Below are 57,671 nucleotides of genomic sequence, written 5' to 3' on the forward strand. Positions count from 1 at the left end.
CCGACATTGGCGCCTTCGGCAGCCCTGCGCGGCGGTGACAACCATCCGTCCCGTCACCCCACGACGATCATGTCGTCGCCAGCGGCCCTGCCGCGCCTCCACGGGAGGGCGAGGCCGCATGAGGCCATCCGACGACTGCCGTCGTCACCAACGGCGACGTCGAGACTGCGGGGGTAACAACCACACGTTCCCGCCACGCCCGCCTACATCGACAGGGCGCGGCAGCCTGGCGTCGAACCCCAAGACGACGGCGCACGGCAACCTCACGGCAACCTGTAGATCGCCATGGCCACCTTCGACCTCCTCATCCGCGGCGGCCGGATCGTCGACGGCACCGGTACCCCGTGGTACCGCGCCGACGTCGGCATCGCCAGCGGCCGCATCGCCGCCCTGGGCCGTCTCGACGGCAGCGACGCCCGCGAGGTGCTCGACGCGCACGATCAGGTCGTCGCGCCGGGCTTCATCGACGTGCACACCCACTCCGAGCTGCGCCTGCTGACCGACCCGCTGCTGCCGCCCAAGATCCGCCAGGGCGTGACCACCGAGATCATCGGCCTCGACGGGCTCTCGCTGGCGCCGCTGACCGACGCCACCGCCACCACCCTCCCCGCGCGCCTGGCCGGGCTCGCCGGCACCGCCGACGTGGCGTGGACGTGGCGCACCGTGGGCGAGTTCCTGGCCCGACTGGAGGCCGCGCGCCCTGCCCCCAACGTCGCCTACCTGGCGCCCCACGGCACGATCCGCGCCGCCGTCGCCGGGTTCGAGGCCCGGCCGCTGACCGCCGACGAACTACGCCGGGCCCAGGGGGTGCTGCAGGCTGCCCTTGAGGACGGCGCCGTCGGGTTCTCGACCGGCCTGATCTACCCGCCGTGCAGTTTCGCCGACGCCGACGAGCTGGTCGCGCTGTGCGCGGTGGCGGCGCGCGTGGGGGCGCCCTTCGTGGTGCACGTGCGCAACGAGAGCGAGCACGTGCTCGAGGCCATGGACGAGGTGCTCGAGGTCGCGCGCCGCAGCGGGGCCCCCCTGCACGTGTCGCACCTGAAGGCCGCCGGCCGGCGCAACTGGGACAAGCTGACCGTGGTGCTCGAGCGCTTCGACCGCGCCCGCGCCGCCGGCGTCGAGGTCACCTTCGACCAGTACCCGTACGCGGCCGGCAGCACCTTTCTTAGCGCCCTGCTGCCGCCGTGGGCCCACGATGGCGGCACGGCAGCGCTGCTCGAGCGCCTGCGCGATCCCCAGACCCGCCGGCGGCTGGCCGACGAGCTCGAGCAGCCCGGCCGCTGGGAGAACTTCGTCTACGCCTGCGGGTGGGAGGCCGTGCAGGTAGCCGCCGTGCGCACCGACGCCAACCGGTGGTGCGAGGGGCGGCGGCTGCCCGAGATCGCGGCGGCCCGCGGCCAGTCCCCGGCCGAGGCGCTCTTCGACCTCCTCCTCGAGGAAGACGGCGCGGCCACCATGATCGTCTTCTGGGGCGAGGAGGCCCGCATCACCGAGGCGATGCGTCACCCCCTTCAGATGGTCGGCAGCGACGGCATCTTCGGCGGCAAGCCCCACCCGCGCCTGTACGGTACCTTCCCGCGGGTGCTGGGCCCCTACGTGCGCACCGGCACCCTGCGCCTGGAGGACGCCGTCCGGCGCATGACCGCCGGCGCCGCACAGCGCTTTGGTCTCGTCGGCCGCGGGCTGCTCGTGCCGGGCGGCTGGGCGGACGTCGTCGTCTTCGACCCCGTGACCGTGGCCGACCGCGCGACCTACGAGGAGCCCCACCAGTACCCGGTGGGCATCCGCCACGTGCTGGTCAACGGCATCCCCGTCGTGCGCGACGGCGACGTGACCGGCGCGCGGCCGGGGCGGGTGTTGCGGTGGCGACAGTCGGCGTGATCCATTTGCAAGGGAACGGCGCCATGGGCATGGATGCCATCGAGGTGAGGCTGGCCCGGCTCGAGGGGGCCTACGAGCAGATCGACAGACGCCTCGGCACGATCGAAGACCGCCTGGTGCGCCTCGAGACCAAGGTCGACGCCGGGTTTGCCCGCGCCGACGCCCGGATGGACGCGCTGGCCGAGCGGGTCAACGTCCGCATCGACGAGTTGGAACGTCGGCTCACCAGCCCTGCCTGGCTCCACTGCGGCCAGCATACGGCCGTTTAGGCCAACACATCATCGAAGCCCGCACCTGGCGGGCCGGCGTCCAGCTGAAAGCTGCTCATCTAGCAGATTTCAGTTGACCAGCTTTCCGTCATCGGTTTATACTGAGAGTGTGGCAGATATTCCGATAATCGGAGGATCCGAATGATCGTCACTCGCATCGGACGACGAGGAACCGTGGTGATTCCGTCGTCGATCCGACGTCGTTTCGACTTGCAGGAAGGGTCCCTTGTCATTGCCGAGGAGCGGGACGAAGGGGTACTCATCCGACCGGCCGCGGCGGTGCCTGTGGAGATCTACAGCCCGCAGCGTCGGGCGGAGTTCCTTCTTTCAAACGCGGTAGACGAGGAGGACTACGCCCAGGCGGTGGCTGAGGTGCGCAAGATGGGACTGGATCCGGACCAGATCCCCCACCGCCGCCCCCCGAAAGCATAGTCAATGCAGCGACGCGCGCCACGAACACGTCACCTGTGGATCTCGTCTTCCTGGATGCCAACGTGCTCTTCTCGGCGGCCTATCGTCCCACCAGCCGCCTTCGCACGCTGTGGACCCTGCAGGGGATCCGGCTCCTCACCTCCGCGCAGGCGGTAGAGGAAGCCCGGCGCAACCTCGATTCCCCTCAGCAACGCGCGGAGTTGATGCGGCTCATCGAGCAGATGGAGGTTACCGCGGCGCCTCGGCGGCAGCGAGAACTCCCGATCGACCTTCCCCCGGACGATCGCATGGTGCTGCTCGCGGCCATCGAGGCGCGGGCGACCCACTTTCTGACGGGGGACGTCCGTCACTTCTCCGGGTATTACGGCATGGACGTGCAGGAAGTCCGCATCTTGACGCCAGCTGAGTACCTCAGGCTGCGGGGCGAGGCGGTGCCGGGTTCTTAGGCGTCGTCGGCCAAGCCCGACTCGTGGCGCGCAGCTCCCAATGCGTTGGGCGAGCGCACGCTCTATTTGAACACCATGCGAGACTGGCGGGAGCGACGGGATTTGAACCCGCGATCTCCTGCGTGACAGGCAGGTGTGTTGACCAGGCTACACCACGCCCCCGGGACGACGCCCACTCCCGCCAGGGCACATTCTAGAGGTGGGGTCCGGGGGTGTCAACGCTGCGCGCTCAGCCGTCATGGCACCAACGGCCGGTAACGAGCCGGCCTGCCGCTCGTCGCCACGGCAGCAGCACTCACGCCACCTGCGCGGCCGACGGCGCGTCGCGTACGATGCATACCTTCTCGGCGGCGGCCTCGAAGAAGTAGCCCGAGCCTCCTTCCCCGACGATCTGCAGCAGCCGGTTGCCGTCGGTCGCCCTGATGCCACCCAGCACGTCGACGCCACGGGCGAAGAACGGCCGTGGCCAGGGTGAGGCGGTGGGCCCGGCCAGCACCACACGGCGGGCGCCGCGCGCGGCGTCCAGCAACTCGTCGATCCCGCCCTCCACCAGCGCCGAGCCGGTGATGAGCGCAACGCTCGCGGCCCCCAGCACGTCGCGGGCGCGCTCGGGCGGCCACCACAGGTGCTGTTCGTCGTCGCGCAGCGCGTCGCGGTGGCGGTCGATCACCCACAGCGCGGCCACCCGGCCCTTGAGGGCCTTGAGGAACGGCGTGAACGCGCCGACCATCGCCACGCGGTCGCTGGATCCGACGGCGGCGGCGTCCAGCGCGTCGACACCGGGCAGCAGGCGGCCGCCGGGAATGCCATAGCGCTCCATGGCCAGCGCCGAGAGGGCGTTCAGCACGGCCACGCCGACGGCCCGGCGCAGCGGCACCGGCGAGGTGGCGTAGGCGGCCAGTGCCCAGGCGTCCTGTCCGGCCAGCCGCCCCGCCGGCGGCGCGGCAGCCGCCGAGCGGGGACAGCACACGGTGTCGCCAAGGCCCCGGGGCGTGAATGCCAGGCCCACGTGCCCGGTAGCGAGCTGCGCCGCGGTGTAGAAGACGCCGACCCTGACGTCGCGCACGGGCAGTGCTTCGCCGGCGAGCACCTGCGCCAGGTCGTCCTGCCAGGCTTCGATGACGCCCATGCTGTGGCCACCTCCCCTGCCGACGGTGCAGAACCACACGCCGCCGGTGATCCTGCGCGGTCCTACGTAGATTGTACAATGGACCTGACTGCGAGCGCGTGCGCAGGTTTGCACGCCACGCCCAGCGGGTCAGGGAGGTGCGCCCCATGCTCAGCGGCGTGTGGATCGTGGTCGTTTCGTTCGTGCGCCTGCCGTTCACGTACGTGCTGGGGACTGGCGCGAAGCTGGCCGAGATTGGGGCCCGCGGCGGGCTCCCGGCCGGACGCGACGAAGACCTGCCGTTTCTCAACTGGCTGCTGGTCGCCGGCCGGATCCTGATCGCGGTGGTGGCGCTGGGCATCGTGGCGGTCTTTGCGGTGCTGGCGCTGGTCGCGCTGCGCCAGGGGGTGGGGCCGTTCCTGGGCGGGCTGGTCACGGGTGTGCTGGCGGCGTTCGCCTGGGTCTGGGTCGCCGGCCTGGCACTGGAGAGCCTGAGCCTGACGATCGTCATCGCCAACAACACCCGTGAGATGGTGCACCTGCTGCGGGCGCGGGCAGGCTGACAGCCGGAAAGGGCTGAATAAGGAGTGCGGATCGAGACGACCGTCTACATCGACGCCGACTTCCTTCGGGCGGTCAAGGTGGCCGCGGCGCCCATTGGAAAGAGGAAGTACACGATCTTCGAAGAGGCCCTGCGCCGGTTTCTGGGGTGGGAACTCCTCGACCGGGTCCCTGATTGAGCGTCGCCAGAACTCGACGAGCGTGAAGCCTTGCGCCTCGCCTACCGCGAGCTCCGCGAGACACGGCGGTAGGTGCGGCAGGCAATCCTGGATCCGGGAGCCCTCGTCGCAGAACTGATTTGCGCGAAGGGCACCCCAGGCAGCTGCTGCGTCTTTGGTTCGAGGGCGAACGGCGGGCCTCCCGCTGCTCGTCTCGGGCGACCGCGCCCTCCTCGGGCTATACCCGCCACGCAGCTCAGGCGATCGCCCCCACCACCCGGTCCCCGAACTCCGCCGTCGACACCGCCGGCCGCCCGGCCGCCACGTCCGCGGTGCGGACCCCCGCGGCCAGGGTGGCCTCGACCGCCGCTTCCACCGCGGTGGCCTCGCGTTCGAGGCGCAGCGCGTACCGCAGCAGCAGCGCCGCTGAGAGGATGGCGCCGGTGGGGTTGGCGATGCCCTGGCCGGCGATGTCGGGCGCGGTGCCGTGGACGGGTTCGTACAGCGACGTGCCCTCGCCCAGGCTGGCCGACGGCAGGAACCCCAGCGAGCCCACCACGCCCGCGGCCTCGTCGCTCAAGATGTCGCCGAACATGTTCTCGGTGACGACCACGTCGAAGGCCGTCGGGCGGCGGACGAGCTGCATGGCGGTGCTGTCGACCAGGGCGTGCTCGCAGGTGACGTCGGGGTAGGCGCGCGCGACCTCGGTAACGACCTCGCGCCACAGCTGGGAGGAGTGCAGCACGTTGGCCTTGTCGACCGAGGTGACGTGGCGCCGGCGGGCGCGCGCGGCCTCGAACGCCACTCGCGCCACGCGGGCGATCTCGTCCTCGCTGTAGGGCAGCGTGTCGACGGCGGCGCGCCGGCCGTCGCGGACGCTGCGGCCGCGCGGGGTGCCGAAGTACAGCCCGCCGGCCAGTTCGCGCACGATGACGAGGTCGGTGCCGGCCACGACCTCGGGCCGCAGCGGCGAGGCGTCGTGCAGCCCCGGGAAGGCGCGCACGGGGCGCAGGTTGGCGAACAGCTGCAGCTCGCGGCGCAGGTGCAGCAGCCCGGCCTCGGGGCGGCGGTCGGGCGGAAGCCCGTCCCACTGGGGGCCGCCCACGGCACCCAGCAGGATGGCGTCGGCGCGGCGGCAGGCGTCGAGGGTGGCCGCGGGCAGGGGATCGCCGCCGGCGGCGACCGCTGCCGAGCCGAACGGGACGTCGGTGAACACGAACTGGTGGCCGTAGCGCTCGGCCACGCGGCGCAGCACCTTGACGGCTTCGGCGGTGACTTCGGGCCCGATCCCGTCGCCGGGCAGGACGACGATCTCGGCGCGCACTAGAACGCCTGCTGGATCCGCCGGCACACCCAGAGCGCCGGGTCGTCGTCCTCGGTGCGAGCCGCCGCGTCGAGGAGGCCGGAGCGTTCCGCGGCCAGCCAGGGGGTGGCTGTCGTGCCGGCGGCGTGCGCCGGCGGGCGAGCACGGTCGCCCGGCAGCGTCACCCCCGCCACGTCGCTGTCATCGCCACAAAAGACCGTCTGCCAGATCCGGTTCCACTCCATGACCGTCGCCTCCGCCTCGCTGGGACGCCCGCCGCCGGCCACCGGCCGGAAGCGGAAGCACACACCGTGTCTGGTCGCAGCCTCTCCAAAACCCTCTGGCTGGAGCCCCTGTCTGTAACCTCCTGCGCCGCTGGCCCTGACGGCGCGGCCGCTCCCGCGCCGCGCTCGGGCACGCAGCGCGCCTGCCTCAGGCCCGCTGCACCGCGCCCACCAGCAGCGCGTACTCCAGGCTGTCCGCCAGCGCCTGGGCACTGGCGGCCACCACGTTCTCCGAGACGCCCACCGTGCCCCAGCGGCGGGTCCCGTCGGTCGAGGTGATGAGCACCCGCACCCGCGCGGCGGTGGCTGCCTCGGCGTTGAGCACGCGCACCTTGTAGTCGACCAGACGCACCCGCGCCAGCTCGGGATGGAAGCGCTCCAGCGCGGCGCGCAGCGCCCGGTCGAGGGCGTGGACCGGCCCGTTGCCCTCTGCAGACGCCCCCGCCTCCTCGCCACGCACGGACACGCGCACGATGGCACGGGCCGCGCACTGCCCGCCGTCGTGGTCCACGGCGACGTGAAAGGCTTTGATCTCGAAGGCGGGCCGGTGCGCCAGCGCGCGGCGGCGCAGCAGCAGCTCGAACGACGCCTCGGCCCCCTCGAACTGGTAGCCCTCGTGCTCCAGGCGCTTGAGGTCCTGCAGGGCTGCCTGCACGCCGGGGTGGTCGCGGTCCAGGGCCAGCCCCAACTCGTCGGCCTTGTAGAGCACGTTGGCCCGTCCCGAGAGGTCGCTCATGACGACCCGGCGGGTATTGCCGACCGCAGCCGGGGGCACGTGCTCGTACATCGCGGGGTCGACCATCACGGCGCTCACGTGCACGCCGCCCTTGTGGGCGAAGGCGTTGGTCCCCACGTAGGGCTGGTAGTCGTTCGGTGCCAGGTTGGCCAGCTCGGCCACCAGGTGGCTGACCTCGCGCAGGCGCGCCAGGGCCTCGGGGTGCAGGGCCTCGTAGCCGAGCTTGAGCCGCAGGTTGGCCACCACCGAGCACAGGTTGGCGTTGCCGCAGCGCTCGCCGTAGCCGTTGATGGTGCCCTGCACGTGGGTGCAGCCGGCCTCCACCGCCACCAGGGCGTTGGCCACCGCCAGCTCGCTGTCGTTGTGGGTGTGGATGCCCACCGGCCCGCCCACCACGCGCACCACCCGCTCGACGCCGGCGCGGACCTGCGCGGGCAGGCTGCCGCCGTTGGTGTCGCAGAGCACGACGCATGCGGCGCCGGCGTCGCGCGCCGCCCGCACGGTAGCCAGGGCGTAGTCGGCGTTGGCCCGCAGCCCGTCGAAGAAGTGCTCGGCGTCGTAGATCACCTCGCGGCCGGCGGCGCGCAGGTAGGCCACCGAGTCGGCGATCATCGCCAGGTTCTCGTCGAGCGTGGTGCGCAGCGCCGCCCGCACGTGCAGGTCCCACGACTTCCCAAAGATGGTGACGACCGGCGTGCCGGCCTCGAGCAGCAGCCGCAGGTTCTCGTCGGCCTCGGCCCGCACGCCGGGCCGCCGCGTGCTGCCGAAGGCGGCGATGCGCGCGTGTCGCCAGACGAGGTGGCGGGCCTGGGCGAAGAACGCCAGGTCCCGGGGGTTGCTGCCGGGCCAGCCGCCTTCGATGTAATCGACGCCGAGCTCGTCGAGCAGCCGGGCGATGCGCACCTTGTCGTCCACCGAGAAGGCCACGCCGGCCGCCTGCGTGCCGTCGCGCAGGGTCGTGTCGTAGATCGCAATACGGCTCATGGCGTCACGCTACCGAACGGTCTCGTGGGCGTGGTGCCGCGCGCAGTGGCCGGCGCGGACACGCCGGGCCCGGTCAGGCTCCCGCTGGCCCGCGCGCCCGGCGCGGCCGTCACCGGCAGCCGCGTACGCTCCGTCAGGCGCCGCCGGCCGGCCCACGGCCCCCCGCCCCCTCCCGCCGCAGCTGCCCGCTGGCGACCTGCTGGCGCACGTACTCGATGATGCCGCCCGCCGCCACCAGCCGGCGCATGAACTCGGGCAGCGGCGCGGCCTGGTGGGTCGTGCCCTTCGTCTCGTTGACGATGCGCCCGGTCTCGGTGTCGACGACCAGCACGTCGCCGGTGTCGGTCACGTCGGGCAGGTCGCGGCACTCGAGCAGGGGCAGCCCGATGTTGAAGGCGTTGCGGAAGAAGATGCGGGCGTACGACCGGGCGATGACGCAGGCCACGCCCAGGCCCTTGATGGCGATCGGCGCGTGCTCGCGGGAGGAGCCCTGCCCGAAGTTCTCGCCGGCCACGATGACGTCGCCCGGCTGGATGCGGCTCGCGAGCGTGGGGTCGAGATCCTCGAAGCAGTGCGCCGCCAGGACCGTGGGGTCGGCGGTCACGAGGTAGCGCGCGGGGATGATGACGTCGGTGTCGATGTGGTCGCCCAGCCGCCAGGCGGTGCCCCGATGCGTCATCTTCCCACCCCCGCCGCCGTCTTCCCCAGCACCTCGTCGGGGTGCGCCAGCCGGCCCAGCACGGCGCTGGCGGCGGCGACGGCCGGCCCCGAGAGGTAGACCTTGCTCTCGCGGTGGCCCATGCGGCCCACGAAGTTGCGCGACGAGGTCGAGACGCACACCTCGCCGGCCGCCAGCACCCCCATGTGCCCGCCGATGCACGGCCCGCAGGTCGACGCGCTGACCACCGCGCCGGCGTCGAGGAAGATCTTGATGAGCCCTTCCTCCAGCGCCTGCCGGTAGATGGCGGGCGTGGCCGGGATCACCAGCATGCGGGTGCGCGGGTGCACGCTGCGGCCCTCCAGCAGGCGCGCGGCCACCCGCAGGTCCTCGAGCCGGCCGTTGGTGCACGTGCCGATGAACACCTGGTCGACCGGCACGCCCGCCGCCTCGCGCACGGGCACGACGTTGCCCGGCGACGAGGGCGCCGAGACCACCGGCTCGAGGCGGCTGGTGTCGTACTCGACCACCCGGGCGTACTCGGCGTCGGGGTCGGCGAACACCGGCGTAAACGGCCGCCGCGCCCGGGGCCGCACCCAGTCGAGCACCACGTCGTCGGGCTCCATGATGCCGTTCTTGCCGCCGGCCTCGACCGCCATGTTGGTGATGCTGAACCGCTCGTCCATGGTGAGGTGGCGCAGCGCCTCGCCGGCGAACTCCATGGCGCAGTAGCGCGCGCCGTCGACGCCGATGTCGCCGATGATGCGCAGCACCAGGTCCTTGCCGGTCACCCAGGGCGCGGGACGGCCCCGGAAGACGAAGCGCAGGGTCTCGGGCACGCGGAACCACAGGCGCCCGGTGGCCATCACCGCCGCCAGGTCGGAGGACCCCACGCCGGTGGCGAACGCGCCCAGGGCCCCGTGGTTGCACGTGTGGGAGTCGGCGCCGACGAACACCTCGCCGGGCAGCACGAATCCCTGCTCGGCCAGCAGCACGTGCGCGATGCCCGCCCGCCCCACCTCGAAGTAGTGCGGCAGCGCGTGGCGACGGGCGAACTCGCGCATGATCTTGCACTGCTCGGCCGAGGCGATGTCCTTGTTGGGCGCGTAGTGGTCGGGCACCAGGGCGACCCGGTCGGGGTCGAACACGGTTTCCACGCCGGTCCGCTCGAACTCGCGGATCGCCAGCGGCGCCGTGATGTCGTTGGCGAAGCAGAAGTCGACCCGGGCCTCGACCAGGTCGCCCGGACGCACCCGGGGCAGGTCGGCGTGCGCGGCCAGGATCTTCTCGGTCAGCGTCATGCCCATGCCGGGGTCCCCGTGCGCTCGGCGGCCTCGCGCGCGGCCACCAGCCGGTTGATGGCGTCGAGGTAGGCCCGCACGCTGGCCTCGAGGATGTCGGTGCTGCTGGCGCGGCCGGTCACCACCACCGCGCCGTCGCGCACCCGCACCGTGACCTCGCCCAGGGCGTCGGTGCCGCCGGTGACCGCGCGGATGGCGTAGTCGACCAGCTGGGCCGCGGTGCCCGTCAGTCGGTTCACCGCGGCGCACAACGCGTCGACCGGCCCGTCGCCGGTGCCCGCCTCGGTCACCACGCCCCCGGGCGTCTCCAGGGTGACCGTGGCGGCCGGGGCGGAGGCGGTGCCGGTGGAGACCTGGAAGGCCCGCAGCACGAACCGCGCCGGCACGTCGTGGCGGACCTCTTCGTCGACCAGCGCCAGGATGTCGTCGAGGGTCACCTGCTTCTTGCGGTCGGCGACCTCTTTGAAGCGCTGGAAGGCACGGCTGAGCGCCTCCTCGTCGAGCCGCACCCCGTGGTCTTCCAATGCCTTGCGGAAGGCGTGGCGGCCCGAGTGCTTGCCCAGCACCAGGCGGTTGGTGGGCAGGCCGACGTCCTCGGGGCGCATGATCTCGTAGGTGGCGCGGTTGACCAGCACGCCGTGCTGGTGGATGCCCGCCTCGTGGGCGAAGGCGTTCTCGCCGACGACGGCCTTGTTGGGCTGCACGGCGATGCCGGTGATGGCCGTCAGCAGGCGGCTGGTGCGGTAGAGCTTGGTGGTGTCCACGCGGGTCGCCAGCTTGAAGACGTCGCGGCGCGTGCGCAGGGCCATGACGATCTCCTCGAGGGCCGCGTTGCCCGCGCGCTCGCCGATGCCGTTGATGGTGCACTCCACCTGCCGGGCCCCGGCGCCCACGCCCGCCAGCGAGTTGGCCACGGCCAGGCCCAGGTCGTTGTGGCAGTGGACGCTCCAGACGACCTTGTCGCTGTCGGGGATGCGCGCCCGCAGCGTCTGGAACAGCGCGGCGTACTCGCCCGGGGTGGTGTAGCCCACGGTGTCGGGCACGTTGATGGTGGTGGCGCCGGCCCGGATCGCCACGTCGAAGATGCGGCAGAGGAAGTCGATCTCGGAGCGGGTGGCGTCCTCGGCCGAGAACTCCACGTCGTCGCAGAAGCGGCGGGCCTGCCGCACGGCCGCGTCGGCCGCCGCGACCACCTCGTCGGGGCGCATGCGCAGCTTGTCGCGCATGTGGATCGGCGAGGTGGCGATGAAGACGTGCACCCGGGGTCGGGCCGCGGGCCGCAGCGCCTCGATGGCCGCCTCCACGTCCTTGGGGTTGGCGCGGGCCAGGCCGGCGACGGTCACCTCGCGGAGCTCGCGGGCGATGGTGCGCACGCCCTCGAGATCACCGGGTGAGGAGATGGGGAACCCCGCCTCGATGACGTCCACGCGCAACGCCTCGAGCTGACGGGCGAGCTCGAGCTTCTCGGCCGGCGTCATGGAGAAGCCGGGGGACTGCTCGCCGTCCCGCAGGGTCGTGTCGAAGATGCGCACGTGGTCGTCCATCGGTTCGCCTCCTGTCGCGGCGGCCCGCCGCCCGGCTCGTGGCCGGGGCGGCGGCGACTACGTGTTCTGCGGCCCCCGCACCAGGGTCACCTGGCCGGTGCGGGCCATCTCCCGGATGCCGTACTTCTTGAGCAGCTCGACGATGGCGTCGACCTTCTCGCTGCGCCCGGTGACCTCGAGGGTCAGCGTCCGGTCGGTCAGGTCGACGACGCTGGCCCGGAAGACGTTGGCGATCTCCATGATCTCCAGGCGGGTGCCCGGCGTGACGTTCACCTTCACCAGCGCCAGCTCGCGGTCGACGGTGGGGGTGCCGTCCACCGCCGTGGCCCGCAGCACCTCCACCAGCTTGCGCAGCTGCTTGGCGAACGACTCGGTGCGGTCGGGCGGGGTGTCCACGACGATGGTCATGCGCGAGATCGACGGGTCCTCGGTGGGCCCCACCGAGAGGCTGTGGATGTTCACCCCGCGCCGGCGGATCAACCCGGCCACGCGCACCAGGACGCCGGGCACGTTCTGCACCAGCACCGAGATGGTCGCCGCGTGTGGGTCGCTCATGGTCGTCTCCCTCGCCTTGCCGCGCGCCCGGCCTAGCGCACCGCGATGTCCACGGGCGGCCGCATGGCCGCCAGCTGCGCCAGCACGTCGTGGATCGGGTGGTCGCGAAACGCCGCCACCAGCGCGGGGTCGGCGGGCTGCGTCTCGGCCCGCGGGTAGGCGATCTGGCTCAGCAGCGCCTCGAAGCGCGGCCCCCACTTGCGCGTGCCCAGGCGCGCCGTGGTGGAGCAGTTGTCGACCATGTAGGCCACGCCCCGCGCGTGCATGTAGGGCAGCAGCGAGTCCACCGCCTCGATCACCGACTCGTTGGCGATCTCGGAGTAGGGGTGGCCGCGGGCGATGAGCAGGTCGATCTGGGCCATCATGGTGCCCAGGAACGTGCCCGCGGTGAACGCATGCACCTCGGCGCCACTGCGGCTGCGGGCGGCGCGCACCTCGGCGCCCACCTTCCACATGCCGCTGCCCTCGATGGGCGGCATCGGGTACTCGGCCAGGCGCTTGGTGGCCATCACCACGCTGCGCAGCTCGTTGCCCGAGGCCACCTCGTCGTAGATCTCGACCAGCAGGGGCCAGGTCACCTGGTAGGCGGCGGTGTAGGCCCGCTCGAACTCGTCGCGCTCGGCCGGCGCCAGGCGCTCGTAGACCGCGCGCAGCCCGCCCTTGGAGATGGCGGCGGCGATGGGACCGGTGATGCTCTCGCACGCGTGGACGAACGCCTCGTGGGGCGCGTACCCGCGGCCCAGGTAGTGGCGGTACAGGCTCTCCACGATGCCCCAGACGGCGCCCAGCAGGATCGCCCGCTCGCCGAAGATGTCGGAGAGGTATTCGGAGCGCAGCGTGGTCTTGAAGGTGTACGGCGCGCCCAGGCCCACCGACCACGCCAGCGCGATGTCGGTGGCCCGCCCGTCGACGTCCTGCTCGACCGCGAACGAGGTGTTGATGCCGGCGCCGTTCAGCTCGCGGCCCTGCTCGTACAGGCGCCGGACCGACGGCCCCATGCCCTTGGGACAGACCCCCACCACGTTGACGTGCGGCGGCCAGGTGGCGCCCACGTTGCGCAGGTGGCCGAGCAGGAAGCCGTGGGACAGGCCCAGGGTCGCGCCGGGCCGCAGCGCCTCGAAGATGCGGGGGTAGAGCTCGGCCTGGGCGGCATCGGCGATCAGCAGCAGCACCAGGTCGGCGCGGGCGATGACGTCGAACATCTCGCCCAAGGTGCCGTCGGCCTCGGTGAAGCCCGCCTGCCGGGCCGCCTCCCACGACGGCGAGCCCGCGCGCAGCCCCACCACGACGCGGATCGGCGTCCCGGCCAGCGACTCGCGCAGGTTCAGCGCCTGGGCCGGCGCCTGCGACCCCCACCCGATGACGCCGATGGTGCGGATGCCCTCCAGGGCCCGCGGGAGCAGCGGGAAGAGGTGCCGGCCGCCGCGCACGAACGACTCGCGCCGCTCGGCCAGCTCCAGCGTCTCGACCGGGAAGACCGTCGAGGTGAACGTGTTGTCGCCTGCGGCGCCGGTGGCCGCCGGCGCCCCCGTGCCCTCACGCATCGATGATGATCTCCTTCACCGACTGGCCCGAGGGGATCATCGGCAGGCAGTTCTCCTCCGGGTCGCACAGGACGTCGACGACGCAGGGGCGCCCCTCGGTGGCCAGGGCCTCGCGCAGGGCGGGGTCGACCTGCTCGGGCCGCTCGACGCGGATGCCGCGGCACCCGAAGACCTCGGCCAGCCGGGCGAAGTCGGGGTTGCGCAGCAGCGACGCCGACAGCCGGTTGCGGTAGAAGAACGACTGCCACTGCCGCACCATGCCCAGGGCGTTGTTGTTGAGGACGATCACCGGCAGGCTCAAGCCCCACTCGGCGGCCGTGATCAGGTCCTGCAGCGTCATCATGAACCCGCCGTCGCCCACCACGGCGATCACCTGCCGGTCGGGCACCGCGAACTTGGCGCCCATGGCCGCCGGGAAGCCGAAGCCCATGGCGCCCAGGCCGCCCGAGGTGATGAACTGTCGGGGCCCGCGCGGCTTGTACCACTGGGCCATCCACATCTGGTGCTGGCCCACGTCGGTGGTGACCACGGCCCGTCCCTCGGTGAGCCGGTGCAGCAGGTCGCAGACGTACTGATGGCTGATCACGCCGTCGCGCTGCCGGTAGCGGAACGGGTAGCGCGTGCGCCACTCGTCGATCTGCTTCCACCAGGCATCGATCTGCGGCGGGCGCACCTTCTCGACCAGGGCGGCCAGCACCCGCTTGGCGTCGCCCACGATGGGGATGTGGGCCGGCTTGTTCTTCCCGATCTCGGCCGGGTCGATGTCGATGTGGATGAAGCGGGCCCGGGGCGCGAAGTCCTTGAGCCGCCCGGTCACCCGGTCGTCGAAGCGCACGCCCACCGCCAGGATCACGTCGGCCTCGTTGATGGCGTAGTTGGCGTAGACGCTGCCGTGCATGCCGAGCATGCCCAGGCAGTACGGGTGCGTCTCGTCCACCGCGCCCTTGCCCATCAGCGTGAGGGCCACGGGGATGCGCGTCTTCTCCATCAGCGCTGTCAGCTCGGCGGTGGCGTTGCTGCTGATGATGCCGCCGCCGGCGTAGACGATCGGCCGCTCGGCAGCGGCCAGGGCCTCGGCTGCGGCGGCGATCTGGTTGGGGCTGCCGTCCAGCACCGGCCGGTAGCCCGGGATGGTCACCTCGTCGGGGAACTCGAACTCGGCGGTCTCCTGAGAGACGTCGCGGGGGATGTCGATCAGTACCGGGCCGGGCCGGCCCGTGCGCGCCAGGTAGAAGGCCTGCTTCACGACCCGCGGGATGTCCGCCGTGCGCAGCACCAGCGTGTTCCACTTGGTGATGGGCATGGTGATGCCGGTCACGTCGGCTTCCTGGAAGGCGTCGTTGCCGATCACCGGCCGCGGCACCTGGCCCGTGATGGCCACGATCGGCGCCGAGTCCATCATGGCGTCGGTGATGCCGGTGACCAGGTTGGTGGCGCCGGGGCCCGAGGTGGCGGTGCACACCCCGACCCGGCCCGACGCGCGCGCGTAGCCGACCGCCGCGTGCGCGGCCACCTGCTCGTGGCGGACCAGGACGTGGCGGATGTCGGGGGCGTCGTAGAGCGCGTCGTAGATCGGCAGCGACGCGCCGCCCGGGTGCCCGAAGAGGAGCTCGACCCCCTCCCGGCGCAGCGCTTCGACCAGCGCTTGCGCGCCGGTCATGGGCTGGCGCGCCGGCTGGGTCGCCGGACGCGGGGTGCGCGGTGCCGTCATCTGTCGAGCCATCGTCCGCCTCCTGGTCGCGCAGGGTCGAGCACGCCCTGCGCGGTTCCTAACCACCCATGCGTGGTACGCCCGGGCGTAGCCGCTGCCAGCCGAGGTGTGGCGCGCACGCTGCCTGCGCGCAGGCGCGCACCCCGGCAGGGGCGCACCGTCACGCCCGCGGTGCCGCCCCCTGAAAAAACACGAGCGGGACGCACCCTAAGGACGGTGCGACCCGCGGTACCACCTTAGTTCTCCCCGGACAACGCTCCCGGAGAGCCCTCGACGCCCGTAACGGGGGCTACCCGGCGAGGTCTACTGACCGGGCACACGCGCCCGGTGTTCGTCCCCGCGGCTTGGGGGCGAGATCGGTCAGGGGGCGGAAACCGGCTCGCACCAGACCCGGCTCGCTCTCTCCCGCGAGCCCTGCCGACATGTCCCCGTCACAGCCTGCCGCACGACGCTGCGCCAGGACCCGGGCGCCTGCGGCACCCGGGGAGCAGCAACCTCAAACTCTCGTGAGGAATCGCGTCGCCGTGCTGGCGGTTTGAAGTTACCGCTCATGCTACCCAGGGCCAGGCGGCCTTGTCAAGCCCCCGGAGGGGCGCAAAATGCGTGGCTGGCGCCTCAGCTGAGGCTCAGGCCGCCGTCGACCACCAGGGTCTGGCCGGTCACGAAGTCGCCGCCGGTGACCAGCCCGACGATGGCGCGCGCCACCTCGTCGGGCGTGGCGATGCGGCCCAGCGGGTAGGAGGCGGCCGCCGCGGCCACCGCCTGGGGGTAGCGGTCGCCGAAGTGCGTCTGCATCCAGCGCGTGTCGGTGAACGCCGGCGCGACGGCGTTGACGCGTACGCGGGGCGCCAGCGCCACTGCCAGGCCGCGCGTCAGGTAGATCAGTGCCGCCTTGGTCGCACCGTAGGCCAGCGACGACATCGTCTTGGGCGCCAGGATGCCCGAGATCGACGCCACGTTGACCACCATGCCCTCCGTGGCGGCCAGCAGCGATGCCGCGGCCCGGGTGCACCGGAACGCGCCCTTGACGTTGGTGTCGAAGAGCTCGTCCCAGACCTCGTCGGTGAGCGCCTCCAGGTCGCCCAGCGGGATCCACCGGGTGGTGCCGGCGTTGTTCACCAGCACGTCGAGGCGGCCAAACCGGGCCTCCACCTGGCGCACCATGGCCCGCACCTCGTCGTCGCGGCGCACGTCGGCCTGCACGGGCAGGGCGTCTGCCCCCAGCGCCGTCACCTCGTGGGCCAGCGCCTCGGCCTCGGCGCGGGTGGTGCGGTAGTTGATGGCCACGCCGCGCGCCCCGGCGCGAACCAGCGCCAGGACCGTGGCGCGGCCGATGCCGGTCGCGCCGCCAGTGACCAGGGCGATGCGGTCGTGCAGGTCCATTGGCCTTCCTCCTCCGCGTGGCGTCTCTCCACTGCGCATCCCTCGACGCTATCGGCCTCAGAGCGCGGTCCAGCCTCCGTCGACGACGACCGCGGCCCCGGTCATGAACGACGACTCGTCGGAAGCCAGGAAGAGCGCGACCTGCGCCACCTCCCGGGCCTGCCCGAAGCGTCCCATCGGGGTCCGGGCGATGATGTCCTGGGCCCGCGCGGGGTCGTGCACGAAGGGCTCCATCATGGGCGTGTGGATCTGGCCGGGGCACAGGCAGTTCACGCGGACGCGGTGGGGCGCGTACTCGACGGCCAGGTTGCGGGCCAGCCCCAGCACCGCGGCCTTGGAGGCGACGTAGGCGTGGTTGTGGGCGCGGTGGGCCACCAGGGCACCGATGGAGGCGGTGAGGATCACCGAGCCGCCACCGGCCTTCACGATCGCCGGGATCGCGTACCGGCAGCCGAGGAAGACACCGGTGAGGTTCACGGCCAGGATCCGCTGCCACGTCTCGAGGCTGATGCGCTCGAGGCCCACGTCGCCGCCGTCTGGCCGGCGGTCGACGATGCCGGCGTTGGCGTAGAAGACGTGGAGCCCCCCGTACCGCGCCACCGCGGCGTCCACCATCGCCCGGTTGTCCTCGGGGACCGCCACGTCGCAGCGGACCGCCAGGCCCTCGCCGCCTGTGGCCCGGATCGCCGCCGCCGTCTTTTCCGCGGCGTCCTGGCGGACATCGGCCACCACCACGCGGGCGCCCTCGGCGGCGAACAGCAGCGCCGCCTCGCGCCCCATGCCGCCGCCGGCCCCGGTGATGAGCGCGACCTTCCCGGCCAGCCGCATCGCGCCTCCTGGCTGCCTCACCTGTCGGGGGCGGGACGCCCGTCGTCGGGCGGCGGGGCGGCGGGGCCAAACGGGGTCGGCCCGAAGGGCGTCTCGAGGAAGCGGGTGAAGGTGTCCATGGGCTGCCAGGTCAGGCTCTCCAGGGCCAGGGCGTCCAGCCGGATCCAGTAGCCCAGCCGGGGCGAGGCGATCTCCAGGCGCTCGCCGTTGCGCGTCCGCACCTTGCGCACGCGCACGGTGGCGAACTCGTTGGTGATCTCCAACAGCTGCTCGTCGGGGTCGGCCCTCACGGCAGGCTCCCTCCTCCCCACGCCGGTCCGGTGCCGTCGGCAAGGCCTCCACGCTGCAGGGGCCGGACCCTCTCCCAGGTATCCACGGCGCCCTCACGAGGCACGAGGTCCATGCAAAACCCGCAGAGGCGCTCTCGCCGTCCCCGGGCACCCACGGCGCTCACACGAAGAACGAGAGGTTCTGGGTCCCAAGTGTCGCTTGATCGACGACGAACTCCCGGCGCGCCAGCTTCCAGCCCCCGGCCTCGCGGCGCAGGACGTCGCGGCGTTCCCCCGACAGCAGCTCGGCCTGCGGGCTGTCGCCGCGGTTGCGGTAGATCAGCACGTACGAGCGCACGTGCACCTCGTCCGGGCTCGGGCCGGGGGCGATGCGCACGTTGGAGATGAAGTGGCGGGTGCGCGAGGGCGGGTCCTCGGCCCACGCGAAGTCGGTGCGCAGGCGCCGCACGCGCAGCTCGAGCGTCGTGCGGTCGTCCCAGAAGTACTGCATCTCGCGGGCCACGTCGGTGGGGCTGCCCCGCTCGCGGGTCAGGCGTAGCGGCATCTGGTACTGGACGTCGTCGGTGAGCAGCGCGAGCCACTCCTCCAGCCGGCCGGCGTCCACCAGCGCCGCCTCCTCGTACAGGAACTCCAGCACCTCCTCGCGCAGCGCCGCCGCGCGGGCCCGCTCCGGATCGCTCGCCGCGGTCATTCCTCCACCGCCTCCTGCAGCAGGTCGAGCCAGCGCCGGTAGAATCCCCGGGCGTTGGCCTCGCTGTACTTGCCCTCGTAGGCCACGCCGGGCCCGGCGAACGCCGTCGTGGGCGCCGCGTCCTTCCCCATCTCGTAGATGTAGCCCAGGCGCCCGGCCACCGGGCCCCGGCTGTTGCGTGTGATCTGCGTCCAGTTCTCGGTGTCGTCCTGCGAGAAGACCCCCGACGGCCCGAAGGTCAGGACGTAGGCCTGCCGCGACAGCTCCTTCCACGCCGGGGGCGCGTTGCGCTCGACCAGCAGCCACGAGAGGACCTCGATGCGGTCGGGTGCCAGGGGCTGCCACTGGTAGAGCTCGGTGTGCGAGACCAGCTGGCCCTTGAGGGTGACCGCTGAGATCAGGAACGACAGGTTGGGGAAGACGGTACCGGGCATGTTGGCCAGCGTGCGCAGCAGCGCGAACTGCTCGGGCCGCAGCCGGCGCTCGTACTCGGGCAGCAGCGCGTCCGGGAAGATGCACCGGGCCGCCGGCGTGCCGACCATGACCCCGTGCCCGCGGCCGGCGTAGACGTGGTAGCCGTCCTTGGCCCAGCGCGGCGTGGGCGTCAGGCCGATCTCGGCTGTGGAGGCGTGGGTGTGGAGCGTGTGGTAGGCGTCGGAGGCGAAGTTCTCGGCCGGCAGCTTCCAGTTGCTGGCCAGCTCGTGCCGCCAGGGCGGCCCCACCACCTCCATCTCGGCGCGCCCGGCCAGGAGGTCGAGGTACCAGGCCATGGCGCCCAGGTAGTCGCGCAGCGGCTCCGCCCGGTCGTGCCACGTGGCGAAGACCAGGCCCTGGTAGGCCTCGCTGCGGGCCTCCAGCAGCCCGAAGCGCGCGCGGTCGATGGCGTCGCCGTAGATCTCCTTCTGGAAGGGGATGCCGATCAGTTCCCCGGTGTTCTTGTAGGTGAAGCCGTGGTAGGGACAGCGGAAGTGCGACGCGTTGCCCAGATCGGCCCGGCAGATCCGCATGCCGCGATGCCGGCAGACGTTGAGCAGCACCCGCACGCGCCCGTCTTCGCCCCGCACCATGATGACGGGGTGCTCGCCCATGCGGCGGGTCACGTAGTCGCCGGGGGCGGGCACTTCGCTCTCGTGGCCGACGAACAGCCAGCACCGCGTGAAGATGGCGTCCATCTCCAGGCGGAACAGGTCGGGGTCGGTGAAGATGAAGGCGGGGATCTCGCCCCGCTCCGGATGGACGCCCGCTAGGCGGTCCAGCGCCCGTCGCGCGGTCCTGGTCGTGACCGACATGCCCATCGCCTCCCCGATGCGGCGCCCGGTGCTCACCACAGCCCCCAGGCGCGCTCGATCACCAGGCAGAACGCCCGGCTGGCGCCCACGACCTGTTCGACCTCGACGCGCTCGTCGGGAATGCTCAGGTACTTGCCCCCCGGCCCGTAGAGCACCCCGGGAATGCCTGCCGCGGCCATGTGCGCCGAGTCCGCCCCTGCATACTTCGTCGGCGCCAGGGCGCCCACCCGCGGATCCTCCCCGAAAACCCTCCGGTGGGCCTCAGTCATGGCTCGCACCACGGGGTGATCGAGCGGCACGTGGAAGGGCGGGAAGAAGTCGCGGCCCTCGACCAGACTCACCTCGGCCCGCAGGTCGGGATCGTCGCGCCTGAGTCGCTCGATGAGGCGACGCAGGTCGGCCAGCACCGTTTCGGGCGTCTGGCCGGGCACGACACGAACGTCGAGGATCATCTCGCAGTAGTCGGGCACCAGCGCGGGGCGCCAGGCCAGGATCTGCGGCGTGATGCCGCCGCGGATGACCCCCAGGTTGTACCGGGGCAGCCCGTCGTAGTCTGGGTGCGGGGTGAACGTCAACCAGCTTCCTGGCGGGATCGGCTCGTACGAGGGGCCCAGGGCCTGCGCGATCGCCATGGCCTTCTCGATGGCGTGGATCTTCCGGCCCGAACGCGTGGTGTAGTGGCGCATCTGGCCGTGCACGACGACCCGCACCTGCACCACGCCGGCGTGCATCGTCAGCACCCCCAGTTCGGTGGGCTCCGCTAGCAGGAACATGTCGGCGCGCAGGCCGGCCTTCAGGGCTGCCTTGGTGCCCAGGCCGCCCTGCAGTTCGCCGACGACGAACGCGACCTTGAGGTCGCCCCGGGGCCGCAGTCCGGCGCGCAGCGCCGCCTCCACGGCCGCCAGCATGGCGGCGTTACCCGCCTTCATGTTGGCCGCGCCCAACCCGTACAGGAATCCCCCGTCCACCTCCGCGCCGAACGGATCGCGTGTCCACCCGTCACAGACCATGTTGTGGTCGGTATGGCCGTTGAACAGAATAGAGGGCGTCGCGTGGTCGACACCACGCACTACCCCGATGACATTTGGGCGCCCCGGCGTTACCTCTTGCTGTCGCACCTCGTCGAAGCCCATGGCCTCCATGGTGTCGGCCAGCCAGTCGGCCACGGCTCGCTCTTCGCCGGTGAAGCTCGGAATACGGATCATCCCCCGGGCGAGCTCGAGGACTCGGTCAGGGTGCAGCGCGGCCGCGATCGGATGGTTCATGCGCGCTGCCTCACCGCACCACGGAGACGCCGCGGACGTCGATCAGCCCAGCCGACGAGGGGATGAATCGGATGCCGCGGACGTGGGACCGCCAGGCCACTGCCTCGCGCCTCTCGGTGAGAAATAGCCATGGCGCGTCGTCCATGACCAGCTCCTGTACGCGGTGGTAGATCGCCGTGCGTCCGGTAGGATCCATGGTGGCCGCACCCCGATCCAGCAGCTCGTCGACGCGCGGGTTGCGGTAGAAGGCGATGTTGTTCCCGCGCGGCGGCCACGATTCCGAGTGCAACACCGGGCGCAGGCCCGTGTCAGGGTCGGCGGTGCCCCACCCGGCCATGACCAGCTCGATACGGGACTCCTCCGGGCCGCGTCGAGCCTCGGCCAGGTAAAACCCGAACTCGACTTCCTGAACGCGAACGTCCACGCCGACACCACGGAACGCCGACGCGATCACCTGTGCCATGGCCGCGCCGCCAGCGAACCGCCCCACCGGCACCCACAACGTTCCGGCCAGGCGCTGCCCGTCCTTCTGGCGCACGCCATCGGCACCAACTCGCCATCCGGCCTGGTCCAGCAGCTGTCGGGCGAGGCCCGGATCGTACTGGTAGACCTTCACGCTCTTGTGGACGCGATAGGCTGATCCGATCGGCGAGTCCGCAGGTCTACCGACGCCGAACAGCACCTTGTCGATGATCGTCTGCTTGTCCACCAGATGATTGAGCGCGCGGCGCACCTGGGCGTCCGCGAACGCCGGCTTGCGGTTGTTCATCGCGATGTACGTCCACGACGTCGCAGGCTTCACCGCCACTTCGATCCCTCGGATCGCGCTGAGCCGTTGGATCTCCTGGAGCGGTACCTGCGTGATCAGGTCGACTTCGCCACCTTCCAGCTGCGCCACCCGCGTGGACGGTGTTGGGGAAACGCGCACGACCAGGCGGTCAATGGCAGGGGGCCCGCCCCAGTAGTCGCGATTGGCCTCCAGCACGAGGTCGCCGTCGGGCTGCCAGGACACGAACTTGAACGGCCCGGTGCCCACCGGGACAAAGTCGCGAGGGTCACGCGCGCGCTGCAAGGCCTGTGGGCTGATGATGACGCCGAGGCCCGAGTCGGCGATGTTGTTGAGCAACGCCGCCAGCGGCTGATCGCCAAAGATCTCGACGGTGTACTCGTCAACTCTGCGCGCGCCCTTGACGCCCGCCCACGCGAACGACCCTGCCGGTAGTCGCAGTTGCGGATTCACGGCGCGCGTGACGTTGAACACCACCACGTCGGCGTTAAAAGGCGTGCCGTCGTGGAACCGCACGCCCTGGCGGAGTTTGAACGTCCACGTGCGGCCGTCCCGCGCCGGCATCCAGGAAAGGGCGAGGCCCGGACGAATATTCAGCTGGTCGTCGTGCTCGACTAGGCGGTCGAAGACATTGCGCCCAACGACCATCCCGGTGGCCAGCGAGAACGACGCGCTGGGATCCAGGCGGTCAATGGGCACGTGCAGTGCCCACGTCACCGTCCCTCCGCTCGCGGGTGCTCCGAGTACCGATGGCCCAGGTGTGAGCGCCAGGAGTAATGCCAGCCAGGCCACTACGTGCAGACGTCTCATTGCATCCCCTCCTCCTTGTGGATCATCCTGCACCGCGCCGCGAGCGAACGCGCGGATCGAGCGCGTCGGCCAGCGCATCGCCGGCCAGGTTGACACTGAGGACCACTAGCAAGATCGCCAACCCCGGCGCCAGCACGATGTGCGGCGCGCGGCGGAGGTACTCCTGTCCCTGACTGAGCATCGCGCCCCACTCGGGCGCCGCCGGGTCGCCGCCCAACCCCAGGAATCCCAGCCCGGCCACCGTGACGATCGTCACTCCCAGGCGCAGCATTGCGGCGACGACGATGGGCGCCAGGCACCCGGGAAGGATGTGCCGCGCCAGGATGCGCGCACCACTGGCGCCGAGCGCACGGGCCGCTTCTACGAACTCTCGCTCCCGCAACCCGAGCGCGACACCGCGCACAAGGCGGGCGAAGACCGGCGCCGAGGCAATGCCTACCGCGAGCACGACGTTGCGGGGCCCAGGACCTAGGACCGCGACCGCGAGGATCGCGAGCAGTGCCCCGGGGAAAGACATCAGCACCTCGGTAGCGCCCATCAATACCTCGTCCACCATGCCGCGCGTCGTGCCCGCGACGAGCCCGACGGGCACACCCGCGAGCAGGCCGAGGCCTAAGGCGCCAGCGGCGCTCAGCAGCGAAACCCTCGCGCCATGCACGATTCGCACGAGCAGATCACGGCCCAGGTGATCGGTACCCAGCGGATGCTGCGGCCCTGGCGGCAGGAACGTCCGATCCAGGTGCGGCGCGCTGGGGTCGCCAGAGAGCAGCATCGGCCCCATCGCTGCTCCCAAAGCGATGATCGCGAGTAAGACCAGCCCACCCAGGCCGGCCGGGTCGCGACGCACCCGGCGCCAGACCCGGTGCACCGGCCGCTCGGCGGCCGCTGGCACCACCCGCGCGCCCCTGTGGCCCGCGAGGCTCACCGGATCCGCGGATCCAACCATCGGTAAGCTATGTCCACCGTGAAGTTCACCGCGACGTAGGTCGCGGCGAACAACAGGACCGCACCCTGAACCACCGGGTAGTCACGGTGGCCGATCGCCTGAATGAGGTACCGGCCCAGACCAGGCCACGAGAACACGGCTTCGGCGAACACCGACGCGCCCAACATAGCGCCAAACTGAAGCCCAACGACCGTAAGCGTAGTGTTCAGCGCGGGCCGCAACGCATGGCGCACGATCACCTGCTGTTCAGGCAGCCCCTTGGCTCGTGCCGTGCGCACGTAATCCTCGGCCAGCACCTCCAGCAGTCCTGTCCGGACCAACCGGGTGATCATCGCCACCGGGAACACCCCAAGGCTCGCCGCGGGCAGAATGAGATGCCGCCAGGTGTACGCGCCGGTGACCGGCAGCCAGCCCAACTCCACAGCCACGGCGAGCTGTAACAGAATCCCTACCAGGAACGTTGGCGCCGACGCGCCAAGAAGTGCGACGGCCACGCTGAGCCGATCGGGCCAACGGCCCGATCGGATGGCAGCGAAGATGCCGAGAGGCACCCCCACGGCCACGCTGAACGCGATTGCTGCACCGCCGAGCACCAACGTCAGCGGGTAGCGGTGCATCAACTCCTCGCTGACTGGGCGCCCTGTACGGGTCGACGTGCCCAGGTCGCCCGACAGTGCGCGGCGGAGAAACAGACCATATTGCACCCACAAGGGCCGGTCCAACCCAAAGGCATGGCGCGCAGCTTCGATCTGCTCGCGCGTGGCCTGCTCCCCGGCGAAGATCACCGCTGGGTCGCCCGGAATCAGGCGCATCGCAACGAACACCGCCACGGAGGTGCCGAGGAGGACCACCACGGTACGCGCCAGCCGGCCTGCTACGATCCATGCCATTGGCCGCTGCGGGCTGCGCCTATTCCCCGAAGAGGTCCAGCACCCGCTGCGTCTGGTGGGCCGCGGCGGGCCGCAGCAGCGGGATCTGCACGCCGGCGTCGCGGTACGCCTGCACGCGGCGGCGGACCTCGTCGGGCGTGCCGCTGGCCGTCATGCCCTCCACGTACGAGTCGGGGATGGCGCGGATCAGCGCGTCCATCCCGCCCTCGCGGTAGGCGGCCTCGAAGCGCGGGATGTCCTCGGCGTGGATGTAGAGCTCGCCCACCCGCATCTTGGGGCCGGCAATGAAGGGCAGCTGGACGGGGTCGAACTTGGTGGCCACCTCCCACCGGATGGCGTCCAGGGCCGCCGCGTGGTCGTCCTCCACCGAGACGTTGATGATCTGGGCCACGACGAACGTCGACAGGTCGCGCCCGGCCCGCTGCGCGGCCTCCCGCACGATGCGCAGGGCGTTGCGGGTGTACTCGGGCGAGCAGACGGCGTTCAGGACGACCCCGTCGCCGATCTCGCCCGCCAGGCGCAGGCCGGCGCGGCTCGTGGCCGGGATGTAGATGGGAATCCTCCGTCGGGGCGGCGTCCACCCCAGGCCCACGTTGCGCAGCTTCACGTAGGTACCGTCGTAGGAGATCCGCTCGCCGGTGAGCATCAGCCGGATCACCTCGACCCACTCCCGCAGCGTCTGCACGGGGTCGGCCTCGGGCAGCGCGTGGACGCGGGCGTGGCTGCGCGTGCAGGCGCCCGGCGCGATGGTCATGCGGCCGCCCGTCAGCTCGTCGAGGCTGGCCGCGGTCTGGGCCATGACCACCGGACTGCGCAGGCGCACGATCTGCGTGGTGCCCAGCACCAGGCGCCGCGTGGCCAGCCCGATGGCCGACAGCGCCGTGACCGAGTCGCGCATCAGCTCGATGGTCTCCGAGAAGAAGCCCATCTGGAACCCGCGCTCCTCGGCCTCCCGCATCAGGCGCGCCATCTCGTGCACGTCCGTGAACTTCCCGTACCCCAGCGCAAACCCCACCTGCTCCATCCCACGCTCCTCCCGCGACGGGGTCACTGCCGTCCCACCCCGCTGCCGGCGGCCCGCCGTGCCCGCAGCGCCGCCGTCGCCGCCGCATCGATCTCCCACTGCGCGGGCAGCCGCACCAGCTCGTCGGGCCGCCCGGTGAACCGCACCACCACGCCGTAGTCGCGCGCAGCGCCCTCGGGGGTCACGTAGCCGTAGATCACGTCGTGCAGCACGCGCTCGGGCTCGCGCGCGAACGGGTCGCCGTAGCCGCCCCCGCCGGGCGTGTCGACGTGCACCACCTGGTGGGGCGCCAGCTCGATCAGCGCCTTGGGGTTGGGCCGGGTGCCGTCGTCGAGCCGCACCTCGCCCGGCGCGCCCGCACGCCCGCCCCGCAGGCCCGGGGCCGGGAAGCGCGTGCGGTCGACGATGCCCGAGACGCTCCACCGTCCGCCGGCGCGGTTGGCGAACGCGGTGAGCTGCCCCAACCCGCCCCGCCAGCGGCCGGCGCCGCCGGAGTCGGGGCGCAGCGCGCGGTGGCGGAGCACCAACGGCGTCAGGCTCTCCACCACCTCGGCGGGCACCCCGGCCACGCCGCTGGGGAAGCCCATGGCGCTCAGCCCGTCTTTTGTGGGCCGCGCGCCGGTGCCGCCCACCTGGAACATCGTGAACGTGAAGGGGGGCGCCTCGCCCTGCCAGACCGTGAGCCAGATCGCGTCGGCGCCGGGGGCCAACAGACGCCCGGGGAGCGCATCGGCCAGCGCGGCGAAGATCGCCGTGGGCAGCATGTGCCCGATGGCGTGCCGGCTGGCCACGGGCGCCGGCGGGATGGCGTTGAGGATGCAGCCCGGCGGCGCGCTGACGTGCACCGGCCGGAAGCCGCCGTCGTTGTGGGGCACCTCGGGGTAGACGGCCGCCTTCAGGGCGAACGAGGCGTAGGCGCGGGTGTAGTTCAGCACCACGTTGATCCCCCGCGGGCTCTGTGGCGACGACCCCGCGAAGTCGATGAAGATCTCGTCGCCGGCGATGCGCACCCGGCAGCGGATCACGATGGGCTCGTCGAAGCCGTCACCCCAGGTCTCGCTGGTCCACTCGCCGTCGGGCAGCGCGCGGATGGCGGCACGCACCGCGGCCTCCGAGCGACGCAGGATCTCGTCGGCGACGCCGTCGAGGTCGGCCAGCCCGAACTCGTCCATGAGCTCCAGCAGGGCGCGGGCCCCGGTGTCGTTGCACGCCGCCTGGGCGTGCAGGTCGCCGATGACCTCGTCCGGCAGGCGCACGTTGGCGCGGATGAGCGCCAGCAGGGTCTCGTTGGGGCGCCCGCGGTCGTAGAGTTTGAGCACCGGCAGCTGGAGCCCTTCCTCGTACACCTCGCGGGCCTGCGCCGACAGCACCCGGCCGCCGATGTCGACGGCGTGACAGGTGTTGGCGAACAGACCCACCAGCCGGCCCGCGCGGAACACGGGGGTGACGATCGTGATGTCGTTCACCTGTCCGGCGGTCATCCACGGGTCGTTGGTGATCACGACGTCGCCCGGCCCGAGCGTCTCGGGCGGGTAGGCCGCCAGCACGTGCCGCATGCCCGTGGCCATGGCGTTGATGTGCCCGGGGGTCCCGCTGATGGATTGGGCCACCATGCGCCCCTGCGGGTCGAAGAAGCCGCAGGCCAGGTCCTGGCTCTCGCGCACCACCGTCGAAAACGCGGTGCGCATCAGCGCGTCCTGCTGCTCGGTCACCACGGCCAGCAGGCGGTTCCAGACGACCTCGAGGGTCACGGGGTCGACGGCGCGGTCAGCCATGACGCTCCTTGAGGGGGACGCCGGCGGTCGCGCGGTCGGCGCATGTCGCCGGCGACGGTGCGCGCCGGGTGCTGCGCTCAGGCATCGGTGAGCTCCACGACGATGTTCAGGCGCGCGTCCACCCGCGCGCGGCCCCGCGGGCCGACGACCAGCGTGGACTCGCGCTCCTCGACGATCGCGGGACCTCGCAGCACCGCGCCCGGTGCCAGCGCGTATCGGTCGAAGACCGGGGTCGGGACGAACCCGCCAGCCTCCGGGAAGTACGCCGGGCGGTGCCCCTTCTGCGCGTGGCCGGCCGCCGGGCGGGCCACGGCCAGGTCGACCTCGGGCGCGGGGCCGCTGCAGGTCACACGCCAGTTCATGACCTCCAGCGGCACGTCGGGGCCGGGCCGGCCGTAGCGCGCCGTGTAAGCGGCCCGGAACGCCTCGGCGAGCGCCGCGGCCCGGCGTGCCTCCAGCCGGCCCGCGGGCAGCGGTACTGCCACCTCGTGGCCCTGGCCGACGTAGCGCATCTCGGCGGTGCGCTCGATGGCGATGGCGTCGGCCGGCGCGCCCGACCGGGTCAGCAGCGCCCGTCCCTCGGCGGCCATCTCGTCCAGCAGCGCGTTGACCTGGGCCCAGTCCAGCGCGTCGAGGCGGCCGTAGGCGCTGCGCGCGAAGTCGAAGGCGAGCGGCGCCGCCAGCAACCCGATGGTCGAGCCCACCCCGGCGCCGAGCGGCACGATGATCGCGGGCAGGCGCAGGATCGTGGCCAGGTGGTAGGCGTGGACCGGCCCCGCCCCGCCAAACGCGAACAACGGCATCCGGCGTGGGTCGGCGCCGCGCTCCGCCAGGTGGGCGCGCGCGGCGTTGGCCATGTTCTCGTTGACGATCTGGTGGATGCCCCACGCCGCCTCCTCGAGGCGCAAGCCCAGCGGGCGCGCGACGCGGGCCAGCGCGCGCCGCGCGGCCTCCACGTCGAGGCGCATCCGCCCCCCGAGGAAGTAGTCGGGGTTCAGGTAGCCGAGCACCAGGTCGGCGTCGGTCACCGTGGGCTCCTGGCCGCCGCGGCCGTAGCAGGCGGGGCCGGGCTCGGCGCCGGCGCTGTCGGGCCCCACCTTGAGGGTGCCGACCGCCGAGACGCGCGCGATGCTGCCGCCGCCCGCGCCGATCTCGATCATGTCGATGACGGGGATCTTCACCGGCAGGCCGCTGCCGCGACGGAAGCGGTGGACGCGGTCCACCTCGAACTCGTGGACCTTGAGCGGCCGCCCGCCGACGACCGCGCAGAGCTTGGCGGTGGTCCCGCCCATGTCGAACGAGAGCAGATCGCTGACGCCGGCGCGCCTGCCCAGGTAGGCCGCGGCCAGGGCGCCGGCCGCCGGCCCCGACTCCAGCAACCGCACCGGGAAGCGCGTGGCGGTCTCCACGGTGGCGACGCCGCCGCTGGAGAGCATGACGAACACCTCGCACGCGGCGCCGAGCCCCTCCAGCCGTCGCAGCAGGCCGTGCAGGTACGTCTCCACGCGCTCCTGCACGTAGACGTTGGCCGCCGTGGTGCTCATGCGGGGGTATTCGCGGATCTCCGGCGCGACGTCGGCGCCGAGCGCGACCCGGATCTCGGGGGCCACCTCGGCGAAGAGCTCGGCCGTGCGGCGCTCGTGCTGCGGGTAGCGGAACCCGTGCAGGTAGCAGACGGCGACGGCGCGCACGCCTTTGGCGCGCAGCTCCGCGGCCAGCCGGCGCACGTAGGCCTCGTCCAGGGGCTGCAGCACCGTGCCGTCGGCTGCGATGCGCTCGGGCACGTCGAAGCGCAGGTAGCGCGGGATCAGCGGGCGGGGCGCCTCCAGGTCGAGGTCGTAGAGGTCGAAGCGGTGCTCCCGGCCGATCTCGATGGCGTCGCGGAACCCCGCGGTGGTCAGCAGGGCGGTCAGGGGCCCCTTGCGCTCGATGAGGGCGTTGGTCACCAGCGTCGTCCCGTGCACCAGGGTCCCCCGCGCGCCCCGGGCGATGGCGCCAGCCTCCACCAGGGGCCGCAGGCCCACTTCCACGGCCTCGCTGGGATCCGCCGGCGTGCTCAGCGTCTTGCCGATCACCGTGCCGCCGTCGGCGCCCAGCAGCAACAGGTCGGTGAAGGTGCCGCCGATGTCGACCCCGACGCGGTAGGCCACGGTCGCGTCCCTCATGCCCGGTGGCCGACGCCGGTCGCCAGCCGGTACCTCCGCTGCCCGCTGCGGACCAGGCGGGCACCGCGGGCATCCGCGCGACTCCCGCGGGCGGGGCGGCGGCCAGGACCACGGGGGCGACCGCAGCGTCGCCCGACGCCGCAGCGGACCGCGGCACGACCACCGTGGCTGAAGCGCCCGCTCATTCCCGAAATCCCGGCGGCGGCGGGCTCTGCCGCCACAGGTCGAAGATCACGGGCTGGCGGCGCGCGTCGTGGTCCTCGTCGTCGGCGATCGTCTCCATCTCGCAGAAGAACTCCACGCGCACGCCGTGTGGGTCGCGCACGTAGACGGCGATGTTGTTGCCGGCCGCGTGCCGCACCGGCCCCACCTCCACCGGCCAGCCCTGCGCGGCCAGCCAGTCCATCACGGCCTTGATGCCGTTCCAGTCGCCGACGTCGTAGGCGTGGTGGTGGAGCAGGGGCCGGTCGTACTTGAGGAACCCCACGGCGTGGTGCTCGGCCGCGCACCGCAGGAAGGCCTGCACCCCGGGCACCCAGTCGGAGACCCGGAAGCCGATGGCGCGGAAGAAGGCCAGGTCGTCGTCAGGGGAGGGGCTCATGCGGGTGACGTGCGCCAGGCGCAGTCGCGGTGCGGGCCCCGCGGGGACCAGCACCGGCAGCCGCGCGGTGGCGCGGTAGACCTCGTTCCACATGCCGAGCGAGTCCTGGAACTGGAAGGCCACGCCCAGCCGGCCAGGCTCCGCCGGCGCCTCGCGCACGGGCACGCCCCGGGACGCCAGCTGAGCCCGCAAGGCGCCGGTCGCCTCGTCGCTGTCGGTCTCCCAGCCGAAGTGCAGGACGTCCGCGCGCTCGGCAGCGTGCAGCTCGAGGCAGTGGTGTTCGAACTGCCCGCGGAGGTAGACGCGCCCCTCGCCCTCCTCGGCGACCGCCAGCCGGACGACGCGCGTGTAGAAGTCCACGGCGCAGGAGAGGTCGGGCACGCACAGCGCCACGTGGCCCAGGCGCACGATGCGGCGGGGCGTGCGGGCGGCGCTGGCATCGGACATCGACGCGCTCATCGCCCGGCCACCTCAGGCGGGATGCCGGCCCACGAAGAACCGGTCATCGGGATCCGTGGTGACGTCCAGCCCGGACTGGACCGCCCCCTCGCGCAGCAGCCGCATCTGCGCGGCGTTGAGCCGCATGTGCGGCATGCGGATCGGCCCGCCGTTGAACCCGTTCAGCCAGTCCATGTACTTCCACGCCAGCCGGTGCACCAGGGACGCGCCGCTCACAGTGGCGCGCAGCGCCTGGTAGGCCTCCCGGCAGGGCTGCAGCTGCCAGTAGAGCGCCATCGCCTCCTCCCACCGCCCCGCGTGCATCAGCCGGAACAGCCTGGGGATCCGGTCCCCGAAGTAGTTGTAGTAGCTGGTGCCCAGCCACTGCATGCCGTACGCATCGACCCACACCGGGGCGTTGTGCTCGAACGGATCGGTGACCACCAGGAGGTGGCCCAGGCGCTTCTGGATCTCGACCATGCCGCCCGTGCCGGGGTGGCCGCATTCGTACTTGAGGGCCACGACGGTGTCGAGCTGCGCCATGCGCACCAGCGCCTCGGGCGGGAACGCCGAGGGGTGCAGACGCCGGAAGCCCCAGAAGCCGATGGCGAACAGGATGATGGCCAGGTTCGTGCCGCGGCTCACCGCCTCGGTGTAGGCGACGAGGTCGTCGACGCTCTGCGGGTAGAACGTGAGCGGGTACGCCAGCAGCACCGCCGAGCACCCGGCGTCCTCGGCGATCCTGCACATCGCGAGCAGGTCCTCCAGGGTGTCGAACGAGCCGTGGAGGACCAGGTGGTAGCCGGCCGGCACCGTCGCCGCGGCGATCTCGATGAACTGCGCCATCTCCTCGCGGGTGGTGCCGCACTCGGAGGCCAGCAGCGACCCCCAGAAGCCGCACTCCACCGACCGGCGGAGGTCGTGACGGATCGCGGCGGGGTTGAGCCGGCGCAGGTCACCGGTGAACGTGGGCATGACGACGTTGCAGACGCCGCGCATGGTGGCCCTGGCCCAGGCTTTGGCCTCGTGACGGCGGTAGGGGAGTGCCATGGGGCTACCGCGCGGCGGCCCGCACCGCGGGCGCGGACGCCGTCCGCCGGGCGCGTTGCAGGCGGCGGGCCAGGAAGCGCCGGGTGCGGTCGATGTGCACGCGAATCAGCGTGGACGCCTCGGCGGCGTCGCCCCGGGCGAGGGCCTCCACCACGGCCCGGTGTTCCATGTTGGCCGAGCGGATGCGGGGGCGCGGGCCCGCCACCGTCTGGAGGAACCGGTCGATGGCCATCCGCACGGCGTCCAGCAGCGTGGGCAGCAACGGATTGCCCGCGAGCGTGGCGATCTCCTGGTGGAAGCGCCGATCGAGGTCGAGCCAGGCCTCGGGCTGCTGCTCGCGCACCATGGCCTCCACCAGCGGGCGGAGCCGACTGGCCGCCTCCGGCCGCCGCGCGGCACGGCGTACCGCCAGCAGCTCCAGCGTGGTGCGCACCGCCCACAGGTCGTCCAGGTCGTCCACCTCCAGGGGCGTCACCACCGCGCGCTGGTAGGGCGTCAGGCGCAGGGCGCCGGCGGCAGCGAGGTGCCGGAACGCCTCGCGGACCACGGCACGGCTCACCCCCAGCTCCCGCGCCAGCGCGAACTGGTTCAAAACGCTCCCCATGGGCAGACGGCCTGCCGCGATCTGCTCGCGCAGGGTGGCCGCCACGATCTCGGCCAGGGTCGGCCGGTCGCGCAGCCGATCGAACGTGCCAGGCGATGCCATCCGCTCTTCCCTCCCGCTGTGGATGTCAGCGGATCGCGACGAGGGCGACTTCCCGCTCCCAGAAGACGAGCCGGTTGCGCAGGGCGGCCAGGGCCCGATCCATCGCAAAGCCCATGACCGCCACGATCGCGACGCTGGCGAGGACCCGCGCCTGCGACAGCGACGCGGACGCATAGAGGATCAACCACCCCAGCCCTTCGGTGGAACTGACCATCTCGGTCAGGATGGTGATGATGAAGGCGATGGGCAGGGCGATCCGGAACCCCGTGAACACCTGCGGCGCCGCCGCCGGCGCCATCACCTTCCAGACGACCTGCCAGCGGGTGGCGCCCATGTTCTGTGCCGACCAGACGTAGAGCCGGTCGACGCCGCGCACGCCGTGGTAGGTGGAGATGGCGATGGGGTAGAGGCACTCGAGCGCCACGAGGGCGATCTTCGACAGGTGGCCGATACCGAACAGGAAGACGAAGATAGGGTACAGCGCGATCCGGGGCACCGGGTAGCCGAGGGCGAACAGCGGCTCGATGGCCCGCTCGCACGCGGGCAGCCGGCTCATCGCGATCCCCAGGGGTACCCCGACGACCACCGCGAGCCCAAACCCCGCCATCACCCGCGTGAGCGACGCCCCGACGTGCACCCCCAGCTGCGGGCTCTGCAGCACCAGGACCAGCTGCCCGGCGATGGCCCCCAGGTCGGGGACGAGCCGGGGGTTGGTCAGGCCCGACCGTGCCACCACCTCCCACAGCGCCAGCACGGCAACCACGGGCGCAGCCGACGCCACCGCGCGCCGCACCACCGTCGGACGCGGAGCTCGGGCGGAGGCGGCGACGGCCCCTCGTGCGCCCTCGCTCCCGGTCACGGGCGTCTCCTATCCACGCGGCGTCTCCTCCGCCAGCAGGTAACCGGCCAGCAGCCGCCGCCGCAGGTGCGACAGCAGCCGGTCGGCCCCAAAGCCCAGCACCCCGATCGCCACCAGCGCGGCGAACATCAGCGCGGTGCGACCGCTGGCGTCGGCGCTGACGAGCAAGAACCCCAGCCCGAGCCGGTTGGACGAACCGACCAGCTCGGAGGCCAGCACCAGGATGAACGCCAGCGCCAGCGCCACGCGCAGGCCGCTGAAGATCTGCACCGCAGCACCGGGCACCAGCACCCGCACGAAGATCCGGGCCCGGCTCGCCCCCATGTTCTGGGCCGCCCAGATCCACAGCGGGTCCACCCCACGCACCCCGTAGAGGGCCGCGATGTAGCAGGGGAAGAAGCACGAGAGGGCGATCAGCAGGATCTTGGAGGCGTCGCTGATGCCGAACCAGACCATGAGCACCGGCAGGAACGCCACCTTCGGCACCGGGTACGCCAGAGACACCAGGGGCTCGGTGACCCCGGCCACCGGCCGCACGGCCCCGGCCAGCAGGCCAAGCCCCAGCCCCAGCCCGGCGCCCAGCGCGAACCCGGCCAGCGACCGGTAGAGGCTGACGGCGCTGTGGACGGCCAGCTCGCCCGTGCGCATCAGCGCCGCCGCCTCCTGCACGACGTCGGCCGGGCTGGAGAGATAGCCGGGCAGCCCCCCGACGCTCGCCAGGACCTGCCAGAGCGCCAGCACACCGACCAGCAGTCCCAGCGCCTCGCGGGTCACGACGTCCTCCCCGCAACGACCGTCGTCCAGAGTCCGTCCCGCCGCGGCACCGGCGCGTGGCGTCCCACCGCCACGGGGCCGACCACCGCGCCCCGTCCGTGTCGTCGCGGCGAGATCCCTGCAGCAGCGATGGTCCTCGTCCGCCCGTGGCCGCTCACGGCGCTCCCTCCGTGTCGCCGCAGCGCTCGCGGGCATTCGCCCGCGCTGGGCCCGGCTGCACCGCAGTCGTCACCGGCGTCCCTCCGTGACGTCGCGGAGCTTGAGCACTTCCTCGCGCAGCAGGTCCCACACCTGATTGCGGCGGTCGAGGAACGCCTGGCTCTTCTTGATCTCGAGCCGGCGCGGCCGCGGCAGACGCACGGCCACCTCGGCCTTGATGCGCCCGGGCCGCGCCGAGAAGACCACCACGCGGTCGCCCAGGTAGACCGCTTCCTCGACGTCGTGGGTGACGAAGAGGATGGTCTTCCCGGTCTCCAGCCAGATCCGCTGGAGCTCCTCCTGCATCAGCTCGCGGGTCTGGGCGTCGAGGGCGCCGAAGGGCTCGTCCATCAACAGCACCGCGGGGTCGAACGCGAGCACGCGCGCCAGGGCCACCCGCTGCTTCATGCCACCCGACAGCTCCGCCGGGAACGCATCCTTGAACGCCAGCAACCCCACCAGGCTGAGGTAGCGCTCGGCGATCGCCAGCCGCTCCGCGCGGGGCCGCCCCTGGACCTCCAGGCCCCAGGTGACGTTGCCGAGCACCGTCCGCCACGGAAACAGCGCCAGCTCCTGGAACATCACGCCGCGGTCGGGGCCCGGACCGCGCACCTCCCGGCCGGCGATGCGCATGACCCCGGTGCTCGGCGGCACGAAGCCCCCCAGCAGGTGGAGGAACGTGCTCTTGCCACAGCCGCTGGGCCCGACGATCGTGACGAACTCGCCGGCGGCGACCTGGAGCGACAGGTCCTCCAGCGCTGCGACACGCCGCGAACCGCGGACGAAGACCTTGGACAGCCCCCGCACGTCCACCAGGGGACTGGCGCCCGCGGACGAGGGAACGGGCGAGGGCTCGACGGACATGGTGCGGAGGCCGCGCACTGCGGGACGCAGCCTAGTACGGCAGCATCGAGGTGTCCACGAGCTTGCGCACGTCCACCGGCTTCTGCTGCCAGCCCAGCTTCAGGTGCAGCTCCTGCATCCGCCGCAGGACGTCGAAGGAGATGCGCCCCGAGGGCTCGCGGTACCAATCCTGCATGTCGAAGTAGACCGCCGGAGGAATGGCGACGAACCGCTTGTCGATGAGCGCCTGCCGGGCCTCCCGGGGATTGGCCAGGTACCAGCGCGTCGCCGTGACGAAGTCGCGCAGGAAGGCCCGCACCGCCTCCCGGTGGCGCTCGATGAACTCCGGGCGCAGGAAGAGCACGAGGAGTTCTTCCTCGAAGGGCACGCCGGTCTTGGAGGTGTAGACCACGGTCACCCCGCCGCGCAGCAGCTCGAGGTGCAGGAACGGGTTGGGGAACGTGCCCACGTCGATGCGGCGCGCGCGCAACGCCTCGCCCATGGCCGGGAACGGCACCACCACGAAGCTCACGTCGCGGTCGGCGTTCAGGCCGGCGGCGTCCACCGCGGCGCGCGCCCACAGTTCGGTCGAGGTCTTGAAGCCGACGATGCCGATGCGCTTGCCGCGCAGGTCACGGGGCGAGCGGATCCCGGCGCCCTCCAGGGCCAGATACGTGGTGTTGTGCCAGTTGCCGCCCGGGACTTCCCGGGAGATGCTCGCCACCAGTTTGATCGGAACCCCCTGCTCGCCGGCGAACAACGCCGTGGGCGCCGGGATCGTCCCGCCGTCGATCTGGCCCGCCTCGTAGGCGCGCAGGCGGTCGTCGCTGGCCCGGAAGGCCACGAGCCGCAACGTGTACGCCCTGCCCTGGTTGGGCGTCACGTCCGGCCGGGCGCCCATCAACCACAGTTGCTCCTCGGCCGCAAAGCCGTGCCCCAGGCGGATCTCCACCGGCCCCGCGGGACCGGCCCGGCCCGCCCCACCGACGACCGCGACCGCCAGGAGTACTGCCAGGGTGCACACCGCCAGCCTCATCGCTCTCCCCCCTCCGCCCGCGCGGGATGCTGTACTGCCAGCCCACGACATGCCGCGCCCGTCGGCCCGCCGCGCTCGCGACGGTCGCCCTGGAGCGCAGGTGCCCGAGTGACCTGCGACCCAGCTGCCCGCCCTCGCGACGACCGTTGCGGCGGCCACCTCTGTGCACCCGGCGCTAGGTGACAGAGGCGCTCATCGGCGCTTATGGGGAACTGTATGACAGTTCGACAGTTCTCCGGTTTGCGTTGTTTTCCTGCCGCGCCGTGCAGGCCGTGGAGAAACGCGCGCGCACTCGCACAGAAGCCCGGGGCACTTTCCCGCCGACGGCACGACCGCCATCTGCAGCGCCTGTCACACCCCGAGCCCACACGTCTGACCTCCCGGCATGTGGGGCATATCACGTGCGAGGAGATCTGGAGGAACGCATGGCGGCGACCTACAACGTGCTGCTCGTCGGCTTGGCCGGGATGGCGATCGGGTGGATCCTCGCCCTACGGGCCCTCACCGAGCTGGGGCCGTGGGGACCGCTGGCCGGCCTGGCGTTCCTCGGGCTCGTCATCGTCGGCCTGATCCGCGCCGCGGACATCTAAGCCCCCTCGAACCGCTGCAATGCCACCCGGGAAGTCCACCGGGCAGACGCGGCGCGGCGGTCCGGGCCCTATCGGCCTCGGACCGATGGCCCTACGCTCGTGCCCTCCCTGACAGCCAGGCATCGTCCGTGTCGGCTTGCCACGCATCCGCCGGATGCCCTCGCCTGCCAGCAGCACAGTCCTGGGCGGGCATGGTCCTTCCCACCGGTCAAGAGCGGTCTCACCTGCGGCACCTGCAGGAGCTCGTCGCTTAACTGACGAACTGTTGTTCGCCTGTCTGGGACCGTCGTGCGACGATAGGCGACAACCGTAGCCGCGTGCGCGATCGTCGGCACAGGTTCCCTCAAGGAAAAGGAAGGACGGGAGGACGACCGTGGCGGTGCGACGATGACCCTCGAGCAGGTCCTGGACGCCCTGAAGACGGCGCCGGCCACAGCCGGCGGCATCACGGCCTGGCGGGAGCTGCCGGCCAGGCCGGCGTTGTGGGCACCGATCCCCGACGCCCTCGACCCGCGCCTGGCGGCGGCGCTGCGCCGCAACGGCATCGAGGCGCTCTACAGCCACCAGGCCGAGGCGTGGGAGGCGGTGCGGGCGGGCAGGCACGTGGTGGTGGTCACGCCCACCGCGTCGGGGAAGACGCTGTGCTACAACCTGCCGGTGCTGGACGCGGTGCTGGCCGCCCCGCAGACGCGCGCCCTCTACCTGTTCCCGACCAAGGCGCTCTCGATGGACCAGGTGGACGAGCTGCAGCGCCTGATCGACACCCTCGACGTCGACATCAAGGCCTACACCTACGACGGCGACACGCCCGCGCAGGCCCGGCGCGCCATCCGCACGGCCGGTCACATCGTCGTGACCAACCCCGACATGCTGCACGCGGCGATCCTCCCGCACCACACCCAGTGGCTGCGCCTGTTCGAGAACCTGCGCTACGTCGTGCTCGACGAGCTGCACACCTACCGGGGGTTGTTCGGCAGCCACGTGGCCAACGTGTTGCGCCGGTTGCGGCGGCTGTGTCGGTTCTACGGCACGGCGCCCCAGTTCATCTGCTGCTCGGCGACCGTGGGGAATCCCAAGGAGCTGGCCGAACGCCTGCTGGAGGAGCCGGTGACCCTCGTCGACCGGAACGGCGCCCCGGCGGGGCCCCGGGTGTTCGTCATGTACAACCCGCCGGTGGTCAACCGGGCGCTGGGGATCCGTCGCGACAGCATCCTGGAGGCCGGACGGCTGGCGGGCGAGTTCATCCGCAACCGCATCCCCCTCATCGCGTTCGCCCGCAGCCGCCGCACCGCCGAGCTGCTCACCACCGCCTTCAAGGAGACCGCGGCGATCCACGGCGTGGGCGCGCACCGCGTGGCCGGCTACCGGGCCGGCTACCTGCCCGGCGAGCGCCGCGCCATCGAGCGGGGGCTGCGCGAGGGCGAGGTGCTGGCCGTGGCAGCGACCAACGCGCTGGAGCTCGGCATTGACATCGGGCGCCTCCGCGCGGCGCTGCTGGTGGGCTACCCGGGGACCATCGCCTCCACCTGGCAGCAGGCGGGGCGCGCGGGCCGCACCGGCGACCTGGCGGTGGCGATCCTGGTGGCCACCAGCGATCCGCTCGACCAGTACATCGTGCGCCACCCCGAGTACTTCTTCGAGCAGCCCCCGGAGGCCGCGCTGCTCAACCCCGACAACCTCTACGTGCTGACCAGCCACGTGCGGTGCGCGGCCTTCGAGCTGCCCTTCGTGGACGGCGAGCGGTTCGGCCCGCCCACGCTCCCCGAGATCCTCGACTACCTCGCCCGGCAGCGGATCCTCCACCACGAGGGCGGCCGCTGGCACTACATCGCCGACGCCTATCCGGCGCGGGACGTCTCGCTGCGCAGCGCCTCGGTGGAGAACGTGGTGATCATCGACACCACCGAGGCGACGCCGCGCGTGATCGGCGAGGTCGACCTGGCCAGCGCCCCCGCCCTGGTGCACGAGGACGCCATCTACCTGCACCTGGGCCAGCAGTACCACGTGGACCGCCTGGCGTGGGACGAGCGCAAAGCCTACGTCCACCGCGTCACCGTCAACTACTACACCACCGCGCAGATCGCCGTGGACGTCCGCGTGCTGCAGGAGTTCGCCCGCAGCGCCGACGCCCCGTCGGCCGCCTGGGGCGAGGTGGTGGTGACCTACCGGCCCACGATCTACAAGAAGCTGACCCTCGAGCGCCACGAGAACGTCGGGTGGGGACCGATCCACCTGCCCGAGTCGACGCTGCACACCTCAGCGTACTGGATGACGCTGCCGCCGCTGCCGCTGTCCCGCGACGAGGTCCAGAGCGTGCTGGCGGCCCTGACCCACGCGCTGGCGCACGTCGCCGCGCTCTACCTCATGTGCGACCCCCGCGACCTGGGGCGCACCTACGAGGTGGCCTCGCCCCACACCGGTCGGCCCACGATCTTCCTCTACGATGCCGTGCCCGGTGGCGTCGGGTTCGCCGAACGCCTCTTCCGCCTGCGGGCCGAGGTGCTGGCGGCCGCGCGGGACCTCATCGCAGCGTGCGGCTGTGAGGCCGGGTGCCCCTCGTGCGTGGGCCCCGCGCTCGAGGCCGGCCATCGCGGCAAGACTCTCGCGCGCGAAGTGCTGGATGTCCGCCTGGCCCCCCGCTCCGGCGGCCGCTGACGACGAGCGGCCGGCCGTAACCGTCGCGCCGCTTGGCGCGCGGCTGGCCGCGCTGGGCGTGCTGGGTCGGCGCCCCCACGACGATGGGGAGCCCGCCCGTGGTGACGGGGGGCCGGCGTTCGAGGTCCGCCGGCAGGTGCACAGCGCCACCGCGTTGTTCGGACGCGAGGGCCCCGCACCCGACGACGCCGGCGTCCTCTTCCTCGACACCGAGACGACCGGGCTCGCGGGCGGCACGGGCACTACGCCGTTCCTGATCGGCGTCGCCTTCCTCGACGGCGGCGACCTCGTCGTCGAGCAGTACTTCCTCCGCCGGCTGTCGGGCGAGCCGGCGCTGCTGGACGCCCTGCGCCCGCGGCTGGAGGAGGCGACGCAGCTCGTCACCTTCAACGGCCGACGCTTCGACTGGCCGATCCTGGCGGCGCGCTACGTGCTGAGCCGGCGGCGGATCGCGCCACCGGCGCAGCACCTCGACCTGATGCGTGTGGCGCGGCGCCTGTGGCACCGACCGCTCGGTACGTACCGCCTGGCCGTCGTCGAGCGCCTGGCGCTGGCGATCGATCGCGGCTGCGACATCGACAGCGCGCAGATCCCGGGGCTCTACGTCCACTACCTGCGCACGGGCGACGCCGCGGCGCTCGAGCCCGTCTTCGCCCACAACGCCCACGACGTGCGCGCGCTGGTGGACCTGCGCCGGCGTGTACGGCGCTGGGTCGAGCACGGGGAAGACCCGCCGCCGCCGATCGACTGGGAGGGGCTGGGGGTGTTGCGGCTGCAGGCCGCCCAGGAGGCGGCGGCCGAAGACGCCCTGCGGCGCGCGCTGCGGGTGGAAGACGACCCGGCGGTGCGGTGGCGCGTCGCCCGCCGGCTGGCCCGGGTGCTGCGGCGCACGGGCCGCCACGACGAGGTGGCCGCGGTGTGGGATCGCGAGGTCGGCGGTCGGGGCGTCTGGCGCGTGCGCGCGCTGCTGGAGGCGGCGACGGCCTACCGGCGCGCCCGCCGTCCGGCGCAGGCGCAGGCCGCCCTCGACGAGGCGGCCGCGCTGGTGGAGTGGCTCGCCTTGTGCGGCGACCCGGCGGCGGCCGACCTCGACGGCGAGATCCGGCGCCGCCGCCGCGCCCTCGAGACCTCGCGCGGCGTCCGCTGACGCCAGCGCCCAGCCCGGCTGCCTGCCAGCATCGGTCGCGCGCGCTGGCAGTCCGCGCCGACGGCCACGGGGCCCGGCGCGCGCGATCCGGCGCCGCGCGGCGGCGCGTCCGGAAGCGCCCGTCCTTTGGGCACCGGATCGGCCGCGGGCAACGGATCGGCCTCGTGCGCCGCCTGTCGCTGCACGCCGCGGCGCGGGGCGCGCCTACGTGTCCGCGAGCCCCGCGAGGTGCTGCACGAACCGGGCGAGCGCCGAGTGGTCGAGGTCACCGCCCTGCTGGGCCATCAGGGCCACCAGGGCCTCGTGGACCAGCCCGGTGGCGGGCAGCGGCACACCGTAGGCCCGGCCTGCCGCCAGCGCGATCTGCAGGTCCTTCTCGTGCAGCCGCACACGGAACCCCGGCGTGTAGTTGCGCTCGAGGATGCGCTGGCCGTGGAGGTCGAGGATCCGGCTCTGCGCGAAGCCGCCCAGCAGCGCCTGGCGCACCCGGGCTGGATCCACGCCCGCCTTGCGCGCCAGCGTCAGCGCCTCGGCCACCGCCATGATCGTCACCGCGACGACGATCTGGTTGCAGGCTTTGGCGATCTGGCCGGCGCCGTGGTCCTCGCCGATGTGGACGATGTTCTTCCCCAGCGCCTCGAAGACGGGCCGCACCCGCTCGAACAACGCCCGCGGGCCGCCCACCATGATGGACAGCGTGGCCTCGATGGCGCCCTTCTGCCCGCCCGAGACCGGGGCGTCCAGGAACCCGACGCCTCGGGCGGCGAGCGCCGCGGCCACCTCGCGGGCGACCAGCGGCGAGATCGTGCTCATGTCCACCACGACCTGCCCCGCCCGCGCCCCTTCCAGCACCCCATCGGGGCCCAGCACCACGGCCTGCACGTCGGGGCCGTCGGGCAGCATGGTGATGACGATGTCGCTGGCGGCCGCCACGCCGCGCGGCGAGCCGCCGTCGGTGGCACCCGCGGCCACCAGCTCGTCGACGGGCGGCCGCGACCGCGAGTGCACCACGACCGGGAAGCCGGCCGCGCGCAGGTTGCGCGCCATGGGCTTCCCCATGATTCCCAGACCGATGAACCCGATGCGCTCCATGCTCACGCTCCTGTCCAGGTGTCGGTACGCGCTGTTGCGCCGTCGCGCAGCAAGCGGGAAGGCGCACCCCCCTTGCCCTGTCCGGCTCTGCCCGGCTCTGCCTGACTACACCCGACCTCGCCCCGTCCGACCCGGCCCGGCCCCGTTCGGTCTCGCCCGACCCGGCCCGCCCGACCACGGGCCGTTACCGCCGGGTGAACCCCATCGCCTCGATCCAGTCGAACGACGCGTCGGTGGGGCCGACGGGCCGGTACTCCAGGCCGACGTCGCCGGCGTAGTCGGTGCGGTCCAGGGCCCGCAGCACGTAGGCGAAGTTGATCTCGCCCGTGCCGGGCTGACCGCGGTCGGGCGCGTCGGCGATCTGGACATGGCCGATGCGGCCGATGTTGCGGGTCAGGGTGTAGGTCAGGTTGCCCTCCATGCGCTGCGCGTGGTAGACGTCGTACTGCACCTTCAGGTTGGCGGCGCCCACGGCGTCCTGCAGCGCGAACGCCTCCTGCGGCGTGCGCAGGAAGAAGCCGGGGACGTCGAAGGTGTTCACGGGCTCGATGAGCAGCACCAGCCCCTCGCGCTCGAACGCCGCCGCGGCGTACTTGATGTTGTCCACCAGGCACGCCCACTGCTCGGCCAGGGGCACGTCGTCCAGCTGCCGGCCCACCAGGCAGTTGACCCGCGGGCACCCCAGGCGTCGGGCGACGTCGATGCCCAGGCGGACGCCCTCGCGGAACTCGGCACGGCGCGCGGGGTCGACGGCGATCCCGCGGTCCCCCGCGTCCCAGTCGCCGGCCGGGAGGTTGAACAGGGCCTGGCGCAGGCCCAGCCGCCGCAGCTCGCCGACCACGGCGTCGAGATCTTCCTGGTACGGGAACATGTACTCCACCGCGCCGAACCCGGCGCGCGCCGCCGCCTCGAAGCGTGCGAGGAAGGGACGGTCGGTCCAGAGGAAGGTCAGGTTGGCAGCAAACCGCAGCATCGGCACCTCCCACGGTAAGGGGCTCGTCGCGCTGTCCGGGTGCGCGTTAGCGTGGCAGCAAACCGCAGCGTCGGCACCTCCAGCGCATGTGATGTCACCGGACAGCACACCATCGCTTCACACCCCGGCCGTGCAGTTCCTTCCACAGGCCGTAGGTTCGCGGGGCGCGCGTGCGCAGGCCGTGCGTGCGCAGGCCGTGCGCGCGGGCCGTGCGTGCGCGGGCCGTGCCCGCTGGGCCGTCGCCGCCATCTGTGGGTCCACGACGGGCCGCCGCCGCGGCCGACCGTGGCGATCTCCTCCCGGCGACGCAAGCGTACGCGCACCGGCGCAGCCGCCGGCGGCCAGCACCGCCCGCACCGTCACGTCCCGGGTGGCAGCAGGTACAGCCCGGATGGGGAGAACTGGAGCCGGACGGTGGCGCCAGGCGGGTAGAGGCGATCGACGCTCTCCGGATCGGCCACGCTGAGCTCGCCCACCTCGGTGTCCACCAGGTAGTCGGCCACCGCGCCCATGAAGAACGCGCTGCGGATCCGGCCGGGGAGGCCGTCCCCGTCGGGGCGCAGGCGGATCGCCTCCGGACGCACCATCAGCGTCGCCGGTCCGGGGCCGACCCCGTCCTGCCGGTAGGGGAACCGGTACGTGCCCACCCGGACGGTGTCGGCCTCCACCACCGCCGGCAACAGGTTGGCTTCCCCGATGAAGTCGGCCACGAAGTGCGACGCCGGTCGGCGGTACAGGTCGGCGGGCCTGCCGATCTGCTCGATGCGCCCCTGGTTCATCACCACCACGATGTCGGAGATGGCCAGCGCTTCGGCCTGGTCGTGGGTGACGTAGACGCTGGTGATGCCCAGCTGCTGCTGGAGCAGCCGGATGTCGGCCCGCACCCGCCGCCGCAGCTTGGCGTCGAGGTTCGACAGCGGTTCGTCGAACAGCAGCACCCGCGGCTGCATCACCAGCGCCCGGGCCAGGGCCACGCGCTGCTGCTGGCCGCCCGACAGCTGCCCGGGGTAGCGCGTCTCCAGGCCGGGCAAGCCCACCAGCGCCAGCACGTCGGCCACGCGCCGGCGCACCTCGTCCTCGGGCCTGCGCTGCACCCGCAGGCCGTAGGCGACGTTCTCGTAGACGGTCAGGTGCGGGAACAGGGCGTAGGCCTGGAAGACCATGGTCACGCTGCGGTGGGCCGCCGGCAGCGGAGTGACGTCCTCGCCGCCGATGAAGATCCGCCCCTCGGTGGGCCGTTCGAGCCCCGCGATCATGCGCAGCGTCGTGGTCTTGCCGCACCCTGAGGGGCCCAGCAACGTCACCAGCGCGCCGGCCGGAATCTCCAGCGAGATGCGGTCGACGGCGACGACGCTGCCAAAGCGCTTGGACACGCCCTCCAGCCGCACGGGCGTCGCCTCGCGCCGGGCGGCGGCGGGCGCCTGCGCGGGCGGTGCGGGCTGCTGCATCGGCATACCGTCGTGCGCCACGGCGCCTACAGGGCGGGCAGCTCGCGGGCGGGGCCACCGCCCCACCGCTGCGTGGCCAGGTACAGGGCCAGGATCACGGCGGCCATGAACACGACCAGCACCGCCGAGAGGGCCGCGCCCAGCCCGAAGGTGCCGTAGTTGATGTAGGAGAGGATCTGCGTGGTGGCTAGGTTGGTGCGCGGCGTGATCAGGAAGATCACCTGGCTGATGGCCGTCATGGCTCGCACGAAGCTGAAGATCGCCCCCGCCAGGAGCGCGCCGCGCACCAGGGGGACCACGATGCGGCGCAGCGTGGTCGCCGTCCCCGCCCGCAGCATCGTCGAGGCCTCCTCCAGGCTGCGGTCGACCTGGAGGATGGCTGCAACGCCGGCGCGCAGGGCCACCGGCATGTTGCGGAAGACGAAGGCCAGGACGATGATCAGCTCGGTGCCGGTGAAGAGCAGCACGCCGGTGTTGAACGCCAGGATGTAGCCGATGCCCATGACCGTGCCCGGCGTGGCGAACGACAGCATCGAGGCGAACGCCAGGGCCTCGCGGCCAGGGAAGGGCACGCGGCTGACCAGGTAGCCAATCAGGAAGCCCACCACCGTGGACGGCACCGCGGCCACTGCCGACAACCACGCGGTGGTGCGGAACACATGCCAGCCCGTGGGCGACAGCCCCCGGACGTGCTCGAGGGTGAACGTGTAGTCGAAGCCCCACAGCTTGGTCACGGCGCCCACGAAGACCGAGCCGTACAGCAGCACGATCAGCACCAGCCACAGGCCGAAGACCGCCGTCACGGCGTAGTCCAGCAGTGGCGGCAGGGGGCGGGCCGCGCCCTGCGCCGAGGGCCGCCCGGTCACCGTCACGTACGACCGGCGGCCGACCCAGCGCTGCTGCACCAGGAACAGGCTGAGCGTGAGCGCCAGCAGCGCGACCCCGAACACCGCGGCCTCGGGTACCCCGCGGCCGGTGGCCGCGAAGAAGATCTCGGTGGCCAGGTAGGGCAGCCCGCCCCCCACCACGATCGGGTTGCCGAAGTCGGCCAGGCTCTCGATGGCCACCAGCAGGAAGGCGTTGGCCACACCGGGCCGGGCCAGGGGCCAGACCACGGTGCGCAGGATGTGCCAGCGGTCGGCGCCCAGCGTCTCGGCGGCCTCCTCCAGCGCGGCGTCCATCTGGCGCACGACCCCCTGCAGGATGAGGAACGCGATGGGCGTGTAGGCCAGTACCTGGGCCAGCGTCACGCCGATCATGCCCGCGAACGCGGTGGTGGACAGCCCGAGCAGGTGGTGGGTGATGTACCCGCGCCGGCCGAACAGGTAGATGATCGCCAGGCCCAGGACGAACGGCGGCGTGATGATCGGCAGGATCGAGATCGGCCCGAACAGCCGCCGGGTGGGGAGCCGCGAGCGCTCAGCCAGCAGCGCGAACAGGAACCCCAGGCCGGTAGACAGCCCGCCCACCACCAGCGCCAGCAACACGCTGTTGCGCACGGCGCCAAACCCCAGGAGGAGGGCGACCAGCACCCCGACGCCCGCTCCCCCACCACCGGCCCACAGCCCCACCGCCCGCACCGGCCGCCGCGTCAGCAGCGCGGCGGCCCCCGCGAGCAGCCCTGCGCCGGCGCCGGCCAGCAGCGCGGCCCGCCCCTCGTCGAGCGGGGTCGCCGGGTTGTTGATCAGGAGGAAGGCGGGCGAGCGGATCGTCTCGCGTACGACGTCGAGCGTGAAGCGGCCGTTCACGACCACCGCGCCCTGGAGGACCGCGACCAGCGGGTAGACGATGAAGGCGGCCACGAACGCGCCAGCCCAGACGATGCAGGTGGCCACGAAGGCGTCGGCCAGCAGGTAGCCGCCCAACGACAGACCGACCCCGAGCACGGTGAGCAGACCCAGCAGCAGCACGAGCGCCCCCGGGCCCAGGGGAGCGCCCGTGCTGCTCACCGCCCACGCGGCGGCCAGCAGCCCGACGAGCGCGGCCGCCACGAGCAGACGGCCGCGGCGGTACAGGGGGAGCGGCGCCACGGCCAGCGCTGTCGCGGCGGCGGCGGCGGTGACCGCCGCCGCCGCCGCGGGCTGCCGGGCCGCCACCTCGATGCCCAGCGAGCCGGGCGCGAACGCCAGCAGGTCGCGGCCGACGCGCGCCCAGGGCAAGCCCAGCGCCGCGAGCGCCGTGCCGACCCCCAGGCCGGCCAGCGACCATGGGATGCCCGTCAGCCTGGCCCGGGCGATCGCAGGGGTTGCCATTGCGGAACGGCGCGGCCGGCTACTTCGGCAGCGGGAAGACCTCCCGGGTCCAACGGTTCACCAGCGCGTCGCGGACCGCGGCCTTGCCGAACTTGACGAAGTCGTACCGGATCACGTTGAAGTCCTGAAACCGCGGCGCGACCTTGGGCACCGGGGTCTTGGCGTTGGAGGGCAGCTGGTACGACTTGGCGTCCGCGGCCAGCGCCTGCACCTCGGGCTGCAACGCCCAGTCGATGAACGCCAGCGCATTGGCACGGTTGGGCGCGCCCTTCACCAGGCTCAGCCCGCCGATCTCGTACCCCGTGCCATCGCGCGCGGCACCGTAGGTCACCGGGAAGCCGCTGAGGATCTGCAGCACCGCGTCGTGCACGAACGTCACGCCGACGGCGACCTCGCCCCGTCCGGCCAGCACGCCGGGCGCCGCTCCGGCGCGCGTGTACTCGGTCACGTTGCGGTGGATGCGCTTGAGGAGGTCGAACCCCCGCTCCTCCCCGTAGATCTGCACGATGGTGGCGATCATCGTGTACCCGGTGCCCGAGGTGTTCGGGTTCGGGTACGCCACCAGCCCGCGCAGCCGGGGGTCCGCCAGGTCCTGCCAGGTGCGCGGCTCGGGGATGTTCTTCTCGCGCAGCAGCCGCCCGTTCACCGCCCAACCCAGCACGCCGGCGTAAAGCGGGATGTACTTGCCGGCCACGGCCTCCTTGAGCTGCGGCCGGATGTCGTCCCACGCCTTCGGCCGGTAGAACTCGGTCAGCCCTTCCTCGGCCGCCACGAAGTGCGGGTCGCCGGTGCCGCCGAACCACACGTCGAAGACCGGGTTGGCCTTCTCGGCGCGCAGGCGCGCCAGGGCCTCCCCCGACGACAGCCGCACGAAGTCCAGCTGGATGCCCGTCTGCCGGGGGAACTCGCGCTTGAGCAGATCGCACCACTCGACGTTCGGACTGCACAGCACGACCACGCGGCCTGCGGCCGGCCCGGCCTGGGCCACGCCCAGCACGGCCAGCACCGCCGCGACCGTCAGCATCGTCACCCGCCTCACGCCGCCCACCTCCTCGCAGTGGATCCCACCGGGGTCGACACCCTGTCCCGCGGATACGCCCCTGCTCGCAGCTCCCGGCGGACTCTTCCGCCGCCTGTGGCCTGCTTCCTCCTGCTGCGTTCCCGGGCCGCGACATCTCCGGGCTGCGGCGTCGCCGGGCGCTACCGCACCACGGCACCCCGCCGTCCCCACGGGCGGCCGACCTCACGCGCCGGCTCATCCGCCGGCCCGCTCCGGCCCGTCGCCGGGCAGCACGTGGGTCCGCTCCGGATCCAGCACCAGGTAGACCTCGCCATCGTACCAGCGCTCGCCGGGCGCGGGCTGGTCGACGATCCACTCCATGCCGGCCGCCTGGATCCAGTACCGCGCCACGGCGCCCAGGAAGGCCGCGGTCCGCACGCGACCCCGCAGCACCGGCCGCACCGCCTCCGCGCCCGCGCCGGGCGGCTGCGGGAAGAGCGTGATCGTCTCGGGCCGCACCACCAGGGTGGCGCGGCCCACCCCGGTCGCGCCCGGCACCGCGAACTCCTGGTCGTCCAGACGCACACGCCCCGGTGCCACGACCTCCACCGTGACGAAGTTCGCCAGGCCGACGAAGTCGGCCACGAACCGGTCGCGGGGACGGTAGTAGATCTCGCGCGGCGTGCCCAGCTGTACGATGCGGCCCTGGTGCATCACGGCGATCCGGTCCGAGATCGACAGCGCCTCCTCCTGGTCGTGCGTGACGTAGATCGTGGTCTTCCCCAGCGCCTGCTGGAGCGCGCGGATCTCGGTCCGCACGCGCACCCGCAGCTTGGCATCCAGGTTCGACAGCGGCTCGTCGAGCAGTAGCACCTCCGGTTCCACGACCAGGGCGCGGGCCAGGGCCACGCGCTGCTGCTGGCCGCCCGACAGCTGCAGGGGGAACTTGCTGGCGAGCCCGGCCAGGCCCACGAGGTCCAGGGCCGCCGTCACGCGCCGGGTGAGCTCGCCAGGGCTGACCCGGCGCATCCGCAGCCCGTAGCCGACGTTCTCGGCGACGGTCATGTGCGGGAAGAGCGCGTACTCCTGGAACACCATGGCCATCTGCCGACGGTGCGCCGGGACGTCGGTGATGCGGGCGCCGCGCAGGTAGACCTCGCCAGCGTCCGGACGGTAGAACCCCGCGACGATGCGCAGCGTGGTGGTCTTGCCGCAGCCCGAGGGCCCGAGCAGCGTGGTGAAGCTGCCCTCCGGCACCTCCAGCGACACGTCGTCCACCGCCAGCGTGGTCCCCAGGCGTTTGGTCACCCGCTCGAGCCGGAGGTGCACCTGCATCGCCGCGGCTACCCCACCGGCAGCCCCCGTACCGCCCGGCCGAGCACGGCGCCGGCCAGGGCCACCGCGGCGCCCGTCAGGAGCAGCAGCATCGTCGTCAGCGCCGCTGCCGGCCCCCAGTGGTTGTTGCTGATCATGTTGAGGATCACGAAGGTGGCCACGACGTTGCCCGGGGTGACCAGGAAGATCACGATGCTCACGTTGGTCACGGCCCGGACGAACGACACCGTGAACGCCCCCACGAAGGCACGGCGCAACAGCGGCAGGTAGATGTCCCAGAGCACGCGCAGCCCCGGCGCGCCCAGGTTGGTGGCCGCCTCCTCGATGGCGCGTTCGATCTGGGTCAGCGTGGCGGCAGCGGCCTGGTAGCCCATGGGCAGGTGCCAGAACGCCAGGGCCAGCGCCAGGATCCACGGCGTGCCGGCCAGTTCCAGCGGCGGCGCGTTGAAGGCGAGCACGAAGCCCACGCCGACGAAGACGCCGGGCAGGGCGCCCGGCAACACGGCCAGGAAGTCGAGCACCCGGCGGCCCGGCAGGTCGCGGGAGGCCAGGAAGGCGACCACCACGCTCACCACGCCCGTGACGAGGCCGGCCAGCGCGCCGATCTTCACCGACGTCACCAGCGCGCCCACCCGGTCGCCCGCCAGCCGCCAGTGCGCCGTCGTCAGCGTCCAGTCGCGGCCCCAGACCGCGGTGAGCCCGCCGGCGACGACGCCCAGGTAGACCAGCAGCACCAGCACGCTCACCGCGGTGCACACCCCCGCTGCCGTCCAGCGCAGCACCGGGTGTGTCGGCGGCCGTTCGATGCGTCCGCCGCGCCCCGTCACCGTGACGTAGGCGCGGCGGCCCACCCAGTACCGTTCCAGGAAGAACAGGACCACCGTGGGGACCAGCAGCATGGCCACCACCAGGGCGGCCCCCCGCAGGTCGGCCAGCCCCTCCATCCGGAACCACGCCTCGGTGGCCAGCAGCGGGAAGGCACCGGCGATCACCACGGCGTTGCCGAAGTCCGCCAGCACCGAGATGGCCACCACCAGCATGGCGCCGGCGATGCCCGGACGCGCCAGCGCCAGCGAGATCGTGCGCACCACCGCCCACTCGTCGGCACCCAGGTTGCGGGCCGCGTGCTCCAGGCTGGGGTTCACGGTCTCCAGGGCGCCGAGGATGATCAGCATCGCCAGCGGGAAGAACGCCACCGTCTGCACCAGCCACAGCCCGTGCCAGCCGAAGATGTTGGCGTCCAGGCCCAGCAACGTCTTGGTGATCAGCCCCTGCCGGCCGAACATCAGGATGTAGGCGAACGCCACCATGAACGGCGGCGCGAACAGCGGCAACGGCGCCACCAGGCGGAAGAGCCGGGTGCCGGGCACATCGGGCCGGCTGAGGGCGAACGCGAAGATAGCACCCACGACCGTGGCCGTGACCGTGGAGAGCACCATCATGACCAGGCTCCCGCGCGCAGCCTGCAACCAGCGGGACTGCTGGGGGATCTGCAGGTAGTCGGCCAGCGAGGGGTAGACCAGCACCCGCAGCGTCGGGTAGACGACGAACAGGCCCAGGACGGCGGCCGCTGCAGCGAACGCCGCCACCACCCAGGGATCGACGGCGGCGCGACGCCCGCGCAGTATCGGCATCACAGCCATCCGGCCTACCCCCCGCGACCACTCACCGCGCGACGGTCGTCAGGTGGGCCGGGACCCGCTGCGCACACGACGCCCGCGGGCCCACGCGCACCGGCCGCCGGCCCGGCGCGCAGGTCACCGACCGCCTTATCGGCCGAACTCCCGCTGCCAGCGCTCGCGGATGCGCGCCATGTTGTCGATGGCCCACTGCCGGTCGTAGCGCACGAACCGCAGCCGTTCGAACGGCGTGGCCCCCGTGGGCACCGGGACGTCGCCCCGCACGGCGTACCGGAAGCCGTACTTGGCGTTGATGTCCTGGGGCGTGCGGGTCAGCAGGAAGTCCACGTAGGCTTTGGCGCCCTCGGGGTTGGGCCCGCCCTTGATGATGGACACCGCGCCGATCTCGAACGCCGTATCGGGCGGCACGATCGTCTCCAGCGGCTGCTGGTTGGCCAGCCGCGCGCCGATCCCCTCGTGGGCCCACATCATGCCGACGATGCCCTCGCCGCGCGCCAGCAGCGTGATCGTGCCCGGCGCGGTGGGCGTGTACTGCGCGACATTGGCATGGAGCTGGCGCAGGTAGGCCCAGGCGCGGTCCTCCCCCAGGCGGAAGATCTGCGCCGCCACGAAGATGTAGCCGCCACCGGTCGTCAGGGGGCTCGGCATGATGAACAGCCGGCGGAACTCCGGCCGCACGAGGTCGTCCCACGTCGCGGGCTTCGCCACACGGCGCGGCGCGAGCTCGCCCTCGAACCGGTCGGTGTTGAGGATGATCCCCAGGGCCCCCAGGTACCAGCCGTGCCAGAACCCCTGGGGGTCGCGGTAGGCCGGGCTGATCCGGGCCTCGGCGAAGACCGGCGACCGGTAGGCCAGCAGCAGGCCCTCCTGCGCCAGCGGCGCGTGGAAGTCCGCCGAGCCGCCCACGAACACGTCCGCGCGGGGCCGGGCGCGCTCCGCCTGGATCCGCGCCACCAGCGTGCCCGCAGCGGCCACGCTCAACGCTTCGACCTGGATGCCCGTGCGCCGCGTGAACTCCCGGTTCACCAGGGTCGTCTCGAGGTCGGGCAGGGCCGAGTAGACCACGATCTTCCCACCCTGCGCATGGGTCACGCCTGGCGGCGCTGCCAGCACACCGCCCAGCAGGCCTCCGAGCAGGACGACCACCATCCACCGTGGCATCGCTCTCCCCCCTTCTCGTCTCAGGCGTGCGTACACCACCGGTGCACGCCGCTGCGTGCTCAGGACGGCGGTGTGCAGACCGGCGGCCGCCGCCTGCCCCCAACACAGCGCCCCGGCTCACCCCGCAGCCGTCGACGTCAGGATGAAGCGTTCGATCACCTCCCGCAACCCGTGCTCGTCGTTGCCGGGCGCCACGTAGTCCGCCTCGCGGCGCAGCACCTCGGGCGCGTGCGCCATCGCCACGCCCAGCCCGGCGTACTGGATCATCGCCAGGTCGTTGAGGTTGTCGCCCACGGCCACGATCTCCTGCGCCCGCACGCCCAACCGCTCGGCCACGATCTGGAGGGCGACGCCCTTGTTCACCCGTGGGGGCAACACCTCCAGGTAGTGGCGCTCGGAGAAGACGTAGTTGATGGGGGCCCGCAGCGCATCGAGCTCCCGCGCGACGGCCTCCAGGGCCGGCGGATCGCCGATGACGAGGATCTTCATGGGATCGGCCTGGAGCCACTGCAGCAGGTCGCCCACGGCGTCGACGTCCAGCCCGTCCTTCTGCTGGTAGGCCACGGTGCGGGGGGTGACGGCATCGACGTAGACGCGGTCGTCCACGTACACGTGGGGCGCCACCTGTGGGAAGCGGGCCAGCACCTCGAGCACCGCCTGGGCCTGCGCCCGGGGCAGCAGCGCCCGAAACCAGATCCGGTCGGCGACGAAGTCGTAGACGAGGGCGCCGTTGACCAGGATCGCCGGTGGGTCCGCGCCCAGGTCCTCGACGAACCGCCGGGCCGAGCGCCAGATGCGGCCGGTGGCCAGCAGGACACGGACGCCCCGCGCCTGGGCGGCCCGCACGGCCTCACGCACCGGCGCGGGGATCTCCCGCGCCGTGGTCACCAGCGTCCCGTCGATGTCGGCGACGAGCAGGCGGTAGCTCATGGACCAAGCGGCAGCTGCACGGGTGCCCCGGTGCGGACCGCGCGGTAGACGGCTTCGACCAGCTCGGTGGCCCGGTAGCCGTCGTCGGCGGTCACCGCCGGCGGATGCTCACCCAGCACGGTGCCGACGAACAGCCGGTCCTCCTCCACGTAGCCCCACTTTTCCTCGAACGGCATCTGGAAGCAGTCGATGGCCTCCACCTGACCGCGCATCGCCGGCGAGAACGCGGCCCGCTCCAGCTCCTCGGTCACCACCGTGCAGTGGTCGCCGTAGATCTCCACGCGCTCATAGGGGAACAGCCACGACGCGTGGGCGACGCTGGTCACCGACGCCACCACCCCGCTGGCGAAGGTGAAGAGCAGCACGAACCCGTCGGGCTCGCGGTAGACGCTCTGGCGGGCGTGTCCGGCGACGGTGGCCACCTCGCCGAAGAGGAAGCGTCCCATGTCGAACAGGTGCACCGGCGTCTCGTACAGGTAGCCGCCGGTCACCGCCGGGTCACCGGTCCACGGTGGCTGCACCAGCTCCCCGCGGTTGTGCTTCATCTGGGCCAGGCGCGGGACGATGCGCCCGTCGTCGATGCGTGCCTTGGCGAAGCGGTAGACGTTGGCGAAGCGGCGGTTGAACCCGATCTGGTACGCGCCCCGCGCCCGGCGGGCCGCCTCGCGCACCCGCATGGCGCCGTCCAGCGACGTCGCCATGGGCTTCTCCGAGAAGACGTGCACCCCGGCCGCCAGCGCGGCCACCACGGGCTCGACGTGGTGGGCGTTGGGCGTGCACACGTACACGGCGTCCACGCCGGCATCGAGCAGCTGGTCCAGGCTGGCCAGGGCGCGCGTTCCCACCTCGCCCGCCAGCCGCGACGCCGCGCCCGGCGCCACGTCTGCCACCCCCACGAGCTCGACCCGCGGATCGCGGGCCAGGTTGTGGGCGTGGATGCGCCCGATGAACCCGGCCCCCAGGATCCCGATACGGGCGCTCACGCCACGCTCCCGCCCTCGCCCGGCGCAACCAGCGCCCGCATGGCGTCCAGCCCGCGGCGCGCCAGGGCCTCGGGCTCCCACTGCCAGTACTCGGGGCGGAACAGCTCCAGCGAGTACGCGCCCCGATAGCCCAGCGCCTGGAGGCGCGCGACGAGCGGCTGCAGGGGAAGGACGCCGTCGCCCGGCAGCAGCCGCGCGGCATCGGTCAGCCGGGAGGGCTCGTCGTCCGGGGCGTCGTCGAGGTGCACGATGAACACCTCGTGGCCCCGCAGGCCGTCCAGGTCCTCCAGGCGCGAGCCCCCCACGTAGAAGTGGAACGCGTCGATGACCAGGCCCACGCGCGGGTCGTCCAGCTCGGCCAGCACCGTGCGCGCCGCCCGCAGCGTGCTGACCGAACACGTGGGGAAACCCAGGAACTCGAACCCGACCTGGACGCCATGGGCATGGGCGACGGTGGCGTAGGCCCGCAGGGCCGCGACGGTCAGGGAGCGCACCCGCGTCTCGGGCAGCCCGCTCGCGGGCAGCGGGCTTGGCACCACCACCACGAACGGCGCCTCGAGGGCGGCGGCCCACTGGCACAGCAGCGCCATCCGCGCGCGTCGCGCCTCGAGCGCGCGGCCGGTGTGCAGCGTGGCGTCCTCGAGGGCGTTCACGCTGAGCACCCGCACCCCGACCTGGCGCGCCAGGGCGCGCAGGTCGGCCAGCGGACGGCCCGTAGCCAGGTAGGCGTCGAGCTTGGCGTCGCGCACCTCGACCCACTGGTAGCCCGCGGCCGCGGCCACCCGCAGGTCGGTGGTGACGTCGGCGGGACCCGTGGTGGCGCCGTTGAGGCCAAACGAGGGTGGTGGGGCCTGCACGTTCGATGGCTTCCCCGGCGCGGCGCGGGTTCCCTCCCGCAGCAGCCCTGGCCGCGTGCGCCATCGGCCCTGCCCCTCTCGCCATCGCCCGGGCCCTCGCCTAGAATCGAGGCGAGAGCCACACCAGGAGGTTTCCCGTGCGCGAACTCGCGGTGCGCCCCACCGACTACTACCGGCTCGACGACGTGCTGACCGACGACGAGCGGCTCGTGCGCGACACCGTGCGCCGCTTCGTCGACCGCGAGGTGTTGCCGCACATCGGCGGGTGGTGGTTGCGCGGTGAGTTCCCGCGGCACCTCATCCCCGCCCTGGGCGCCCTGGGCGTGCTGGGCGCCAACCTGCCGGCCGAGTACGGTGCCGCGGGCGTGAACAACATCGCCTACGGGCTCATCCTCCAGGAGCTCGAGCGCGGCGACTCGGGCCTGCGGTCGTTCGCCTCGGTGCAGGGCGCCCTGGTCATGTACCCCATCTACACCTATGGCAGCGAGGAGCAGAAGCGCCGCTGGCTGCCCCGGCTGGCCCGCGGCGAGGTGGTGGGCTGCTTCGGGCTGACCGAGCACTCGGCCGGGTCCGATCCTGCGACGATGCAGACCCGGGCGCGGCGTCGCCCCGGCGGCTGGGAACTGTCCGGCACCAAGATGTGGATCACCAACGGGACCCTGGCCGACGTGGCGGTGATCTGGGCCAAGGACGACGACGACGAGATCCGCGGCTTCCTGGTCGAGCGCGGCACGCCCGGCTTCTCGGCGCACGAGGTGAAGACCAAGGCGAGCATGCGCGCCTCCGATACCGCCGAGCTGGTGCTCGACGGCGTGCGGGTGGACGACACCGCCGTGCTGCCCGGCGCGCGGGGGCTCCGCGGCCCGCTGAGCTGCCTGACCCAGGCGCGCTACGGGATCGCCTGGGGCGCCATCGGGGCGGCCATCGCCTGCTTCGAGGAAGCCCTGGACTACGCCAAGACCCGTGTCGCGTTCGGCAGGCCCATCGCCGCGCGCCAGCTGATCCAGGAACGGCTCGTCGACATGCTCCAGGAGATCACCAAGGCGCAGTGGCTGGCCTACCGCCTGGGCCAGCTCAAGGACCAGGGCAAGATGCAGTACACGCACGTCTCCCTGGCCAAGCGCAACAACGTGCGCGCCGCCCTGCAGATCGCCCGCGCGGCCCGGGCGATCCTCGGGGCGTCCGGCATCACCCTGGAGTACCACGCCATGCGCCACGCGGCCAACCTGGAGACCGTCGACACCTACGAGGGCACGTACGACATCCACACGCTGATCCTGGGGCGGGACATCACCGGGTTCGACGCCTTCGCGTAGGCGCAGCGTCCCGGCGGAGCGATCGCGCCGCGGTAGGGGCGGCCAGCGGGCTCACAGCGGCGACCCGCCGTTCGCGCTTCTGGGTTCCCGCGGGCGCAGGTGGCCTGCGTGGCGCGTCGACCTTGCGGCGGCGGGCGCCGCGCTCGCGCCTTGAGGTACGTCCTCGACCACGAACGAAAAGACGGCGGGGACTCCCGCCGCCTCTTCGAGGGCAAGCGCAGGGCTGTTACTTGCCCTTCTTCTTGGCGGCCTTCTTCGCCTTCTTCGCCACCGTCCCTCGCCTCCTTCTCCTGGAAGATGGACGGCTGAGTCCTTGCCGTCGTCTGTCCGTTCGCTACCATATATAGAATCTCCTGCTGCGGGCAGCACAATTCTTCGATGACGTGCCGGCTCGGACTCCCACCACGGCCCGGGGGTGCCGGAGCAGGAGCACGCCACCCGGCCGGCAGAACTCCCCCGCATGCCGCAGTCGGCCCACGATGTCACGGTGCACACCGCCCACCCCGCGCGGTCAGGGACGCGCGGCAGGCCGCGTGGACTGGGGTCGAGTTGTACGCGCCCGCCCCGCGCGGACGGGGACGCGCGGGGTAGCCATCCGCCGCGCACCCCGGTCTTCAACCCGCCGTACGCGGACGGGAACGCGCGTGCGCGGCGGACCGGGGTACCCGCCGCGCACGCGCCGGCACGGGCCGTGCTGCTCGCGCTGATAGCGGTCGCGGTGACCGCTGCCTCGGCGCCGGCGCAGACCGCCGCCGCGGATCTGGACGGCCACTGGGCCGCGGCGCGGATCCTCGACCTCGTGCGGCGTGGCGTGGTCGGGCTGGACGCCGACCGCCGCTTCCACCCCGACCGCCCCGTGACGCGCGCGCAGTACGTCGTCTGGTTGGTGGCGGCGCGGGGCCTTCCCCCGCTGCGCCCGGGCGCGTCGAGCTTCGCCGACGTGCCGCCCGGCCACGAGGTTGCGGCGGCGCTGGAGAGCGCGGCCGCCGTGGGCATCGTGGCCCCCGGCGGCCTGTTCCGCCCCGACGAGCCCCTCACACGCGCCGATGCCATCGTCTACCTCGTCCGCGCCCTCGGGCACACCTTCGAGGCGGCGTACATGGTGCACGCGCCGCTGCCGTACGTGGACGTCGACGGGCTGCCACCGACGGTGCGCGGGGCGATCGCGGTGGCCGCGCTCAGCGAGCCGCCGCTGCTGCGCGAGCCCCCCGCCGACCGTCTGCGCCCGGACGAGCCCGCCACGCGCGCCGAGGCTGCCAGCCTGCTGTGGGCGTACCTGCAGGCCGTCGAGCGCGGCATGCGTCTGCGCTTCGTGACCACCCTCGGCCAGGGCGTCACGTTGATCCTCGAGAAACGCGGGGCGCTGCGCGTGATGCCCGTCTGGCGGGTGCAGGTCGGGGCCTTCCTCGACGAAGAGCGCGCGCGCCGGCTGGCCGCCACGCTGCGCGCCCGCGGGTATCCGGCCGACGTGGAGGCGGTGGACGAGGTCTTCCGGGTGCGCGTGGGACAGTTTCGAACCCGCGAGGAGGCCGAGGCGCTCCGGGGGCGCCTGGAACCGGACGGGGTCACCGGCCAGGTGGTCCTCACGGTCCAGGACTACGACGCCCTGGCCGGCCCGTTCTGGACGGGTATGCTGGTGGTGGAGCCGGCCAGCGGCGTCACGCTGCGGCCGGCGCTGGCCCTGGGGGGGAGCCTGGGACGCGGCCTGGTCAGCGAGGCCGCACGACGCGCCGGCGCCCTTGCGGCGGTCAACGGTGGGTTCTTCCACGCGGCCACGGGCGACCCGCTCGGATGCCTGGTCGTCGACGGCGAGGTCGTCAGCGAGCCGATGCCCGGCCGCACCTGCGTGGGCATCACCGACGACGGCCAGCTGCTCTTCGACACCATGGGCTTCGATGCCGCGGTCGAGGTGCACGGCGCGCACCTGCCCGTCGCCGGCGTCAACCGCCCGCGCGGCGCGGACGAGTTGATCGTCTACCGTCCGGTGTTCGGTGCCTCCACCCGCACCAACCCATTTGGGGCGGAAGCCGTCGTGGTGGGCGACGTGGTCGAGCAGGTGGTCGACGGCCGGGGCAACACGGCGATCCCGCGGCACGGCTTCGTGCTCTCCGGCCACGGCCGCATGCGGGCGGCGCTGGCGGCGCTGCGGCCGGGCGACCGCGTGACGCT

51 protein-coding genes and 1 tRNA gene (1 of these 52 running past the window's edge) are annotated in these 57,671 nt (G+C 72.5%); 11 read left to right on the top strand and 41 right to left on the bottom strand.

Features of this window, described 5'->3' with window-relative positions; all coding sequences use genetic code 11:
* Nucleotides 1–285 precede the first annotated feature (285 nt).
* From QN157_01030 to QN157_01045, 4 genes are all read left to right on the top strand, one after another.
* Nucleotides 286–1,881, top strand: coding sequence for a D-aminoacylase (locus tag QN157_01030; GenBank protein MDR7554167.1), 1,596 nt, complete (start codon nt 286–288; stop codon nt 1,879–1,881).
* Nucleotides 1,863–2,150, top strand: a complete 288-nt coding sequence (locus QN157_01035) for a hypothetical protein (protein ID MDR7554168.1) — start codon at nt 1,863–1,865, stop codon at nt 2,148–2,150. Before QN157_01030 ends, QN157_01035 begins: the two co-directional genes overlap by 19 nt.
* Before the next feature lie 141 nt (nt 2,151–2,291).
* Entirely contained in the window at nt 2,292–2,582 is a 291-nt protein-coding gene (locus QN157_01040) for an AbrB/MazE/SpoVT family DNA-binding domain-containing protein (protein ID MDR7554169.1), read from the top strand.
* A gap of 35 nt (nt 2,583–2,617) precedes the next feature.
* Nucleotides 2,618–3,028, top strand: coding sequence for a PIN domain-containing protein (locus QN157_01045; protein ID MDR7554170.1), 411 nt, complete (start codon nt 2,618–2,620; stop codon nt 3,026–3,028).
* Nucleotides 3,029–3,112: 84 nt separating this feature from the next.
* On the opposite strand, the gene QN157_01050 is transcribed toward QN157_01045, so the two are convergent.
* A tRNA-Asp gene (locus tag QN157_01050) sits at nt 3,113–3,190 on the bottom strand.
* A 133-nt stretch (nt 3,191–3,323) separates the two neighbouring features.
* Nucleotides 3,324–4,157 carry a DUF364 domain-containing protein gene (locus tag QN157_01055; protein ID MDR7554171.1) on the bottom strand — a complete coding sequence of 278 codons (834 nt, stop codon included), beginning with the start codon at nt 4,155–4,157 and terminating at the stop codon, nt 3,324–3,326.
* A gap of 146 nt (nt 4,158–4,303) precedes the next feature.
* Between QN157_01055 and QN157_01060 the strand changes: the two genes are divergently transcribed.
* Complete coding sequence (locus QN157_01060; GenBank protein MDR7554172.1) at nt 4,304–4,699, top strand: hypothetical protein; 396 nt, start codon at nt 4,304–4,306, stop codon at nt 4,697–4,699.
* Nucleotides 4,700–4,723: 24 nt separating this feature from the next.
* The gene (locus QN157_01065) at nt 4,724–4,876 is read left to right on the top strand and encodes a hypothetical protein (protein MDR7554173.1); all 153 of its coding nucleotides are present in this window, start codon (nt 4,724–4,726) and stop codon (nt 4,874–4,876) included.
* A gap of 235 nt (nt 4,877–5,111) precedes the next feature.
* Here QN157_01065 and leuB read toward each other — a convergent pair whose 3' ends face one another.
* From leuB to QN157_01205, 28 genes are all read right to left on the bottom strand, one after another.
* Complete coding sequence (gene leuB, locus QN157_01070) at nt 5,112–6,179, bottom strand: 3-isopropylmalate dehydrogenase (GenBank protein MDR7554174.1); 1,068 nt, start codon at nt 6,177–6,179, stop codon at nt 5,112–5,114.
* Nucleotides 6,179–6,403, bottom strand: coding sequence for a hypothetical protein (locus tag QN157_01075; GenBank protein MDR7554175.1), 225 nt, complete (start codon nt 6,401–6,403; stop codon nt 6,179–6,181). Before QN157_01075 ends, leuB begins: the two co-directional genes overlap by 1 nt.
* A gap of 187 nt (nt 6,404–6,590) precedes the next feature.
* Complete coding sequence (gene cimA, locus QN157_01080; GenBank protein MDR7554176.1) at nt 6,591–8,162, bottom strand: citramalate synthase; 1,572 nt, start codon at nt 8,160–8,162, stop codon at nt 6,591–6,593.
* Nucleotides 8,163–8,295: 133 nt separating this feature from the next.
* Complete coding sequence (locus QN157_01085) at nt 8,296–8,841, bottom strand: 3-isopropylmalate dehydratase small subunit (protein MDR7554177.1); 546 nt, start codon at nt 8,839–8,841, stop codon at nt 8,296–8,298.
* Entirely contained in the window at nt 8,838–10,127 is a 1,290-nt protein-coding gene (gene leuC / locus QN157_01090) for a 3-isopropylmalate dehydratase large subunit (protein MDR7554178.1), read from the bottom strand. Before leuC ends, QN157_01085 begins: the two co-directional genes overlap by 4 nt.
* Nucleotides 10,118–11,665 carry a 2-isopropylmalate synthase gene (locus QN157_01095; GenBank protein MDR7554179.1) on the bottom strand — a complete coding sequence of 516 codons (1,548 nt, stop codon included), beginning with the start codon at nt 11,663–11,665 and terminating at the stop codon, nt 10,118–10,120. The genes leuC and QN157_01095 overlap by 10 nt, the downstream gene beginning before the upstream one ends.
* 57 nt (nt 11,666–11,722) lie before the next feature.
* A complete protein-coding gene (ilvN, locus tag QN157_01100; protein ID MDR7554180.1) occupies nt 11,723–12,220 on the bottom strand; it encodes an acetolactate synthase small subunit in 498 nt (165 codons plus the stop codon).
* Nucleotides 12,221–12,252: 32 nt separating this feature from the next.
* Nucleotides 12,253–13,764, bottom strand: a complete 1,512-nt coding sequence (locus QN157_01105; protein MDR7554181.1) for a ketol-acid reductoisomerase — start codon at nt 13,762–13,764, stop codon at nt 12,253–12,255.
* Nucleotides 13,757–15,487: a biosynthetic-type acetolactate synthase large subunit gene (ilvB, locus tag QN157_01110; GenBank protein ID MDR7554182.1), complete on the bottom strand. Its 1,731-nt coding sequence runs from the start codon at nt 15,485–15,487 to the stop codon at nt 13,757–13,759. The genes QN157_01105 and ilvB overlap by 8 nt, the downstream gene beginning before the upstream one ends.
* 603 nt (nt 15,488–16,090) lie before the next feature.
* Nucleotides 16,091–16,858, bottom strand: a complete 768-nt coding sequence (locus tag QN157_01115) for an SDR family oxidoreductase (GenBank protein MDR7554183.1) — start codon at nt 16,856–16,858, stop codon at nt 16,091–16,093.
* A 57-nt stretch (nt 16,859–16,915) separates the two neighbouring features.
* Nucleotides 16,916–17,686 carry a glucose 1-dehydrogenase gene (locus QN157_01120; GenBank protein ID MDR7554184.1) on the bottom strand — a complete coding sequence of 257 codons (771 nt, stop codon included), beginning with the start codon at nt 17,684–17,686 and terminating at the stop codon, nt 16,916–16,918.
* A 17-nt stretch (nt 17,687–17,703) separates the two neighbouring features.
* Complete coding sequence (locus QN157_01125; GenBank protein MDR7554185.1) at nt 17,704–17,976, bottom strand: dihydrodiol dehydrogenase; 273 nt, start codon at nt 17,974–17,976, stop codon at nt 17,704–17,706.
* 160 nt (nt 17,977–18,136) lie between these two features.
* The gene (locus tag QN157_01130) at nt 18,137–18,667 is read right to left on the bottom strand and encodes an aromatic-ring-hydroxylating dioxygenase subunit beta (GenBank protein MDR7554186.1); all 531 of its coding nucleotides are present in this window, start codon (nt 18,665–18,667) and stop codon (nt 18,137–18,139) included.
* A complete protein-coding gene (locus tag QN157_01135; protein MDR7554187.1) occupies nt 18,664–19,956 on the bottom strand; it encodes an aromatic ring-hydroxylating dioxygenase subunit alpha in 1,293 nt (430 codons plus the stop codon). Before QN157_01135 ends, QN157_01130 begins: the two co-directional genes overlap by 4 nt.
* 32 nt (nt 19,957–19,988) lie before the next feature.
* Entirely contained in the window at nt 19,989–21,221 is a 1,233-nt protein-coding gene (locus tag QN157_01140; protein MDR7554188.1) for a M20/M25/M40 family metallo-hydrolase, read from the bottom strand.
* A gap of 10 nt (nt 21,222–21,231) precedes the next feature.
* Nucleotides 21,232–22,725 (bottom strand): ABC transporter substrate-binding protein, encoded by a 1,494-nt coding sequence (locus tag QN157_01145; GenBank protein ID MDR7554189.1) that lies wholly within the window; start codon nt 22,723–22,725, stop codon nt 21,232–21,234.
* 115 nt (nt 22,726–22,840) lie between these two features.
* Complete coding sequence (locus QN157_01150; protein MDR7554190.1) at nt 22,841–23,743, bottom strand: ABC transporter permease; 903 nt, start codon at nt 23,741–23,743, stop codon at nt 22,841–22,843.
* Nucleotides 23,740–24,654, bottom strand: a complete 915-nt coding sequence (locus QN157_01155) for an ABC transporter permease (protein MDR7554191.1) — start codon at nt 24,652–24,654, stop codon at nt 23,740–23,742. Before QN157_01155 ends, QN157_01150 begins: the two co-directional genes overlap by 4 nt.
* A gap of 19 nt (nt 24,655–24,673) precedes the next feature.
* Entirely contained in the window at nt 24,674–25,678 is a 1,005-nt protein-coding gene (locus QN157_01160; protein ID MDR7554192.1) for an LLM class flavin-dependent oxidoreductase, read from the bottom strand.
* A 23-nt stretch (nt 25,679–25,701) separates the two neighbouring features.
* Complete coding sequence (locus QN157_01165) at nt 25,702–27,453, bottom strand: hydantoinase B/oxoprolinase family protein (protein ID MDR7554193.1); 1,752 nt, start codon at nt 27,451–27,453, stop codon at nt 25,702–25,704.
* Nucleotides 27,454–27,530: 77 nt separating this feature from the next.
* On the bottom strand, nt 27,531–29,618 hold the full coding sequence (locus QN157_01170) for a hydantoinase/oxoprolinase family protein (GenBank protein MDR7554194.1): 2,088 nt from the start codon (nt 29,616–29,618) through the stop codon (nt 27,531–27,533).
* A gap of 181 nt (nt 29,619–29,799) precedes the next feature.
* Nucleotides 29,800–30,678 carry a VOC family protein gene (locus tag QN157_01175; GenBank protein ID MDR7554195.1) on the bottom strand — a complete coding sequence of 293 codons (879 nt, stop codon included), beginning with the start codon at nt 30,676–30,678 and terminating at the stop codon, nt 29,800–29,802.
* Between the two features lie 12 nt (nt 30,679–30,690).
* Nucleotides 30,691–31,707, bottom strand: a complete 1,017-nt coding sequence (locus QN157_01180; protein MDR7554196.1) for a dihydrodipicolinate synthase family protein — start codon at nt 31,705–31,707, stop codon at nt 30,691–30,693.
* Between the two features lie 4 nt (nt 31,708–31,711).
* Nucleotides 31,712–32,413 carry a GntR family transcriptional regulator gene (locus tag QN157_01185; protein MDR7554197.1) on the bottom strand — a complete coding sequence of 234 codons (702 nt, stop codon included), beginning with the start codon at nt 32,411–32,413 and terminating at the stop codon, nt 31,712–31,714.
* Between the two features lie 25 nt (nt 32,414–32,438).
* The gene (locus QN157_01190; GenBank protein MDR7554198.1) at nt 32,439–33,272 is read right to left on the bottom strand and encodes an ABC transporter permease; all 834 of its coding nucleotides are present in this window, start codon (nt 33,270–33,272) and stop codon (nt 32,439–32,441) included.
* Between the two features lie 9 nt (nt 33,273–33,281).
* Nucleotides 33,282–34,046 (bottom strand): ABC transporter permease, encoded by a 765-nt coding sequence (locus QN157_01195; protein ID MDR7554199.1) that lies wholly within the window; start codon nt 34,044–34,046, stop codon nt 33,282–33,284.
* Nucleotides 34,047–34,274: 228 nt separating this feature from the next.
* The gene (locus QN157_01200; protein MDR7554200.1) at nt 34,275–35,108 is read right to left on the bottom strand and encodes an ABC transporter ATP-binding protein; all 834 of its coding nucleotides are present in this window, start codon (nt 35,106–35,108) and stop codon (nt 34,275–34,277) included.
* 31 nt (nt 35,109–35,139) lie between these two features.
* Nucleotides 35,140–36,123 carry an ABC transporter substrate-binding protein gene (locus QN157_01205; GenBank protein MDR7554201.1) on the bottom strand — a complete coding sequence of 328 codons (984 nt, stop codon included), beginning with the start codon at nt 36,121–36,123 and terminating at the stop codon, nt 35,140–35,142.
* 401 nt (nt 36,124–36,524) lie between these two features.
* Here QN157_01205 and QN157_01210 point away from each other — a divergent pair, with 401 nt between their 5' ends.
* From QN157_01210 to QN157_01220, 3 genes are all read left to right on the top strand, one after another.
* On the top strand, nt 36,525–36,713 hold the full coding sequence (locus tag QN157_01210) for a hypothetical protein (protein MDR7554202.1): 189 nt from the start codon (nt 36,525–36,527) through the stop codon (nt 36,711–36,713).
* Nucleotides 36,714–37,100: 387 nt separating this feature from the next.
* Nucleotides 37,101–39,368, top strand: a complete 2,268-nt coding sequence (locus tag QN157_01215) for a DEAD/DEAH box helicase (protein MDR7554203.1) — start codon at nt 37,101–37,103, stop codon at nt 39,366–39,368.
* Nucleotides 39,334–40,515, top strand: coding sequence for a ribonuclease H-like domain-containing protein (locus tag QN157_01220; protein ID MDR7554204.1), 1,182 nt, complete (start codon nt 39,334–39,336; stop codon nt 40,513–40,515). Before QN157_01215 ends, QN157_01220 begins: the two co-directional genes overlap by 35 nt.
* Before the next feature lie 204 nt (nt 40,516–40,719).
* Here QN157_01220 and QN157_01225 read toward each other — a convergent pair whose 3' ends face one another.
* The 11 genes from QN157_01225 to QN157_01275 form a co-directional block, all read right to left on the bottom strand.
* A complete protein-coding gene (locus QN157_01225; protein MDR7554205.1) occupies nt 40,720–41,625 on the bottom strand; it encodes a 2-hydroxy-3-oxopropionate reductase in 906 nt (301 codons plus the stop codon).
* A gap of 166 nt (nt 41,626–41,791) precedes the next feature.
* Nucleotides 41,792–42,580 carry a hydroxypyruvate isomerase family protein gene (locus QN157_01230; GenBank protein ID MDR7554206.1) on the bottom strand — a complete coding sequence of 263 codons (789 nt, stop codon included), beginning with the start codon at nt 42,578–42,580 and terminating at the stop codon, nt 41,792–41,794.
* Between the two features lie 359 nt (nt 42,581–42,939).
* Entirely contained in the window at nt 42,940–44,028 is a 1,089-nt protein-coding gene (locus QN157_01235) for an ABC transporter ATP-binding protein (GenBank protein ID MDR7554207.1), read from the bottom strand.
* Nucleotides 44,029–44,054: 26 nt separating this feature from the next.
* Nucleotides 44,055–46,280, bottom strand: coding sequence for an iron ABC transporter permease (locus QN157_01240; GenBank protein MDR7554208.1), 2,226 nt, complete (start codon nt 46,278–46,280; stop codon nt 44,055–44,057).
* A 19-nt stretch (nt 46,281–46,299) separates the two neighbouring features.
* A complete protein-coding gene (locus QN157_01245) occupies nt 46,300–47,319 on the bottom strand; it encodes an ABC transporter substrate-binding protein (GenBank protein MDR7554209.1) in 1,020 nt (339 codons plus the stop codon).
* A 216-nt stretch (nt 47,320–47,535) separates the two neighbouring features.
* Nucleotides 47,536–48,615 (bottom strand): ABC transporter ATP-binding protein, encoded by a 1,080-nt coding sequence (locus QN157_01250; GenBank protein ID MDR7554210.1) that lies wholly within the window; start codon nt 48,613–48,615, stop codon nt 47,536–47,538.
* A gap of 8 nt (nt 48,616–48,623) precedes the next feature.
* On the bottom strand, nt 48,624–50,249 hold the full coding sequence (locus QN157_01255) for an iron ABC transporter permease (protein ID MDR7554211.1): 1,626 nt from the start codon (nt 50,247–50,249) through the stop codon (nt 48,624–48,626).
* Between the two features lie 135 nt (nt 50,250–50,384).
* Nucleotides 50,385–51,416 carry an ABC transporter substrate-binding protein gene (locus tag QN157_01260; protein MDR7554212.1) on the bottom strand — a complete coding sequence of 344 codons (1,032 nt, stop codon included), beginning with the start codon at nt 51,414–51,416 and terminating at the stop codon, nt 50,385–50,387.
* A 117-nt stretch (nt 51,417–51,533) separates the two neighbouring features.
* Nucleotides 51,534–52,346 (bottom strand): HAD family hydrolase, encoded by an 813-nt coding sequence (locus QN157_01265; protein ID MDR7554213.1) that lies wholly within the window; start codon nt 52,344–52,346, stop codon nt 51,534–51,536.
* The gene (locus QN157_01270; GenBank protein ID MDR7554214.1) at nt 52,343–53,329 is read right to left on the bottom strand and encodes a Gfo/Idh/MocA family oxidoreductase; all 987 of its coding nucleotides are present in this window, start codon (nt 53,327–53,329) and stop codon (nt 52,343–52,345) included. The genes QN157_01265 and QN157_01270 overlap by 4 nt, the downstream gene beginning before the upstream one ends.
* The gene (locus QN157_01275) at nt 53,326–54,186 is read right to left on the bottom strand and encodes a sugar phosphate isomerase/epimerase (protein ID MDR7554215.1); all 861 of its coding nucleotides are present in this window, start codon (nt 54,184–54,186) and stop codon (nt 53,326–53,328) included. The genes QN157_01270 and QN157_01275 overlap by 4 nt, the downstream gene beginning before the upstream one ends.
* A 137-nt stretch (nt 54,187–54,323) precedes the next feature.
* Between QN157_01275 and QN157_01280 the strand changes: the two genes are divergently transcribed.
* Nucleotides 54,324–55,502 carry an acyl-CoA dehydrogenase family protein gene (locus tag QN157_01280; GenBank protein ID MDR7554216.1) on the top strand — a complete coding sequence of 393 codons (1,179 nt, stop codon included), beginning with the start codon at nt 54,324–54,326 and terminating at the stop codon, nt 55,500–55,502.
* A 691-nt stretch (nt 55,503–56,193) separates the two neighbouring features.
* On the top strand, nt 56,194–57,671 hold the 5' portion of the coding sequence (locus QN157_01285; GenBank protein MDR7554217.1) for a phosphodiester glycosidase family protein. It continues 418 nt past the right edge of the window; only the first 1,478 of its 1,896 coding nucleotides appear in the window; its start codon is at nt 56,194–56,196; its stop codon lies off the right edge, out of view.

This window comes from Armatimonadota bacterium (assembly GCA_031459855.1).
In the GTDB taxonomy this organism is placed as follows: Bacteria; Sysuimicrobiota; Sysuimicrobiia; order Sysuimicrobiales; family Humicultoraceae; genus Fervidifonticultor; species Fervidifonticultor primus.

What these genes read in the sequence shown, in the direction of transcription:
- QN157_01155 (MDR7554191.1), bottom strand. Translation starts at nt 24,654, where the DNA reads ATGGCATGGATCGTAGCAGGCCGGCTGGCGCGTACCGTGGTGGTCCTC.
- QN157_01085 (MDR7554177.1), bottom strand. Translation starts at nt 8,841, where the DNA reads ATGACGCATCGGGGCACCGCCTGGCGGCTGGGCGACCACATCGACACC.
- QN157_01055 (MDR7554171.1), bottom strand. Translation starts at nt 4,157, where the DNA reads ATGGGCGTCATCGAAGCCTGGCAGGACGACCTGGCGCAGGTGCTCGCC.
- QN157_01180 (MDR7554196.1), bottom strand. Translation starts at nt 31,707, where the DNA reads ATGGCACTCCCCTACCGCCGTCACGAGGCCAAAGCCTGGGCCAGGGCC.
- QN157_01170 (MDR7554194.1), bottom strand. Translation starts at nt 29,618, where the DNA reads ATGAGGGACGCGACCGTGGCCTACCGCGTCGGGGTCGACATCGGCGGC.
- QN157_01140 (MDR7554188.1), bottom strand. Translation starts at nt 21,221, where the DNA reads ATGAACCATCCGATCGCGGCCGCGCTGCACCCTGACCGAGTCCTCGAG.
- QN157_01200 (MDR7554200.1), bottom strand. Translation starts at nt 35,108, where the DNA reads ATGTCCGTCGAGCCCTCGCCCGTTCCCTCGTCCGCGGGCGCCAGTCCC.
- QN157_01120 (MDR7554184.1), bottom strand. Translation starts at nt 17,686, where the DNA reads ATGCGGCTGGCCGGGAAGGTCGCGCTCATCACCGGGGCCGGCGGCGGC.
- QN157_01075 (MDR7554175.1), bottom strand. Translation starts at nt 6,403, where the DNA reads ATGGAGTGGAACCGGATCTGGCAGACGGTCTTTTGTGGCGATGACAGC.
- QN157_01185 (MDR7554197.1), bottom strand. Translation starts at nt 32,413, where the DNA reads ATGGCATCGCCTGGCACGTTCGATCGGCTGCGCGACCGGCCGACCCTG.
- QN157_01130 (MDR7554186.1), bottom strand. Translation starts at nt 18,667, where the DNA reads ATGACCGCGGCGAGCGATCCGGAGCGGGCCCGCGCGGCGGCGCTGCGC.
- QN157_01165 (MDR7554193.1), bottom strand. Translation starts at nt 27,453, where the DNA reads ATGGCTGACCGCGCCGTCGACCCCGTGACCCTCGAGGTCGTCTGGAAC.
- QN157_01250 (MDR7554210.1), bottom strand. Translation starts at nt 48,615, where the DNA reads ATGCAGGTGCACCTCCGGCTCGAGCGGGTGACCAAACGCCTGGGGACC.
- ilvB (MDR7554182.1), bottom strand. Translation starts at nt 15,487, where the DNA reads ATGGCTCGACAGATGACGGCACCGCGCACCCCGCGTCCGGCGACCCAG.
- QN157_01175 (MDR7554195.1), bottom strand. Translation starts at nt 30,678, where the DNA reads ATGAGCGCGTCGATGTCCGATGCCAGCGCCGCCCGCACGCCCCGCCGC.
- QN157_01255 (MDR7554211.1), bottom strand. Translation starts at nt 50,249, where the DNA reads ATGCCGATACTGCGCGGGCGTCGCGCCGCCGTCGATCCCTGGGTGGTG.
- QN157_01105 (MDR7554181.1), bottom strand. Translation starts at nt 13,764, where the DNA reads ATGCGTGAGGGCACGGGGGCGCCGGCGGCCACCGGCGCCGCAGGCGAC.
- QN157_01095 (MDR7554179.1), bottom strand. Translation starts at nt 11,665, where the DNA reads ATGGACGACCACGTGCGCATCTTCGACACGACCCTGCGGGACGGCGAG.
- QN157_01160 (MDR7554192.1), bottom strand. Translation starts at nt 25,678, where the DNA reads ATGGAGCAGGTGGGGTTTGCGCTGGGGTACGGGAAGTTCACGGACGTG.
- ilvN (MDR7554180.1), bottom strand. Translation starts at nt 12,220, where the DNA reads ATGAGCGACCCACACGCGGCGACCATCTCGGTGCTGGTGCAGAACGTG.
- QN157_01115 (MDR7554183.1), bottom strand. Translation starts at nt 16,858, where the DNA reads ATGGACCTGCACGACCGCATCGCCCTGGTCACTGGCGGCGCGACCGGC.
- QN157_01235 (MDR7554207.1), bottom strand. Translation starts at nt 44,028, where the DNA reads ATGCAGCAGCCCGCACCGCCCGCGCAGGCGCCCGCCGCCGCCCGGCGC.
- QN157_01040 (MDR7554169.1), top strand. Translation starts at nt 2,292, where the DNA reads ATGATCGTCACTCGCATCGGACGACGAGGAACCGTGGTGATTCCGTCG.
- QN157_01030 (MDR7554167.1), top strand. Translation starts at nt 286, where the DNA reads ATGGCCACCTTCGACCTCCTCATCCGCGGCGGCCGGATCGTCGACGGC.
- cimA (MDR7554176.1), bottom strand. Translation starts at nt 8,162, where the DNA reads ATGAGCCGTATTGCGATCTACGACACGACCCTGCGCGACGGCACGCAG.
- QN157_01260 (MDR7554212.1), bottom strand. Translation starts at nt 51,416, where the DNA reads ATGCCACGGTGGATGGTGGTCGTCCTGCTCGGAGGCCTGCTGGGCGGT.
- QN157_01265 (MDR7554213.1), bottom strand. Translation starts at nt 52,346, where the DNA reads ATGAGCTACCGCCTGCTCGTCGCCGACATCGACGGGACGCTGGTGACC.
- QN157_01215 (MDR7554203.1), top strand. Translation starts at nt 37,101, where the DNA reads ATGACCCTCGAGCAGGTCCTGGACGCCCTGAAGACGGCGCCGGCCACA.
- QN157_01230 (MDR7554206.1), bottom strand. Translation starts at nt 42,580, where the DNA reads ATGCTGCGGTTTGCTGCCAACCTGACCTTCCTCTGGACCGACCGTCCC.
- QN157_01135 (MDR7554187.1), bottom strand. Translation starts at nt 19,956, where the DNA reads ATGTCGGTCACGACCAGGACCGCGCGACGGGCGCTGGACCGCCTAGCG.
- QN157_01205 (MDR7554201.1), bottom strand. Translation starts at nt 36,123, where the DNA reads ATGAGGCTGGCGGTGTGCACCCTGGCAGTACTCCTGGCGGTCGCGGTC.
- QN157_01220 (MDR7554204.1), top strand. Translation starts at nt 39,334, where the DNA reads ATGTCCGCCTGGCCCCCCGCTCCGGCGGCCGCTGACGACGAGCGGCCG.
- leuC (MDR7554178.1), bottom strand. Translation starts at nt 10,127, where the DNA reads ATGGGCATGACGCTGACCGAGAAGATCCTGGCCGCGCACGCCGACCTG.
- QN157_01240 (MDR7554208.1), bottom strand. Translation starts at nt 46,280, where the DNA reads ATGGCAACCCCTGCGATCGCCCGGGCCAGGCTGACGGGCATCCCATGG.
- QN157_01060 (MDR7554172.1), top strand. Translation starts at nt 4,304, where the DNA reads ATGCTCAGCGGCGTGTGGATCGTGGTCGTTTCGTTCGTGCGCCTGCCG.